Origin of the sequence: Bacillus sp. ISL-55 (assembly GCF_018613155.1) — a bacterium.
Classification (GTDB): domain Bacteria; phylum Bacillota; class Bacilli; order Bacillales; family Cytobacillaceae; genus Mesobacillus.
Genome location: NZ_JAGGQU010000028.1, coordinates 1 through 49985, shown reverse-complemented (window position 1 = coordinate 49985; position 49985 = coordinate 1). Strand labels below are relative to the sequence as shown.

At 43.3% G+C, this 49985-nt stretch carries 54 protein-coding genes, 1 other RNA gene and 2 other annotated features; of the genes, 46 read left to right on the top strand and 9 right to left on the bottom strand.

All coding sequences use genetic code 11. The features are described 5' to 3' along the window. Nucleotides 1-322 precede the first annotated feature (322 nt). A complete protein-coding gene (locus J7E32_RS14290; RefSeq protein WP_214908386.1) occupies nucleotides 323-2092 on the bottom strand; it encodes an N-acetylmuramoyl-L-alanine amidase family protein in 1770 nt (589 codons plus the stop codon). Between the two features lie 192 nt (nucleotides 2093-2284). Between J7E32_RS14290 and J7E32_RS14285 the strand changes: the two genes are divergently transcribed. The 5 genes from J7E32_RS14285 (at nucleotide 2285) to J7E32_RS14265 (ending at nucleotide 7296) form a co-directional block, all read left to right on the top strand. After that, a complete protein-coding gene (locus J7E32_RS14285; protein ID WP_023627182.1) occupies nucleotides 2285-2461 on the top strand; it encodes a hypothetical protein in 177 nt (58 codons plus the stop codon). Between the two features lie 61 nt (nucleotides 2462-2522). After that, nucleotides 2523-2760: a binding site (T-box leader), on the top strand. Nucleotides 2761-2911: 151 nt separating this feature from the next. Then, the gene (hisS, locus tag J7E32_RS14280) at nucleotides 2912-4189 is read left to right on the top strand and encodes a histidine--tRNA ligase (protein WP_353654052.1); all 1278 of its coding nucleotides are present in this window, start codon (nucleotides 2912-2914) and stop codon (nucleotides 4187-4189) included. A 13-nt stretch (nucleotides 4190-4202) separates the two neighbouring features. Continuing rightward, a complete protein-coding gene (gene aspS, locus J7E32_RS14275) occupies nucleotides 4203-5978 on the top strand; it encodes an aspartate--tRNA ligase (RefSeq protein ID WP_214908385.1) in 1776 nt (591 codons plus the stop codon). A 62-nt stretch (nucleotides 5979-6040) separates the two neighbouring features. Then, nucleotides 6041-6228: non-coding RNA, 6S RNA (gene ssrS / locus J7E32_RS14270), on the top strand. A gap of 306 nt (nucleotides 6229-6534) precedes the next feature. Then, a complete protein-coding gene (locus J7E32_RS14265) occupies nucleotides 6535-7296 on the top strand; it encodes a tRNA threonylcarbamoyladenosine dehydratase (protein WP_214908383.1) in 762 nt (253 codons plus the stop codon). A 38-nt stretch (nucleotides 7297-7334) separates the two neighbouring features. Here the strand turns inward: J7E32_RS14265 and J7E32_RS14260 are convergent, their stop codons facing one another. Next, complete coding sequence (locus tag J7E32_RS14260) at nucleotides 7335-8612, bottom strand: replication-associated recombination protein A (protein WP_214908380.1); 1278 nt, start codon at nucleotides 8610-8612, stop codon at nucleotides 7335-7337. A gap of 214 nt (nucleotides 8613-8826) precedes the next feature. Between J7E32_RS14260 and cymR the strand changes: the two genes are divergently transcribed. The 5 genes from cymR (at nucleotide 8827) to recD2 (ending at nucleotide 15019) form a co-directional block, all read left to right on the top strand. Continuing rightward, complete coding sequence (cymR, locus tag J7E32_RS14255; protein ID WP_041967745.1) at nucleotides 8827-9249, top strand: cysteine metabolism transcriptional regulator CymR; 423 nt, start codon at nucleotides 8827-8829, stop codon at nucleotides 9247-9249. A gap of 95 nt (nucleotides 9250-9344) precedes the next feature. Continuing rightward, entirely contained in the window at nucleotides 9345-10499 is a 1155-nt protein-coding gene (locus J7E32_RS14250) for a cysteine desulfurase family protein (protein ID WP_214908378.1), read from the top strand. A gap of 43 nt (nucleotides 10500-10542) precedes the next feature. Next, the gene (gene mnmA, locus J7E32_RS14245; RefSeq protein WP_214908376.1) at nucleotides 10543-11658 is read left to right on the top strand and encodes a tRNA 2-thiouridine(34) synthase MnmA; all 1116 of its coding nucleotides are present in this window, start codon (nucleotides 10543-10545) and stop codon (nucleotides 11656-11658) included. A 169-nt stretch (nucleotides 11659-11827) separates the two neighbouring features. Then, a complete protein-coding gene (locus J7E32_RS14240) occupies nucleotides 11828-12487 on the top strand; it encodes a tetratricopeptide repeat protein (RefSeq protein ID WP_214908371.1) in 660 nt (219 codons plus the stop codon). 81 nt (nucleotides 12488-12568) lie between these two features. After that, a complete protein-coding gene (gene recD2, locus J7E32_RS14235; RefSeq protein WP_214908366.1) occupies nucleotides 12569-15019 on the top strand; it encodes an SF1B family DNA helicase RecD2 in 2451 nt (816 codons plus the stop codon). 53 nt (nucleotides 15020-15072) lie between these two features. Here the strand turns inward: recD2 and J7E32_RS14230 are convergent, their stop codons facing one another. After that, the gene (locus tag J7E32_RS14230) at nucleotides 15073-16083 is read right to left on the bottom strand and encodes a LysM peptidoglycan-binding domain-containing protein (protein ID WP_214908364.1); all 1011 of its coding nucleotides are present in this window, start codon (nucleotides 16081-16083) and stop codon (nucleotides 15073-15075) included. Between the two features lie 103 nt (nucleotides 16084-16186). On the opposite strand from J7E32_RS14230, the gene J7E32_RS14225 reads away from it, so the two are divergent. From J7E32_RS14225 to J7E32_RS14150, 16 genes are all read left to right on the top strand, one after another. Further along, nucleotides 16187-16738: a PRC-barrel domain-containing protein gene (locus J7E32_RS14225; protein WP_353654051.1), complete on the top strand. Its 552-nt coding sequence runs from the start codon at nucleotides 16187-16189 to the stop codon at nucleotides 16736-16738. 9 nt (nucleotides 16739-16747) lie between these two features. Further along, complete coding sequence (locus tag J7E32_RS14220) at nucleotides 16748-16939, top strand: hypothetical protein (RefSeq protein WP_214908358.1); 192 nt, start codon at nucleotides 16748-16750, stop codon at nucleotides 16937-16939. A gap of 33 nt (nucleotides 16940-16972) precedes the next feature. Continuing rightward, on the top strand, nucleotides 16973-17098 hold the full coding sequence (locus tag J7E32_RS14215; protein WP_286183257.1) for a YrzQ family protein: 126 nt from the start codon (nucleotides 16973-16975) through the stop codon (nucleotides 17096-17098). A 296-nt stretch (nucleotides 17099-17394) separates the two neighbouring features. Then, nucleotides 17395-18474 carry an AI-2E family transporter gene (locus tag J7E32_RS14210; RefSeq protein WP_214908355.1) on the top strand — a complete coding sequence of 360 codons (1080 nt, stop codon included), beginning with the start codon at nucleotides 17395-17397 and terminating at the stop codon, nucleotides 18472-18474. A 64-nt stretch (nucleotides 18475-18538) separates the two neighbouring features. Next, nucleotides 18539-18750 (top strand) — a binding site (T-box leader). A gap of 75 nt (nucleotides 18751-18825) precedes the next feature. Further along, nucleotides 18826-21459, top strand: a complete 2634-nt coding sequence (gene alaS / locus J7E32_RS14205; protein ID WP_214908353.1) for an alanine--tRNA ligase — start codon at nucleotides 18826-18828, stop codon at nucleotides 21457-21459. 79 nt (nucleotides 21460-21538) lie between these two features. Continuing rightward, nucleotides 21539-21808, top strand: coding sequence for an IreB family regulatory phosphoprotein (locus tag J7E32_RS14200; protein ID WP_023627198.1), 270 nt, complete (start codon nucleotides 21539-21541; stop codon nucleotides 21806-21808). Then, the gene (ruvX, locus tag J7E32_RS14195; protein WP_214908351.1) at nucleotides 21809-22225 is read left to right on the top strand and encodes a Holliday junction resolvase RuvX; all 417 of its coding nucleotides are present in this window, start codon (nucleotides 21809-21811) and stop codon (nucleotides 22223-22225) included. It begins immediately after the preceding gene. A 15-nt stretch (nucleotides 22226-22240) separates the two neighbouring features. Continuing rightward, a complete protein-coding gene (locus tag J7E32_RS14190; protein WP_214908345.1) occupies nucleotides 22241-22528 on the top strand; it encodes a DUF1292 domain-containing protein in 288 nt (95 codons plus the stop codon). A 477-nt stretch (nucleotides 22529-23005) separates the two neighbouring features. Next, entirely contained in the window at nucleotides 23006-24148 is a 1143-nt protein-coding gene (mltG, locus tag J7E32_RS14185; RefSeq protein WP_214908343.1) for an endolytic transglycosylase MltG, read from the top strand. A 300-nt stretch (nucleotides 24149-24448) separates the two neighbouring features. Next, complete coding sequence (locus tag J7E32_RS14180; protein WP_214908335.1) at nucleotides 24449-25087, top strand: O-methyltransferase; 639 nt, start codon at nucleotides 24449-24451, stop codon at nucleotides 25085-25087. Between the two features lie 5 nt (nucleotides 25088-25092). Continuing rightward, nucleotides 25093-26022 (top strand): peptidase U32 family protein, encoded by a 930-nt coding sequence (locus tag J7E32_RS14175; RefSeq protein ID WP_214908333.1) that lies wholly within the window; start codon nucleotides 25093-25095, stop codon nucleotides 26020-26022. Nucleotides 26023-26049: 27 nt separating this feature from the next. Beyond that, nucleotides 26050-27318, top strand: coding sequence for a peptidase U32 family protein (locus tag J7E32_RS14170; RefSeq protein WP_214908332.1), 1269 nt, complete (start codon nucleotides 26050-26052; stop codon nucleotides 27316-27318). A gap of 4 nt (nucleotides 27319-27322) precedes the next feature. Then, entirely contained in the window at nucleotides 27323-27958 is a 636-nt protein-coding gene (gene udk / locus J7E32_RS14165; protein WP_214908330.1) for a uridine kinase, read from the top strand. Between the two features lie 207 nt (nucleotides 27959-28165). After that, nucleotides 28166-28642 (top strand): transcription elongation factor GreA, encoded by a 477-nt coding sequence (gene greA / locus J7E32_RS14160; RefSeq protein WP_214908329.1) that lies wholly within the window; start codon nucleotides 28166-28168, stop codon nucleotides 28640-28642. A 55-nt stretch (nucleotides 28643-28697) separates the two neighbouring features. Next, entirely contained in the window at nucleotides 28698-30479 is a 1782-nt protein-coding gene (locus J7E32_RS14155) for a peptidoglycan D,D-transpeptidase FtsI family protein (protein ID WP_483297610.1), read from the top strand. An 85-nt stretch (nucleotides 30480-30564) separates the two neighbouring features. Next, entirely contained in the window at nucleotides 30565-31257 is a 693-nt protein-coding gene (locus J7E32_RS14150) for a DUF1510 family protein (RefSeq protein WP_214908325.1), read from the top strand. A 34-nt stretch (nucleotides 31258-31291) separates the two neighbouring features. Here the strand turns inward: J7E32_RS14150 and J7E32_RS14145 are convergent, their stop codons facing one another. After that, on the bottom strand, nucleotides 31292-31498 hold the full coding sequence (locus J7E32_RS14145) for a YrzA family protein (protein WP_214908317.1): 207 nt from the start codon (nucleotides 31496-31498) through the stop codon (nucleotides 31292-31294). A 188-nt stretch (nucleotides 31499-31686) separates the two neighbouring features. On the opposite strand from J7E32_RS14145, the gene J7E32_RS14140 reads away from it, so the two are divergent. From J7E32_RS14140 to J7E32_RS14125, 5 genes are all read left to right on the top strand, one after another. Further along, nucleotides 31687-32982 (top strand): amidohydrolase family protein, encoded by a 1296-nt coding sequence (locus tag J7E32_RS14140; RefSeq protein ID WP_214908315.1) that lies wholly within the window; start codon nucleotides 31687-31689, stop codon nucleotides 32980-32982. Between the two features lie 81 nt (nucleotides 32983-33063). Then, nucleotides 33064-33774 (top strand): 5'-methylthioadenosine/adenosylhomocysteine nucleosidase, encoded by a 711-nt coding sequence (locus tag J7E32_RS14135; protein WP_214908313.1) that lies wholly within the window; start codon nucleotides 33064-33066, stop codon nucleotides 33772-33774. Between the two features lie 249 nt (nucleotides 33775-34023). Further along, a complete protein-coding gene (locus tag J7E32_RS22960) occupies nucleotides 34024-34158 on the top strand; it encodes a hypothetical protein (RefSeq protein WP_286183238.1) in 135 nt (44 codons plus the stop codon). A 225-nt stretch (nucleotides 34159-34383) separates the two neighbouring features. Beyond that, nucleotides 34384-34638, top strand: a complete 255-nt coding sequence (locus J7E32_RS14130) for a YrhC family protein (protein ID WP_286183237.1) — start codon at nucleotides 34384-34386, stop codon at nucleotides 34636-34638. 353 nt (nucleotides 34639-34991) lie between these two features. After that, complete coding sequence (locus J7E32_RS14125; protein WP_214908311.1) at nucleotides 34992-35129, top strand: YrzI family small protein; 138 nt, start codon at nucleotides 34992-34994, stop codon at nucleotides 35127-35129. A gap of 455 nt (nucleotides 35130-35584) precedes the next feature. On the opposite strand, the gene sigK is transcribed toward J7E32_RS14125, so the two are convergent. Further along, the gene (gene sigK / locus J7E32_RS14120) at nucleotides 35585-36307 is read right to left on the bottom strand and encodes an RNA polymerase sporulation sigma factor SigK (protein WP_023627218.1); all 723 of its coding nucleotides are present in this window, start codon (nucleotides 36305-36307) and stop codon (nucleotides 35585-35587) included. 270 nt (nucleotides 36308-36577) lie between these two features. Here sigK and J7E32_RS14115 point away from each other — a divergent pair, with 270 nt between their 5' ends. The 4 genes from J7E32_RS14115 to J7E32_RS14100 all read left to right on the top strand — a co-directional run bounded on the left by J7E32_RS14115 (nucleotide 36578) and on the right by J7E32_RS14100 (nucleotide 39117). Further along, nucleotides 36578-36979 carry a DsrE/DsrF/DrsH-like family protein gene (locus J7E32_RS14115; RefSeq protein ID WP_041965171.1) on the top strand — a complete coding sequence of 134 codons (402 nt, stop codon included), beginning with the start codon at nucleotides 36578-36580 and terminating at the stop codon, nucleotides 36977-36979. Between the two features lie 123 nt (nucleotides 36980-37102). Beyond that, nucleotides 37103-37342, top strand: a complete 240-nt coding sequence (locus J7E32_RS14110) for a sulfurtransferase TusA family protein (protein ID WP_023627220.1) — start codon at nucleotides 37103-37105, stop codon at nucleotides 37340-37342. A gap of 63 nt (nucleotides 37343-37405) precedes the next feature. Continuing rightward, nucleotides 37406-38542: an NAD(P)/FAD-dependent oxidoreductase gene (locus J7E32_RS14105; RefSeq protein WP_214908309.1), complete on the top strand. Its 1137-nt coding sequence runs from the start codon at nucleotides 37406-37408 to the stop codon at nucleotides 38540-38542. 14 nt (nucleotides 38543-38556) lie between these two features. Then, nucleotides 38557-39117, top strand: coding sequence for a helical membrane plugin domain-containing protein (locus tag J7E32_RS14100; protein ID WP_214908308.1), 561 nt, complete (start codon nucleotides 38557-38559; stop codon nucleotides 39115-39117). A 35-nt stretch (nucleotides 39118-39152) separates the two neighbouring features. Here J7E32_RS14100 and J7E32_RS14095 read toward each other — a convergent pair whose 3' ends face one another. Together J7E32_RS14095 and J7E32_RS14090 are read right to left on the bottom strand one after the other, a co-directional pair. Beyond that, entirely contained in the window at nucleotides 39153-39509 is a 357-nt protein-coding gene (locus J7E32_RS14095) for a group I truncated hemoglobin (RefSeq protein WP_214908438.1), read from the bottom strand. 90 nt (nucleotides 39510-39599) lie between these two features. Then, complete coding sequence (locus J7E32_RS14090; RefSeq protein WP_214908307.1) at nucleotides 39600-40271, bottom strand: response regulator transcription factor; 672 nt, start codon at nucleotides 40269-40271, stop codon at nucleotides 39600-39602. 199 nt (nucleotides 40272-40470) lie between these two features. Between J7E32_RS14090 and J7E32_RS14085 the strand changes: the two genes are divergently transcribed. Beyond that, nucleotides 40471-40617 (top strand): hypothetical protein, encoded by a 147-nt coding sequence (locus tag J7E32_RS14085; protein ID WP_170029993.1) that lies wholly within the window; start codon nucleotides 40471-40473, stop codon nucleotides 40615-40617. A gap of 149 nt (nucleotides 40618-40766) precedes the next feature. Further along, entirely contained in the window at nucleotides 40767-42545 is a 1779-nt protein-coding gene (locus tag J7E32_RS14080; RefSeq protein ID WP_214908306.1) for a M3 family oligoendopeptidase, read from the top strand. Nucleotides 42546-42654: 109 nt separating this feature from the next. On the opposite strand, the gene pssA is transcribed toward J7E32_RS14080, so the two are convergent. Then, nucleotides 42655-43194 (bottom strand): CDP-diacylglycerol--serine O-phosphatidyltransferase, encoded by a 540-nt coding sequence (pssA, locus tag J7E32_RS14075; protein ID WP_214908305.1) that lies wholly within the window; start codon nucleotides 43192-43194, stop codon nucleotides 42655-42657. A 186-nt stretch (nucleotides 43195-43380) separates the two neighbouring features. Between pssA and J7E32_RS14070 the strand changes: the two genes are divergently transcribed. Next, the gene (locus tag J7E32_RS14070; RefSeq protein WP_214908304.1) at nucleotides 43381-44169 is read left to right on the top strand and encodes a phosphatidylserine decarboxylase; all 789 of its coding nucleotides are present in this window, start codon (nucleotides 43381-43383) and stop codon (nucleotides 44167-44169) included. 80 nt (nucleotides 44170-44249) lie between these two features. Here the strand turns inward: J7E32_RS14070 and sda are convergent, their stop codons facing one another. Further along, nucleotides 44250-44390 (bottom strand): sporulation histidine kinase inhibitor Sda, encoded by a 141-nt coding sequence (sda, locus tag J7E32_RS14065; RefSeq protein ID WP_102265137.1) that lies wholly within the window; start codon nucleotides 44388-44390, stop codon nucleotides 44250-44252. Nucleotides 44391-44815: 425 nt separating this feature from the next. Between sda and J7E32_RS14060 the strand changes: the two genes are divergently transcribed. The 8 genes from J7E32_RS14060 to J7E32_RS14025 are packed head-to-tail and all read left to right on the top strand — an operon-like array spanning nucleotide 44816 to nucleotide 49863. Beyond that, a complete protein-coding gene (locus J7E32_RS14060) occupies nucleotides 44816-45331 on the top strand; it encodes a YqeG family HAD IIIA-type phosphatase (protein ID WP_214908436.1) in 516 nt (171 codons plus the stop codon). A 3-nt stretch (nucleotides 45332-45334) separates the two neighbouring features. Beyond that, on the top strand, nucleotides 45335-46438 hold the full coding sequence (gene yqeH / locus J7E32_RS14055; protein ID WP_214908302.1) for a ribosome biogenesis GTPase YqeH: 1104 nt from the start codon (nucleotides 45335-45337) through the stop codon (nucleotides 46436-46438). A 49-nt stretch (nucleotides 46439-46487) separates the two neighbouring features. Then, nucleotides 46488-47318, top strand: a complete 831-nt coding sequence (gene aroE, locus J7E32_RS14050) for a shikimate dehydrogenase (RefSeq protein WP_214908300.1) — start codon at nucleotides 46488-46490, stop codon at nucleotides 47316-47318. Nucleotides 47319-47321: 3 nt separating this feature from the next. Continuing rightward, a complete protein-coding gene (gene yhbY, locus J7E32_RS14045; RefSeq protein ID WP_214908298.1) occupies nucleotides 47322-47615 on the top strand; it encodes a ribosome assembly RNA-binding protein YhbY in 294 nt (97 codons plus the stop codon). 18 nt (nucleotides 47616-47633) lie between these two features. Next, nucleotides 47634-48203 (top strand): nicotinate-nucleotide adenylyltransferase, encoded by a 570-nt coding sequence (locus J7E32_RS14040; protein WP_214908290.1) that lies wholly within the window; start codon nucleotides 47634-47636, stop codon nucleotides 48201-48203. Beyond that, nucleotides 48193-48759, top strand: coding sequence for a bis(5'-nucleosyl)-tetraphosphatase (symmetrical) YqeK (gene yqeK / locus J7E32_RS14035; protein WP_214908288.1), 567 nt, complete (start codon nucleotides 48193-48195; stop codon nucleotides 48757-48759). Before J7E32_RS14040 ends, yqeK begins: the two co-directional genes overlap by 11 nt. 4 nt (nucleotides 48760-48763) lie before the next feature. Then, nucleotides 48764-49117 (top strand): ribosome silencing factor, encoded by a 354-nt coding sequence (gene rsfS / locus J7E32_RS14030; RefSeq protein ID WP_214908286.1) that lies wholly within the window; start codon nucleotides 48764-48766, stop codon nucleotides 49115-49117. After that, nucleotides 49117-49863, top strand: a complete 747-nt coding sequence (locus tag J7E32_RS14025; RefSeq protein ID WP_214908278.1) for a class I SAM-dependent DNA methyltransferase — start codon at nucleotides 49117-49119, stop codon at nucleotides 49861-49863. The genes rsfS and J7E32_RS14025 overlap by 1 nt, the downstream gene beginning before the upstream one ends. The last annotated feature ends 122 nt before the right edge of the window (nucleotides 49864-49985 follow it).

Genomic DNA, 49985 nt, shown 5'->3' with positions numbered 1-49985 from the left:
ACACCCTTATGAGATAGTTTGCGAGGGCATAAGGGTACCTTTCGCAAAGAAAGACACCCTTATGCGATAGTTTGCGGAGACATAAGGGTACCTTTCGCAAAGAAAGACACCCTTATGAGATAGAGTGCGAAGACATAAGGGTACCTTTCGCAAAGAAAGACACCCTTATGAGATAGTTTGCGAGGGCATAAGGGTCCCTTTCGCAAAGAAAGACACCCTTATGAGATAGTTTACGAAGACATAAGGGTACTTTTACAAAAAAAAGACTGAAGACAGGTGCGCTGTCTTCAGTCGGGAATCTACAAACTTATTATCCATCTGCTTAATTATTTTTAAAATAGCGGGCAAGTCCTTCAAAGATCCCGTTAGCTACCGCTTCCTGATATTGAGGTGTATTTACAAGCATCTCTTCTGCGGGATTGCTCAAATAACCAAGTTCAAGCAGGACGGCTGTTTGTTTGTTTTCCCTGATGACGTGATAGTCACCAAATCGAGTGCCCCGATCCTTCAACATTGTTTTGCTTACAACCGAAGAATGGATTTGTTCACCTAATGGTTTTTGTTTGGAATTGTAATAGTAAGTCGTCATGCCCCTTACAGTCCGATCATTGATGCTGTCGTAATGGACGCTGATGAACGCGTCGGCATTATGGTAATGTGAGCTGCTAACCCTTGAACCTAGTGAAATATAATGATCATTGTTCCTGGTCAGGATGACGTTCGTACCGGCAGCTCTTAGTTTGTCATATAAAAGCTGGGCTGTTTTCAGGGTGAGAGTTTTTTCCAATGTTCCTCTAACACCTGTTGTCCCATTATCTCTGCCACCGTGCCCAGGGTCGATGACAATCGTTTTATTCTTTGTATGCTTTTCCGCTCCCGGTCGCTCTATTTGCGGGGCAGTTCCCTGTACAGAAACAATCCAGCCGGCTACAAACCCGCTTGTCCCATTTGGCAGCGCAATTTTATACCAATCTTTTTCGACGCTTATAATTTCAAAGCTGTCACCCTGATTGGCACGGAAGATGACGGCTGTGCCGGTGCTTGGACCTTTGCGGATGTTTGTCCCGTTATGAAGCATAGAGACACTGCTGTTTTTCACGGACTGGCTAGGTGCAGCGACGGGTCCGTTTTTCTTTTTATCAAAAAACCATCCTGCTGCCCAGCCTGTTTTGCCAGGTTGGTATTCAATCTTGACCCAATTATTTTGTTCATCAAGGATTTTAAAGCTTTGTCCCTTTGTTATAGAACCGATGACGCTTCCATCCAGGGAATTCTTGTCACGGACGTTCAGCTGTGAAGCGGTGACAGTGCCTGTGAATTGATCAACAGGCGCTGGAGCCTTTCCGCTGTCAGTCACTGGTTTTCCACTGATTTTTAGATACTCAGCGCTTACCCAGGCTCTTTTTCCTGCGTATGTAATCTCCGCCCAGCCGTTTGATTGGGAATGGACTGTAACGGCAGCTCCATAACTTAATTGGCCGATTTTTCCAGAATTCAATGAAGGCTTTTCCCTGACATTCAAGGATGTAGCGTTGACCGTTCCGCTTATTTTGGTACTTGGTGGCGGAGCTTCACTACTCTTGCTCTCTTTTGCAGTTATGAATTCCTTCGAGACCCAGCCTCGTAGGCCAGGTGTGCTAACTTCTGCCCAATTGCCATTGTAGCTGAGGATTTCGACAGCTTGTCCACTGTTAAACGACCCTAATACCTGGTAGTTGGTGCCCGGCCCTTTTCTTACCCTCAAACCATTGACTGTGACACTGCCTGAGGCTTTCGTGTTTGGTGAAACAGCAGGTGACGCAGTTGTCTTGGCAGCTTCCCTGGCAGTAAACCATTGTGCTACCCATCCTTTTTTACTGCCTCCAAGGCTGATTTGGATCCAGTCGCCTTCCTCCTTGACGATTGAAAACTTCTCTCCTTTTTTAACTGAACCTGATATCGGGTAACTTAATCCCGGCCCAGTCCTTACATTCAAACTTGTTGCAGTGATCGAGACACTACCATTATCCGCCCGAGCAGATTCTAAAGCTGGAAGGCTCCCGAAAATGAGCATCAAGCAAAGGATGATAGGAACCATTCTGTTTTTGGGCAATGATCTCCCTCCCTCTCCCATTCTCTATAAAAAATATATTACCTGATTTTTCCGTTAAAATCACGAGGACTTTTCTCTTATATCGGTTTAGAACGAGAAAAATTCAAGTGTAAAAAGAATATCTCATTTTAGTGAAAACTTTTTACAGCGGCTGGGAAGAATAGTAAGCAATAAACAATGGAAGGTGATACCATGCGGTTCAGTGATAAAGGAAGATCTGCTTCATTCGGGGAGAATCAATTATTCGGAGTGGATTTCCACGATTTTATCCAAAAGGAACAAAGCACGAACACTGTAGAATTAGCTTCGGAATTTGGGCTGTCTCTCCGTGATGTAAGAAAACTGAAAAAACAGATTGAACGTTCTTGAATAGTGCTTGACATTGCCATTTGTACTCCGTATTATAATATAAATAAAATGTTATATAGAAAACATACCGTTGATGGAGCATAGTAGCCTTGATACACGTGAAAAGAGAGGGAATGCCGTGGCTGAAAGCATTTCTGCATGATGACAGGGTGAATGAACACTCCGAAGGATTTTCTCTGAACATGGGTAACTCCATCATTAGGAGAAGACGTATTCAGGCGTTAACTGTTAAAGAGGAAGTGCATTCATGCGCTTCAATTAGGGTGGCACCACGGGAATTCAAAGCTCTCGTCCCTTGTTATTATAGCAAGGGATTGGGGGCTTTTTTGTATTCTTTTTTTTACATAAAGCGAGCTTTTTCTAGGGATGTTGCTAGATTCGCGATGTTCCAGAGTTAGTTATAAGTAAGGGCTTATAAAAAGATTTAAAACTAATGGAGGAGGATGCACTGTGTCTAATCAAATCAATATCCCTCGTGGAACACAGGACATTTTGCCAGGCCAGACAGAGAAATGGCAGCTCATTGAAGCGAAGGCGAGAGAACTATGTGAAAGATATCAATATCGGGAATTAAGAACTCCGATTTTCGAGCATACAGATCTATTTAAACGAAGTGTTGGTGATACAACGGATATCGTCCAAAAAGAAATGTACACCTTCACTGACAGGGGGGACCGCAGCCTGACGCTTCGTCCTGAAGGTACAGCAGCGGCAGTTCGCTCATTTGTCGAAAATAAGATGTTTGGAAGTCCCAATCAGCCAGTGAAGCTCTACTATATGGGACCTATGTTCCGCTATGAACGTCCTCAGGCAGGCCGCTTCCGCCAGTTTGTGCAGTTTGGTGTTGAGGCAATGGGAAGTGCAGACCCGGCGATTGACGCTGAAGTGATTTCCCTTGCCATGTCCCTTTATAAGGAACTTGGTTTGAAAAAGCTTAAGCTTGTCGTTAACAGCCTGGGTGATAAGGAAAGCAGAAAAGCTCACAGGGATGCTTTAGTCAGCCATTTCCAGCCTCGGATCGGGGAATTCTGCAGCGACTGCCAGAACCGCCTTGAAAAAAATCCAATGCGAATCCTGGATTGCAAAGCAGACCGTGACCACGAATTGATGAAGTCCGCACCATCGATCATCGATTATCTGACAGATGATTCTGCACAATATTTTAGTAAAGTAACAAAATATTTGACGGATCTAGGAATTGAATACGAAGTTGACGCCAATCTCGTGCGCGGATTGGATTACTATAACCACACAGCCTTTGAAATCATGAGTAATGCTGAAGGCTTTGGAGCAATCACCACTCTTTGCGGAGGCGGCAGGTACAATGGTCTTGTCGAAGAAATCGGCGGACCGGAAACACCTGGTATCGGATTTGCGTTAAGCATTGAAAGATTGCTTGCAGCACTGGAAGCAGAGGGTGTCGAGCTTCCGGTCAATGAAGGAATAGATTGCTACCTCGTTTCATTGGGGGATGAAGCCAAGGATTATACTGTTGGCTTGCTCCACAATTTGAGAATGGCCGGATTCTCTGCGGAGAGAGATTATCAGGATCGTAAAATCAAAGCCCAATTTAAGGCTGCTGACAGAATGAATGCCAGATATGTGGCAGTGCTGGGTGAGGATGAATTAAAAGCGAATAAAATCAATCTAAAATCAATGGCGGACGGGGAACAAACCGAACTGCCACTTGAGAGTTTTATTGAAAAATTCAAAGAGATTTGTAAGTAGAGGGGGAGTTTCGATGTTTGGGAGATCATATTTTTGCGGTGAAGTAACGGAAGAGGCAATTGGTGAAAAGGTAACGCTGAAAGGCTGGGTCCAGAAGCGTCGTGACCTAGGCGGCCTGATTTTTATTGACCTGCGCGACAGGACTGGACTTGTCCAGATTGTCTTCAATCCTGACGTTTCGCCAGAAGCACTTTCGCTTGCAGATAAAGTCCGTACGGAATACGTACTTGACGTGAAAGGAACAGTCATTGCCCGCAGTGAAGGTAGTATTAATGGAAATCTTAAAACTGGGAAAATTGAAGTCCAGGCTGAAGAGCTGACAATCATCAATGAAGCGAAGACCACACCTTTCGTGATTGCTGATAAAACAGAGGTATCAGAAGATGTTCGTTTGAAATACCGCTATCTGGACCTTCGCCGTCCTGTAATGTTCGAAACTTTTAAGATGAGACACCAGGTAACAAAAGCGATTCGTGACTTCCTAGATGGCGAAGGCTTCCTTGATGTTGAAACGCCGATTTTAACAAAGAGCACTCCTGAGGGAGCACGTGACTATCTAGTGCCAAGCCGTGTTCATCCAGGTGAGTTCTACGCTCTTCCTCAGTCGCCGCAGATTTTTAAACAGCTGATGATGGTTGGCGGATTTGAACGCTATTACCAGATTGCCCGCTGCTTCCGTGATGAGGACCTACGAGCTGACAGACAGCCGGAATTCACGCAAATCGATATTGAAACTAGCTTCATGAGCCAGGAAGAAATCATGGGCATGACTGAACAAATGATGCAAAAAGTTATGAAGGATGTAAAAGGCGTGGACATGACAGAGGCATTTCCTCGCATGAGCTATGATGAGGCAATGAGCCGCTTCGGGTCTGACAAGCCGGATACTCGTTTTGGAATGGAGCTTGTCGATCTTTCGGAAACGGTTAAGGATTCTGGGTTCAAGGTATTTGCCTCTGCTGTAGCAAACGGCGGCCAGGTAAAAGCAATAAATGTAAAAGGCGCGGCTGCAAACTATTCACGTAAGGATATAGATGGATTGACTGAATTTGTAGCTGTTTACGGTGCCAAAGGTCTTGCATGGCTTAAGGCGGAAGAGGACGGCTTGAAAGGGCCAATCTCGAAGTTCTTTGGAGAAGAAGAACAGATAGCACTTCAGTCAAAGCTAGATGTTTCGGCTGGGGACCTTCTGCTTTTCGTAGCGGATAAAAAGTCTGTTGTAGCAGATGCACTTGGAGCGTTGCGCTTGAAGCTTGGTAAAGAGCTCGGATTGATTGACCAGAGCAAATTCAACTTCCTATGGATTACAGATTGGCCACTATTGGAATTCGATGAGGAAGCAGACCGTTATTTCGCAGCACACCATCCATTCACAATGCCAGCGCGCGAAGACCTTCATAAGCTGGAGAGCGACCCAGCAAATGTTAAGGCACAGGCATATGACCTTGTCCTCAATGGCTATGAGCTGGGTGGCGGATCTCTAAGGATTTTCGAAAGAGATGTCCAGGAAAAAATGTTCTCAGTGCTTGGCTTTACAAAGGAACAGGCAGTCGAGCAGTTTGGATTCCTTCTTGAGGCATTTGAATATGGCACGCCTCCACATGGCGGAATCGCCCTAGGCCTTGACAGAATGGTCATGCTCCTAGCTGGCAGAACCAACCTTCGCGATACGATTGCGTTCCCGAAAACAGCAAGTGCGAGCGATCTGCTGACAGACGCACCTGGTGAAGTGAGCGAAGCGCAGCTAGATGAACTGCATTTGTCATTAAATGTTAAAAAAGACCAGTAATATCCATTAGTCATATCCTTGAAGTTCATTCAGGCATGTGGTAATATAATAACAACAGATGAAGAGTCCTGATGTGTTCGTTGTTTAACCTGAAGTTTTGACCTAACATCTATCCTTCGGGAGTTCGCGTTTTCGGGCCGCGTAAATGCCTCTGGTTAGAGGACTTACAGAAACCCGGAACAGGGCACCCACCTGCTGAGAGCGGGTTCAAGACGAAGGCAACCAACACGACGGCACGATTGGGACTCTTCCTACATACGTAACCAAAAACCATGCGGATGCATGGTTTTTTTGATGCTGTATAGATTAGTCCTATAAAGAGTATATGTATCGATTTCTATTTTCTCCTAACGGACAGTTTTGAGATTTCTTCTTTCTGTTTGTCCGATAGAGCCCCTCTAATAGACACTTTTTGGCATTTCACTCAGTAATTCGCAAAACCAAAACTAACATACACTTTAATTCCTATAAAAATACTTGAAATTAACGCCGGGTATGTTATATTCAAAAGCGGGTATAGATAGTAACATCAATCTTATATTTGGAGTGAGTCTGGATGCTTCATCAATTTTCTCGTAATGAATTGGCCATCGGCAAGGAAGGCCTTGATATAATGAAAAATAGTACTGTCGCAGTTTTAGGAATTGGCGGGGTCGGTTCTTTTGCGGCAGAGGCTTTAGCTAGATCAGGTGTTGGCAAGCTGATTCTGATTGACAAGGATGATGTCGATATCACCAACGTTAATCGCCAGCTTATTGCTCTTCTTTCGACTGTCGGCAAGCAGAAGGTAGAAGTGATGCGTGACAGGATCATGGATATTAATCCTGAATGCGAAGTCATTGCATTAAAAATGTTCTATACAGAAGAAACATATGAAGAGATTTTTGGTTACGACCTGGATTTTATTGTGGATGCTTCTGATACAATCTCTTATAAAATCCATCTGATCAAGGAGTCCATTAAGCGTGAAATCCCAATGATCTCAAGCATGGGTGCAGCTAATAAAATGGATCCAACGCGGTTCCAGATTGCTGATATTTTCAAGACGCATACTGATCCTCTCGCGAAGGTCATTCGTACTCGGTTACGCAAAGAAGGAATCAAAAAAGGAATTCCGGTTGTTTTTTCAGATGAAAGCCCGATTGTGATCCGAGAAGATGTGCGTAAAGAGGTCGGCAATGAAAATGCCGAAATCCGGAAGGCGAAAATGCCGCCATCTTCAAACGCGTTTGTTCCGTCTGTAGCTGGGCTCATTATGGCAAGCTATGTTGTCAGGGAATTGTTAAAAGACATTGAAATAGAGCGTGTAAATAGCTGAAAAAGCGGCAAGGACCACCATCATGATGGTCCTGCCGCTTATTTTTTATTGTTGCCTGTAATTTTTTCATAGATCGCCGCAATGGCCTGTTCGAATTTTCCGGTCTTCTTTGGCTTGTAATATACTTTATTTTTAATCCTGTCCGGGAGATACTGCTGCTTGACCCACCCGCCTTCATAATCATGCGGATATAAATAATCAACGCCTCTTCCCAGGTCTTTCGCACCTTTATAATGGGCATCCTTTAGATGGTCGGGAACTTCACCGCTGATGCCGGAACGGATGTCAGCCAGTGCGGAATCAAGCGCAACATAAGCAGAATTGGACTTTGGGGACAGACAAAGTTCAATTACCGCATTCGCCAGCGGAATCCTTGCTTCCGGAAAGCCAACCCGCTCAGCAGCCTCAATAGCTGCCAGCGTCCGTTGTCCTGCCTGCGGGCTTGCCAGTCCAATATCTTCATAGGCAATGACAAGGAGTCTTCGGTTGATGCTGACCAGGTCGCCAGCTTCTATCAATCTGCCAAGATAGTGGAGCGCAGCATTCACATCACTGCCCCTGATGGATTTTTGGAAACCTGACAGCACGTCATAATGTGCGTCGCCGTCTTTATCATGTGTGAGGCTTTTTTTCTGCATGCACTCTTCGGCTGCAGATTCATCAATATGGATGATCCCATTTCCATCTGGTTCGGTAGACAGCACAGCTAGTTCAAGAGCGTTCAGGGAGCTTCTCACATCTCCGCCGGAAGCAGTAGCGAAATGGGTGAGTGCTTCCTCTGTAATTTCAATATTTAAGTTTCCCAGGCCTCGTTCTTCATCCTCAATCGCTCTGCGTAAAGCAGCTTTTATATCATAAGGTTCAAGCGGCTTGAGTTCGAAAATTTGGCACCTTGACCTGATGGCGGGGTTGATCGCGTGATATGGATTGCTTGTGGTCGCCCCAATCAAGACAATCATCCCATTCTCGAGGTATGGCAGCAGGAAGTCCTGCTTCGCTTTATCAAGGCGGTGAACCTCATCGAGAAGCAGGATGACCTTCCCTGACATTTTCGCTTCAGCGGCGACTACTTCCATATCTTTTTTATTATTGGTAACAGCGTTCAGAGTCCTGAACGCGAAATTCGTGCTTCCTGCAATAGCGCTGGCAATGGAGGTTTTTCCTATTCCAGGCGGTCCGTAAAGAATCATCGATGACAATTGCTTTGCCTTGACCATTCGATTGATAATTTTCCCTTCAGCTACAAGATGCGACTGGCCAATCACTTCCTCAATCGTCCGCGGCCGCATTCTGAAAGCAAGAGGTTTAAGATTCATGCTCATCGCTCCAATAACGCATATTTCGTATATATACAATAACACGAACGAGGGACTTGCGCATGGTCCACGCAATTTGTGCTATAATTGCAAAAGCCTACCTATTGACTGAGGATTTTGATAGTATTTATAGTGAGAGAATGCCATATGGGGCATTATGAATATATCTGAAAAAAACAGCTAACCTTTAAGAAAATTTGAATAGAGGTGCATTATGAAAATTTCAACGAAAGGGCGCTATGGACTGACGATCATGATCGAGCTGGCCAAGAAATATGGAGAGGGCCCAATATCTCTAAAATCCATTGCGCAAACAAATGATTTATCAGAGCATTACCTGGAGCAACTGGTTGCGCCGCTAAGGAATGCCGGCCTGGTAAAAAGCATCAGGGGAGCATATGGCGGCTACATTCTCAGTTCAGAACCGTCAACCATCTCGGCCGGGGACATCATCCGAGTCCTGGAAGGCCCAATAAGCATTGTTGAGGGTATAGAGGACGAGGAACCAGCCAAGCGTGAACTCTGGACACGAATCAGGGACGCGGTCAAGGACGTACTCGATAATACGACAATCGAAGACCTCGCCAATCATTCAGACAACTTTGGCGAGTCAGACGCTTATATGTTTTATATTTAGGTTTTCTTCGTAAATCTTGTTGCCTGCACACCCCATTATTAATGGGAAGCATTAACGGTAATTTTTAAAAAATCTTCTGAAAAGAGGGTAAGACTTTGGAAAGAATCTATTTGGACCATGCAGCTACTACACCAATGCATCCAGAAGTCCTCGCTGAAATGGTCAAGGTAATGGAAGCGGAATTCGGCAACCCTTCAAGCATCCATCATTTCGGTCGAGAGGCCAGGAAAATCCTCGATGATACCCGCGATGAACTGGCGAAAAGCATTGGGACGAAGGGGAACAATATCATTTTTACGAGCGGCGGCACTGAAGCAGATAATCTGGCTATTATCGGTTATGCCGTAAATAATCGCTCAAAGGGGCAGCATATCATCACGACTCAGATTGAACACCATGCTGTCCTGCATAGCTGTGAGGAATTGGAGAAACGAGGGTTTGAGGTCACATATCTGCCAGTGGATGAGAATGGCCAGATCTCCATGGAATCATTCAAAGAGGCATTACGTGATGATACGATCCTTGTGACGATCATGTACGGAAACAATGAGGTGGGCGCGATCCAGCCTATCCGAGAGATTGGTGAAATGCTAGCTGATCATCAAGCTGTTTTCCATACAGACGCTGTCCAGGCTTATGGCATAGAGAAACTGGATGTCGAGGAACTTAAGGTTGATTTGCTTTCTGTTTCAGCCCATAAAATCAATGGTCCCAAGGGGATTGGTTTTCTTTATATCCGTGATGGAATCAAGCTGGCGCGTCAGCTTTTCGGCGGCGAACAAGAAAGAAAACGCCGTGCCGGCACCGAGAATGTCGCAGCTATTGCAGGGTTTCGCAAAGCAATTCAGCTATCCCAACAGGAGCTTGAAACAAAACGCAGCTTCTATCATGATTTAAGGAATCTGTTCATCGATAAACTGCAAATGAGCGGAATCTCTTTCCAGCTGAACGGATTGCTTGATAAATCACTCCCTCATATTTTAAACTTAAGCTTTCCGGGCACGAATGTCGAAGCGATGCTTGTGAATCTTGACCTATCTGGAATAGCTGCTTCAAGCGGATCAGCGTGTACTGCGGGTTCAATCGATCCCTCGCATGTTCTTGTCGCAATGTTCGGAAAAGAAGATGATAAGCTGACAAACTCAATCCGGTTCAGCTTCGGCTTACACAATACAAGGGAACAGGTTGAAAAAGCAGCGGAAGATACAGCAAAAATTGTCCAGAGGCTTTCGAAAAATAGCCGGGTTTAAGGATAGAATAAGTTTTATAGGAATAGAAAAGAGGTGAAGCATAATGGAAAAATCACCTAAGGATACAAGAGTGGTGGTAGGGATGTCAGGCGGTGTTGATTCATCGGTTGCTGCGCTCATTTTGAAGGAGCAGGGCTATGATGTGATCGGCATCTTCATGAAAAACTGGGATGACACGGATGAAAACGGAGTCTGCACGGCTACTGAGGATTACGAGGATGTAATCCGCGTCTGCAATCAGATCGGCATTCCATATTATGCGGTCAATTTTGAAAAACAATATTGGGATAAGGTTTTCACTTATTTCCTTGATGAATATAAGGCAGGCAGGACTCCTAACCCGGATGTCATGTGCAACAAGGAAATCAAATTCAAAGCATTCCTTGAGCATGCAATAAATCTTGGGGCGGACTATTTGGCGACAGGCCATTATGCACGAGTCGAAGACCGGGACGGGGAACGCAAAATGCTTCGCGGTCTTGATGAGAATAAGGACCAGACTTATTTCTTGAACCAGTTGAGCCAAAGCCAGATTGAAAAAGTTTTGTTTCCGATCGGGAATCTGGAAAAATCCCGAGTCAGGGAGCTTGCAAAAGAAGCGGATCTTGCCACGGCAACCAAAAAAGACAGCACAGGCATCTGCTTCATAGGTGAACGGAATTTCAAGGAGTTCCTTGGGAATTATCTTCCGGCACAGCCGGGCAATATGGAGACAATGAACGGTGAGGTAAAAGGAAAGCATGACGGCCTGATGTATTATACGATCGGCCAGCGCCAGGGTCTGGGCATTGGCGGATCAGGTGAACCTTGGTTTGTTGTCGGGAAAGACCTCGAGCGCAATGTCTTGCTTGTTGAACAAGGCTTCCACAACGAACTGCTTTATTCAGACAGCATCACAGCGGTTAATATCAGCTTTGTATCTGACAATGAGAAGCCTAAGACGTTCGAATGTACAGCAAAATTCCGTTACCGCCAGCCTGATAATGCTGTAACGGTCGAGCTGCAGGATGATGGGACTGCAAAAGTCCTGTTCAAAGAACCAATCCGTGCCGTGACTCCTGGACAGGCTGTCGTTTTCTACGATGGGGAAGAATGTCTTGGCGGAGGTACGATTGATGAAATTTTCAAGAATGGGAACAAACTGACATATGTCGGTTAATCCTGTTAAAATCCCCGGCGGGACAGCTTCGCCGGGGATTGTTTTGGCTTAGGCTCTTTTTTTGCTTTTTTGTGAAAAAATGAACCATCAACCGTTCTGTTGCTGGCTCGAAAAGAGTCTAAATCCTCCCGTATTATGGTATACTTTCATGGAGAATGGAGTGTTAGAAATGGATAAAAACCAGACAGGTATTGAGTTTATGAAAGAAGGCAAATGGGAAGAGGCTGCCAAGGCATTCGCGGAAGCGATTGATGCTCAGCCAAAAGATCCTGTTGCATACATAAATTTCGGAAACGTACTCACCGCAGTTGGTGATACCGAAAAAGCAATGAATTTTTTCGATAAAGCAATTAGCCTTGATGAGAATGCAACTGCAGCATATTACAGCAAGGGCAGCGTTTATTATGATAACGAGAATTTCGAGGATGCCAGAAAAATGTTTGAGCTGGCGATGAAAAAAGGGCTGGACAATGGAGACAACTTTTTCATGCTGGGTATGACCCTTGTACAGATGGGCAGCAACAAGCTTGCTTTGCCATATTTACAGCGCAGCACAGAACTGCTCGAAAATGATGCTGAAGCCAACTTCCAATATGGACTTTGCCTTGCAAGGGAAGGGTTTATTGACGAAGCGATTACAGCTCTAGAATTAGCAGTATCGATGGACCCAGAGCATGCTGATGCCCTCTATAATCTTGGCGTGGCTTATGGCTACAAAGAAAATGGCGAAAAGGCGCTCGAGATGTTCAATCGTGCATTGGAAATCCAGCCAGACCACTTGCTTGCAGGTCACGGCAAGAAATTGATTGAGGACCAAGATACCCATTAATTGAGGCGCTTAATTAATCTTTATTGCGCAATGCGAAACTCATCCTTAATCAAATTGAATTGACGGAAAGGGGGAAGTACTTTGGACAAACAGGACTCGCTTGATTTGTTTTCAGAACAAGGCAAGTTCATGAAGGGAAAGCATCTTGTTACCATATTTCACAATGAACAGAATCTATACACAGTCCTGAGGATCAGGGTTGAGGAAACAAATGAGCAGTACGAGGATAAAGAAGCTGTCATTACAGGGTATTTCCCCCGAATTCATGAACAGGAGACTTATATTTTCTTTGGCGAGGTAAAAGAACACCCTAAGTTCGGCGCACAATTCCATGCGACTCACTTCCGTAAAGACCTGCCGCAGTCAAAGCAAGGGATCATCAGCTACCTTTCCGGTGATCTTTTCAAAGGAATCGGAAAGAAAACAGCAGAGAAAATTGTCGATACACTGGGTGAAAAGGCCATTACGAGGATTATCGAGAACCCGTCTGTTCTTGACCAGATTCCGAAGCTGGCTCCTGAAAAAGCAAAGGAACTTTATGACACTTTAATGGAACATCAGGGCCTTGAACAAGTGATGGTCGCATTGAATGAATATGGCTTTGGTCCTCAGCTGTCGATGAAAATTTATCAAGTATACAAGGAACAGGCGATTGACGTTATTCAGAACAATCCATACAAGCTTGTGGAGGATATCGAAGGCATCGGTTTCGGAAGGGCGGATGAACTGGGCAGCCAGCTCGGGCTGACAGGCAACCATCCAGACCGGATCAAGGCAGCCTGTCTCTATACACTTGAAAATTCAAGCATCCAGGGCGGCCATGTTTTCATGGATGCGGAAGAGCTCCTGGTCGAGGTGAAAAAGCTGCTTGAAGATAATCAGCAGATCGAAATCGAATTTACTGATATCTCGAAGGAAATCATCAAGTTAGGTGAAGAAGGAAAGCTGGTTGCCGAAGAACAGAGAGTTTATTTGCCATCCCTTTATTATTCGGAAAAAGGCCTGGTTGTGAACATTAAAAGAATCCTTGAGCAGACAGAATACGAAAATCAATTTCCTGAATCGGAGTTCCTCCTTGCTCTTGGAAATCTTGAGGAGCGCCTGGGTGTCCAATATGGGCCAAGCCAGAAAGAAGCGATTCAGACAGCGCTTATGTCACCGATGATGATTCTGACCGGTGGGCCCGGCACAGGTAAAACGACGGTCATTAAGGGAATTGTTGAACTTTATGCAGAGCTGCATGGCTGTTCACTGGACCCTAAAGATTACAAAAAAGAAGAACCTTATCCGTTTTTGCTTGCGGCGCCGACTGGTCGTGCAGCAAAGAGGATGACTGAGTCAACCGGTCTGCCTGCCGTGACAATCCATAGACTGTTGCGCTGGAATGGCGAAGGGGGTTTTGATCATAATGAAGACCAGCCTCTTGAAGGAAAGATATTGATAATCGATGAAACCTCTATGGTTGATATATGGCTCGCCCATCAATTATTCAAATCTTTGCCTGACAATATTCAGGTGATCGTGGTGGGAGATGAAGACCAGCTCCCTTCAGTAGGTCCTGGCCAGGTACTGAAGGATCTATTGGATTCTGGCAGGGTCCCGACTGTGAGGCTGACGGATATTTACAGGCAGGCCGAAGGTTCGTCAATAATCGAGCTTGCCCACCAAATCAAAAAAGGCTATCTGCCAAATGATATTTCTGCCCAACAGCCAGACCGTTCTTTTATAAAATGTACGACAAGCCAGATTCCCCAGGTAGTCGAAAAGGTTGTCGCCAATGCTAAGAAAAAAGGGTATTCCCCGAGGAACATCCAGGTGCTGGCGCCGATGTACCGTGGTCCAGCCGGCATTGACCGTCTGAACGAACTGCTGCAGGACCTCTTCAATCCTAATTCTGATGGGACGAGGAAAGAGCTTGCGTTTGGTGATGTGAAATATCGTATCGGGGATAAGGTCCTTCAGCTAGTCAATCAGCCGGAAGCCAATGTGTTCAATGGGGACATGGGTGAGGTTGTCGCGATCTTTTATGCAAAGGAAAACACGGAGAAGCAAGATCAGCTGATTGTTTCCTTTGACGGCATAGAAGTTACCTATAATCGGGCGGACCTGTCGCAAATCACTCACGCTTATTGCTGTTCCGTGCATAAATCCCAGGGTAGTGAATTTCCAATCGTCGTCCTTCCAGTGGTAAAAAGCTACTTCAGAATGCTGCGCAGGAATCTGATTTATACAGCAATCACCAGGAGCAAGCAATTCCTCATACTTGTTGGGGAAGAAGAAGCACTAAAAATGGGGATTGAACGCGGTGAAGATACCGAAAGGAATACAACACTTGTTAAGAAGCTTGTTCATTTACTGCCCGAATTGCAGGATGAATCGCGTACAAAGGAACAGTATGAAAATAAACACCAAAACGAAGATAGTTCCGGCAAAGATGAAAAAATGGACTATATTGAAATCATTAAAACCGCTGACCCGATGATCGGTATGGACGATCTGACTCCTTATGATTTTATGGAGGAAGGCAGCTAGTATTGAAATGAAGAACCCGCGTACTCGTTACGCGGGTTCTTGCCTGCTCACCTTTACCTTAAGCTAGCGGATATTTCCTGCATTTTTTTATTCACCAAAGGAAAAAAATGATTCTTAGCATCTGTTGTGGAATTTCCGCCGAAAAATCCTGTTCCAGGGCAAGTTTTGACCGCGTGGCCTTCTCCTTCATCCAGTACTCTTTCACCTGAATTGATATCCCACCAATGGTGATAGGTGATACTGTCAACAGATGGAGTAAGACCGAATTTCATCATAAGCAATGCTGAGACCGTAAGGATAGTTTCCCTTTGCTCTGCAGTCATCTGGTTATTGCCAGCATCGAAATTCCCCACATTCTCTATTGCAATTGCATCTGCTTCAATCTCTTCCATCACCGATTCATTCAGCAGTCCAAACGAACCTTCAGGAGGAGTGTTAAATGATCTTCCTACAGCTACCTTTCCATCCGGAAAAGTCGTCAATTGCTGGCTGATTGTGCTCCACTTCATGGAATTAACATGATAGTCTTCCATTCCCTTTAATAAGGTAAAGTGATTGGAACCATTAAATTGCTGGTACGATGGCTGATAGGTATGATGCTGCTGGATCTTGCCTATTTTTCGAGTGAAAAGGTGATTGAATAGCCAGTCCTTAAATTCCTCCCTTGTCATGAGCACAAATTGCCCCTGCATGGAGAGTCTTTTAGGAGGTATCCGTAAAATTTGGCCTACGTAAATCATATTTGTGCTCAGATTATTAGCGGTTTTAATTGACTGTACGGTGGAATTGAAAGTGACTGACAGCTTCCATAATGTGTCCCCTGGTACGACTTCGTACATAATCGGTACTCTTAACTTCTGCCCAACTAAAATTAAATCCGACTGCAGACCGTTAATGAGTTTAATGTCTTCAACAGATGTCCGGTAAGTAGCAGCGATTTTCCATAAATAATCCCCTGGCTTAACTTCATAAGTATTCCTCGGATGATTGGCAGCAGAACCAATCCCAACATTCATTAAAACTAAACTTAAACTGAACAATAGTACAGAGATGCGTTTTTTCATGATGTTAATTCCTTTCATTCTGAGTTCGAATGGCCCTGTACTTAGTGTGCAAAACCATCAAAGAATTACACCGTATTTTAATAAATATTTGTCTTGTCATCGAATGGAAATCCTTACACCACATGATTTTAGCGAAGCGGTGGAAACTAATATTGTTCGGGAAAGGCGGGACACACTTTTGCGGACATTTTCACTTTTAAAGGGACTGCCTGTATATGAATTGGTGAGTGGACAAAAACTGGGCGAAGTTTGTGATGTGAGCATTTCTGGCAATGGAAGCGTAGTAGGCTTACTTGTAAAAAAGGGTGCATTCATCAAGAAAACGTTTCAGGTGAAGGTGGATCAGGTTTCAGCCTTTGGTGAAGATGGAGTCATGGTGAAAGACAAATCAGCCTTGGAGCGATTGGAGGCAGAGCCTGAATATACATTCGAGCATAATGAGAGCCTTGCTGGGAAAAAGCTTCTTTCAAAAGAAGGTGAGCAGCTTGGCTTGCTGGAGGATGTATATTTTATGGAAGAATTGGGCACGATTGTAGGGTACGAATTAACGGATGGCTTTTTTTCGGATATCGCGAATGGAAAGCGTGTCATAAAGACCACTGGTCCGCCTGCAATCGGAAAGGATGCCATCGTCGTCACTGTCAAATCGAGATGAGGTGTCCTTATGTTAAGTTGTCCCAATTGCAAAAGCAAGGATATCGGTAAAATTGGAATTAACCAATATTACTGCTGGAATTGCTTCATCGAACTGTCTCTGAATAAAGGCTTGATCCATACCCATCAAGTCGAAGAAGATGGAACATTGAGCTCACTTGATGATTTATTTGAAGAAGATCAACGTCAATACGGCATGTAAAATAAATCAAAGAGGTGAAGCACATTGAATAAAATGTTAACCTCCGTTATCGCTTTTGGCGCTGGTATGGCAGCTTACAATTATGCTTCCAGCAACAATATGATGTCTGGAAGGAAAATGAAGAAGCTTGGCAAGAAAATGACGAAAGCTTTATTTTAATATGCTGAGACAATCTAAACGACAAACCCCTGTAATTTTTTTTGCAGGGGTTTTTTATGTAGCTGGAAAAAAACGCTTGAAATTACCATTTCGCTATAAAAAATCGATTTTCGCTATAATAATGAAATATTCGCTATAAAAACCTATTTTTCGCTATAAAAATGAGATTATCGCTATAAAAATCAGAATTTCGCTATAAAAACAAAAGACGCTTTTGTAAAAACTCCTACCAAGGCCAAAAATGTATAATCCACCTCCTTTTTTTCAAGAATAAACAGGAAGGAGGCCGAAAATCGATGAATATCCAGATGAAATGGTATTACCGGCTTGGATTTCTTCTCCTTTTATTCATTGTTCTTTACGTATTTATCAAATTGCAGTCCATATGGGTTCCTTTTTTGGAAGTATTACTTTCACTGCTTGTGCCTTTTTCCGTGGCTGCGTTCATTACATATTTACTGCATCCTATTGTTGAAGCTCTTCACCAAAAAGGACTTCATCGCGGAGTTTCTATCTTGATCATCTATATTTTGTTCTTTGGCGGAGCCGGCTTTGCTTTTTATAAAGGGATACCAGCGCTGATCCACCAGCTGGGGGACCTTGCGGAAAATGCTCCGTATTTCGCCGAGCAGTATAAACAAATGGTCAATAACATTGTTGACCAGACTTCGACATGGCCGGCAGGTATCCACGAAAGAATCGAAGATGGAATTAATCGGATGGAGCAATGGCTTGATGGTGTGCTCGCAGGTACGATGACATTCCTGATGGATATGATTAATTCTATTCTTACGATTGCCGTGATCCCGTTTATTGCTTTTTACATGCTGAAGGATTTCGATGTCATGAAAAAAGCGGCATGGTATCTCACCCCGCGTCAGTGGAGACAGCCGGGCACTAAGTTCCTGCATGAAGTCGATAAATCGCTAGGGAGCTATATTCGCGGGCAGCTGCTTATTTGTCTAATCATTGGCGTCCTTTCCTCCTTGTTTTTTTGGATGGCGGGCATCAAGTATTCACTGCTGTTAGGAGCGATTGTTGGGATCACGAATGTGATTCCATATTTCGGGCCGATCATTGGAGCGATTCCGGCTGTAATCATTGCTGCGACAATGTCGGTGAAGATGGTGCTTCTTTCACTCGTGATTGTGTTCTCGCTTCAGTTCCTCGAGGGAAATATCCTCTCCCCGCTGATTGTCGGCAAAAGCCTGCATATGCATCCGCTGATGATTATGTTTGCACTGCTGGCTGGGGAAGAAGTTGGCGGCATCCTTGGATTGATTCTTGCTGTTCCTGTCCTGGTCGTATTAAGGGCGGCATTGATTCACGCAAAAGACCATATCATACTTGAAAGAAAGAAAGAGCGTCCATCATAATTTTTGCCAAGTCGTTTGACAAAGTGCAAGGAGCTATATATAATTCGGCTATAGATTAATAATTCGAAAAATGTAGAAGGAACGAGTATGTTATAGACCATCGTCCAGAGAGGGATTCCCAGGCTGAGAGAATTCCCGATGAAGGATAACAGAAAGCTATTCCGGAGTGCAGGCAAAACCTGCCGTAGCAGCTGCGTTAAAGCGTTTTTGAGAGATGGGCGCACGTTTTTGTGTCCATAATCAGGGTGGTACCGCGAGCAAGCTCTCGTCCCTGTCCAGGGATGAGGGCTTTTTTTGTTGCCTAAAATCCCTGAAAGCTTAAATTTCAATTGGGTTTAGGAGGTTAGTTTTATGAAAAAACTGACAGGTGCTGAAATCAGAAGAATGTATCTTGATTATTTTAAGGAGAAAGGCCACGCAATCGAACCGAGTGCGTCGCTTGTACCACATGATGATCCTTCCCTGCTTTGGATCAACAGCGGTGTTGCAACATTGAAAAAGTATTTTGACGGTCGTGTGATTCCTGCAAACCCGCGGATCACAAACGCGCAGAAATCAATCCGTACGAACGATATCGAAAACGTCGGCAAGACAGCACGCCACCATACGTTTTTTGAAATGCTCGGAAACTTCTCGATTGGCGATTATTTCAAGGTAGAAGCAATTGAATTCGCATGGGAGTTCCTTACGGATGAAAAATGGATCGGTTTTGATCCGGAAAAGCTTTCCGTGACTATTCACCCTGAAGACGATGAAGCTTTCACTATCTGGAGAGAGAAAGTCGGTGTACCAGAAGAGCGCATTATCCGCCTTGAGGGGAACTTCTGGGATATCGGTGAAGGTCCAAGTGGGCCTAACACGGAAATCTTCTATGACAGAGGACCTGAATACGGCAATGACCCTGAAGATCCGGAATTATATCCTGGAGGGGAAAATGACCGTTATTTAGAAGTCTGGAACCTTGTGTTCTCTGAATTTAACCATAATCCTGACGGAACTTACACTCCGCTGCCAAAGAAGAACATCGATACAGGCATGGGACTTGAGCGTATGGCATCTGTTGTCCAGGACGTTCCGACTAACTTTGAAACGGATTTGTTCATGCCGATCATCAATGCGACTGAAGAAATCTCCGGTGAAAAATACGGACAGTCCAAAGAAAAGGATGAAGCGTTCAAAGTCATTGCTGATCACATCCGTACGGTCGCATTTGCTGTCGGTGACGGTGCGCTTCCATCAAACGAAGGCCGCGGTTATGTACTTCGCAGATTGCTTCGACGCGCTGTTCGTTATGCGAAAAAACTGAACATCAACCGTCCATTTATGTACGAGCTTGTGCCGGTGGTCGGTGAAATCATGCATGACTTCTATCCTGAGGTAAAAGAAAAGACAGACTTTATCCAGAAGGTTATCAAAAACGAAGAAGACCGCTTCCATGAAACGCTTCATGAAGGACTTGCGATTCTATCTGAGTTGATCAAGAAGGAAAAGGAAAAAGGCAGCGGCATGGTCCAGGGCGAGGATGTCTTCCGCCTTTATGACACATACGGATTCCCGGTGGAATTAACAGAAGAGTATGCTGAAGAAGAAGGCCTTAAAGTCGACCATGCAGGATTTGAAAAAGAAATGGAGCTGCAGCGTGAAAGAGCTCGTGCTGCACGACAAGATGTAGGTTCCATGCAGGTGCAAGGTGGCATTCTAGGTGACATCAAAGAAAGCAGCGAATTCGTAGGTTATGATAATTTTGAAACAAACAGCAAGATTGTTGCATTAGTCAAGGAAGGCGAGCTTGTAGAGGAAGCGAAAGCAGGCGATGAGGTTCATTTCATCCTTGATACGACACCTTTCTATGCAGAAAGCGGCGGCCAGATTGCTGATAAGGGAACAATTGAAGCGAATGGCGTGAAGCTATCAGTCAAGGATGTAAAGAAAGCTCCAAACGGACAAAACCTTCACCATGCAGTGGTAGAAGAAGGGACAGTAACGAAGGGCCTTGAAGTGACAGCGAAAGTTAACCAGGATAACCGTGCGAGAATCATCAAGAACCATACTGCAACACACTTGCTGCACCAGGCGTTGAAGGATGTTCTGGGAGGTCACGTAAACCAGGCAGGATCGCTGGTCGAGCCTGATCGATTGCGTTTTGACTTCTCTCATTTTGGTCAGGTGACTGCTGAGGAGCTTGAGCAAGTAGAAGCAATCGTCAACGAAAAAATCTGGAGAAGCATTCAGGTTGAGACTAGTTTCAAGCCGATTGCTGAAGCAAAATCAATGGGCGCAATGGCACTGTTCGGCGAAAAATACGGCGATATCGTCCGCGTCGTAAAAGTCGGCGACTACAGCCTTGAACTTTGTGGAGGCTGCCATGTTCCTAACACTTCTGTCATCGGACTATTTAAAATTGTTTCCGAGAGCGGTATTGGTGCAGGAACAAGAAGAATTGAAGCCGTAACAGGCGAAGCAGCTTACACAGTGCTCAATGACCAGATCAGTATTCTGAAGGACGCAGCATCTAAATTGAAGACGTCTCCAAAAGAAGTAGCGAACAGAATTGATTCCATGCTTGTAGAAATGAAGCAGCTTCAGCGTGAAAATGAATCTCTTTCCGCAAAATTGGGTAATATTGAAGCAGGAAGCCTTACTTCCAAGGTCAAAGAAGTCAATGGTGTCCAGTTGCTGGCAGCACGCGTTCAGGCTGCAGATATGAACAGCCTTCGTAATATGGCTGATGACTTGAAGCAAAAGCTAGGTTCAGCTGTCATCCTGCTTGGCATGACCGATGGCAGCAAAGTGAATCTGATTGCTGCAGTGACAGATGATTTGATCAAACAAGGATACCAGGCTGGAAAACTGATCAAGGAAGCAGCGGCAATTTGCGGCGGAGGCGGCGGAGGCCGTCCGGATATGGCCCAGGCTGGCGGGAAGGACCCATCAAAACTCGACAATGCGCTTCAATTTGCCGAAGAATGGGTAAAATCAATTTGATATAAAAGTAAAGTAGTGTAGAATGAAGGTAACTTGAAGAAAATTTTACCGGCTATTTTTTGAAAGAGAGGTGCATTCGATGAGCTCGTTTGACAAGACGATGAGATTTAATTTTCCCGAAGAGCCTTTTGAGCATGACGCCAATGAAGTCCTTCTGCAGGTGTATGAAGCACTGCAGGAAAAGGGATATAACCCGATCAACCAGATTGTCGGTTATTTGCTCTCTGGCGACCCGGCCTACATTCCCCGCCATCGGGATGCCCGCAATATTATCCGTAAGCTGGAGCGCGATGAAATTATCGAGGAACTGGTCAAATCCTATTTAAGGAACCACCGAGAGGGGAAATAAATGCGTACGATGGGACTGGATGTCGGTTCAAAAACAGTCGGCATTGCGCTGAGCGATGAACTGGGATGGACTGCTCAGGGACTTGAAACATTGAAAATCAACGAAGATGAAAATGTGTTTGGTTTCGATGAATTAGGTAAAATAATAAAAGAGTACGAAGTCGACAAAGTTGTCGTCGGGCTGCCTAAAAACATGAACGGCAGTATTGGGCCACGCGGAGAAGCGAGCCAATTCTATGCCCGTGAATTGGAGGAAAGGTTCGGCGTTTCTGTCATCCTCTGGGACGAGCGTCTGACGACAGTGGCTGCAGAGCGGGTTTTGCTCGAGGCAGACATGAGCCGCAAAAAAAGAAAAAAGGTCATTGATAAAATGGCCGCAATGATGATTTTACAAGGCTATTTAAACAGCCAAAATTAAATTGAGGTGACTACAATGGATCACGGCGAAAACAACATTACAGTAGTAGACGAAAACGGCAACGAACAGCTATGCGAAGTACTTTTCACATTTGACTCTGATGAATTTGGCAAGTCATATGTGCTTTACTACCCAGTAGGTGCAGAGGATAGCGATGACGAAGAAATTGAAATCCACGCATCAGCATTCACACCGTCAGAAGACAACGAAGATGGCGAACTAATGCCAATCGAAACTGACGCAGAATGGGACATGATCGAAGAAATGCTAGAAACCTTCCTTGCAGAGCAAGACGAAGAATAGAACAACACATTAGGACCAGGCGAATGATGCCTGGTCCTTTATTTTTTTTGGTAAATCTATTGACCAAACAGAGGGGATATTCCTTGAAAAGTGTCCGATAGGAGGGCTCTATCGGACAAACAGGGTGCAGAATCTCAGGAAAGTGTCCGATAGGAAGGCTCTATCGGACAAACAGAGAGGAGAATCTTTGGGAAATGTCCGATAGAAGGGCTTTATCGGCCAAACAGGGTGCAGAATCTCAGGAAAGTGTCCGATAGATCATCTATATTGACCTCCATACCAGCCCCTCCCCGAAAAAGGCACCGCCTTCTGTTCTCACACCTTTTACTAGCACTGTCGAAATTTTGGTTTATTTGTCGCTAGTGGTATTTTTTCGTAATTATTTGCAAATAGAAATAAAAAATATAGTATAATGGTTCGAGATGTGAAAATAGAGAGTATCCAGGAAATTAACATTGTTAACTGGAGGGGGAAGTTATGTCTGACGAAAAAAATAATAAACAAGATAAAAAGAAGTTGATTGCTGAGAGATTGGTTGAACAGCAAAAGGAAGCAAGAATTGTCAGGAAGATTGTTTTCATCACGGCGATCGTCGGTATCCTGCTCATCGGGGCAGTTGGCGGAGGCGGATATTATTATATTAAAGAAGCCCTTAAGCCGGTAGATGCATCCAGCGAGAAGACGATTGATGTCAACATCCCGATTGGCTCCTCTACTACAGGAATTGGAAAGATATTGGAGGAGAATGGTGTAATTCGGGATGCTAGGGTCTTCAAATACTATGTGAAATTTAAAAATGAAGCAGGTTTTATGGCCGGCGATTACAAAATGAATCCGTCCATGACCATCCCGGAAATAATTTCGAGCTTGAAAACTGGTAAAGTCATGCAGGAAGTGGTCATGAAAATTACCATTCCTGAAGGAAAGCAGCTGAAGCAAATCGCTGGAATTATCGCGGAGAAGACACAGCAAAACGAAGAAGAGATTTTCAAACAGCTGAACGATAAAGAGTTCATCACGAATATGATGGGAAGATATCCAGACGTTCTGACGGAGGACATTTTAAAAGAAAATGTAAAGTATCCGCTAGAGGGCTATCTGTTCCCGGCAACTTATCCTTTCTATTCTGAAAAGCCGACGGTCGAGGAAATCGTAACTGTCATGCTTACTAAGACTAAGGAAGTTCTCGGTGAATTCAGAGGCCAGATGGAAGAAAAAGAAATGACGACGCATGAACTGATGACGATGGCATCACTCATTGAAGAAGAAGCGACTGAAAAAGCTGACCGCGATAAAATCGCTAGCGTTTTCTATAATCGCCTGGAAGACGGCATGATGCTGCAAACAGACCCTACTGTTCTATATGCGCACGGAGAACATAAAGACCGGGTGTTTTACAAGGATCTTGAAATTGATGACCCTTATAATACCTATAAAATCCAGGGTTTGCCGCCAGGCCCAATCGCCAATCCGGGGGTAATGTCGATTGAAGCCGCCCTGGCACCTGCCGACACGGATGATATGTATTTCATTGCAACGTCTACTGGAGATGTGCTCTTCTCTAAAACTCTTGCGGAACATAATCGCAAAGTGAATGAACATATCACAAACAAAAAATAACAGTAATTTAAAGGGAAATGCAGAATGATTAGCATTTCCCTTCTTATTGTGATAAAATAATACAAGTGTTTTTTTGTAGTAATATTACTGTCTAGTGTGTGCTCTCGGGTGGGAGCTCTGATTCATTTGATAGCGTGTATTACAGAAGTAGGAGTTGCGGCTTTAGCTTATGAACCTGTAGGGCAGCATGGCCTGATGGTGTCCTCTCTTAACCTGTGAACGCTATTTTTTTCATGCTCTGACAGTCATTCTTATACCTACTCTGGCTAAAAGATAGCCTTTGAATAGAGGTGATGCAGCTTGCTTAGTCAAGAGCTGCAAAATTATATAGATTCTTTAATACATCCCAGGAATGGCCTCCTTGCTGAGATGGAGCAATATGCAGACAAAAATGGAGTCCCGATCATGGAGCCCTCAGGAATTGAAACTATGCTTCAGCTTTTGAGGATCCAGCAGCCAGAAGCGATTCTGGAAGTAGGGACGGCAATTGGCTATTCTGCTCTAAGGATGGCATTCGCCCTGCCGCAAACAAAGATTGTCACTTTGGAACGTGATGAGGAACGCTTTAAGCTTGCAGTTGATTTTATCAAGAGGGCAGAAATGCAGCAGCGGATCATCCCGATCAGTGGAGATGCGCTGGAGCTGGAAGACGAAGTCGCCGGCCATGGCCCCTTTGACGCCATTTTTATTGATGCAGCCAAAGGGCAGTATAGGCGCTTTTTTGAAATGTACTCTAGGTATTTAAAGCCGGGAGGAATGATCATTACGGATAATGTCCTATTTAAAGGGCTTGTATATAATCAGGAAGCGGATAGCAGGAGATTACGCAGCCTGGTAAAAAAAATAGACGAATTCAACCGCTGGCTTGCAGCCAATCAGGAGTATGATACTGTCATCCTGCCGATAGGCGATGGTATAGCGGTTAGTAAGAAGAGGTGAACGGAATGAATAAACCTGAATTATTGGTAACTCCAAAGAGTGTTGAGGATATTATTCCACTGGCAGAAGCAGGAGCAGATGCTTTCTTGATTGGTGAACAGAAATTCGGTCTGCGCCTTGCTGGCGAGTTTAGCCGTGAGGACGTAAAGCAGGCAATCGAACTGGCACACTCAAAGGGCAAGAAAGTATATGTCGCGATGAATGCTTTGTTCCACAATGAAAAAATTGATTTGCTTGGTGAGTATCTTACATTCCTTAAGGATGTCAATGCGGATGGAGTCACTTTTGGCGACCCGGCAGTATTGATGGCTGCAAAGGAATATACACCGGATATGAAGCTTCATTGGAGCACGGAAACAACAGGCACGAACTGGTATACTTGCAACTATTGGGGCAGAAAAGGTGCAAAACGCGCCGTTCTTGCAAGGGAAATCAATATGGATGCCATTGTTGAAATCAAGGGAAATGCTGAGGTTGAAATTGAGGTACAGGTTCATGGAATGATGAACATGTTCCAGTCTAAACGACCATTGCTTGGACATTACTTTGAATATCAAGGCAAGGCGCTGGAAGTTGAGAACCGCAAACAAGAGCGCAATATGTTCCTTCACGATAAAGAGCGTGAGAATAAGTATCCTATTTTCGAGGATGAAAATGGCACTCATATCATGAGTCCTAACGATATTTGCATTATTGATGAACTAACGGAGCTTGTGGAAGCTGGAGTCGATTCTTTTAAAATTGACGGCATCCTGAAGAGCCCTGAATATATTCTTGAAATCACCAAGCTTTACCGCAAAGCCATTGATCTGGCTATTGAGGATCCAGACCAGTACGACGAAGAAAAAGACGGATTGCTGGAAGCAGCTGAAGAACTGCAACCTCCAAACCGCCCGCTGGACACAGGATTCTTTTTCAAAGAGACGGTTTATTAAAAGTAAGAACTATGAGGAGGTTGCGTAATGGCAGCAGTAGCAGATAAAATCTCGCAAATTGTTGACGGGAAGCGTGTCATCGTGAAAAAGCCAGAACTGCTTGCGCCGGCCGGAAATCTTGAGAAATTGAAGATTGCCGTCCAGTATGGTGCGGATGCCGTTTTTATTGGCGGACAAGAGTATGGCCTGCGCTCGAACGCAGATAATTTCACTTTTGAGGAAATGAAGGAAGGCGTTGAATTCGCCAAGAAATACGATGCGAAAATCTATGTAACAACAAACATTTTTGCCCACAATGAAAATATCGATGGTCTTGAAGACTATCTATTAGGCTTGAAGGGAGCAGGCGTTCACGGCATCATCGTCGCTGATCCTCTGATCATCGAAACATGCCGCAGGGTCGCTCCAGAGATTGAAGTCCACCTGAGCACACAGCAATCCCTTTCAAACTGGAAAGCTGTCCAGTTCTGGAAGGAAGAAGGACTTGAGCGTGTCGTTCTTGCTCGTGAGACAAGTGCAGATGAAATCAAGGAAATGAAGGAAAAAGTAGATATCGAAATCGAAACCTTCATCCATGGCGCAATGTGTATCGCCTACTCAGGCCGCTGTACATTGAGCAATCACATGACAGCACGTGATTCCAACCGCGGCGGCTGCTGTCAGTCTTGCCGCTGGGACTATGACTTGTATACACTTGAAGGAAATGAAGAAAATGCCTTGTTTGCTGAAGGTGATTCTCCATTTGCGATGAGCCCAAAGGATCTTAAGCTGATCGAATCGATTCCACGCATGATCGAGCTTGGAATAGACAGCTTGAAAATTGAAGGCCGCATGAAATCAATCCACTATATTGCGACTGTAGTCAGCGTATACCGCAAAGTGATTGATGCTTATTGCGAAGATCCTGAGAACTTTGTCATCAAGCAGGAATGGCTTGAAGAATTGGACAAATGTGCGAATCGTGAGACAGCAACTGCCTTCTTTGAGGGAGTTCCTGGGTATAAAGAGCAAATGTTTGGAAACCATAGCAAAAAGACAACTTTCGATTTTGCCGGACTTGTGCTTGATTACGATGCTGATACGCAAATGGTAACACTTCAGCAAAGGAACTACTTCAAGCCAGGCGACGAGGTTGAATTCTTTGGTCCAGAAATCGAAAACTTCACTCATGTCGTTGAGAAGATTTGGGATGAAGATGGCAATGAACTTGATGTTGCCCGCCATCCATTGCAAATCGTCAAGTTCAAGATGGACAAGCCTGTCTACCCAAATAACATGATGCGGAAGGAGAAGTAAATAAATGGACCGCAAACCTGTTGTAATTGGTGTAGCCGGCGGCTCCGGCTCAGGAAAGACTAGTGTAACTAAAGCGATTTACGATAGCTTTAAGAGCCAATCAATCCTGATGATTGAACAAGACTACTATTATAAAGACCAAAGCCATCTGCCAATGGAAGAGCGTTTAAAGACAAATTATGACCATCCGCTGGCATTTGACAATGACCTTTTGATCGAACATATCCAAAAGCTGCTTCGTCATGAGGCGATTGATAAGCCAGTTTATGATTATGCTATCCACACAAGGTCCAGCGAGGTTATCCATGTTGAACCAAAAGATGTAATCATTCTTGAAGGAATCCTGATCCTTGAAGATGAGAGACTTCGCGACTTGATGGATATCAAGCTCTATGTTGATACAGATGCAGATTTGCGGATTATCCGCAGGCTGCTGCGTGACATTAAGGAGCGGGGCCGTTCAATGGACTCTGTCATCGAACAATATGTGAATGTTGTCAGGCCGATGCATAACCAGTTCATTGAACCAACCAAGCGTTATGCACATGTGATTATCCCAGAAGGAGGCCACAACCATGTGGCGATTGACCTGATGGTAACAAAAATTCAAACAATTCTTGAACAAAAATCATTTTTGTGACACAATAGCATAGATAATATGGACATGGAAGTACTTGCAAAAAGTGCTTCCTTTTGTCCAATGAATAGCAAATGGTCCGTTCCGGTCCTATTTAAAAACGCGCGCCCTGGTAAAGGGTGCGCTCCTGTATATTTTTCAGGTTACATAATATAATATTACACAATCTATTTTTTGGGGAATTGTGAAGACTAGAAGGAGTGAAGTATTTTGGCTACAGAAAAAGTTTTTCCTATGACACAGGCAGGAAAAGAAAAGCTGGAACAAGAATTGGAACAATTAAAAACAGTAAAGCGTAAAGAAGTTGTTGAGAGAATCAAGATCGCCCGCAGCTTTGGCGACCTTTCTGAGAACTCTGAGTATGATTCAGCAAAAGAAGAGCAAGCCTTTGTTGAAGGCCGTATTACGACTCTTGAAAATATGATTCGCAATGCAAAGATCATCCAGGAAGATGAAGTAAGCAAAGATGCAGTCAGCCTTGGCCGCACAGTAACGTTTGTCGAACTTCCTGATGGCGATGAAGAATCCTATACAATCGTGGGAAGCGCAGAAGCTGACCCGTTTGAGGGCAAAATTTCGAACGACTCTCCGATTGCCAAAAGCTTGATGGGCAAGAAAGTTGGAGATGAAGTGACTGTCCAGACTCCTGGCGGTGAGATGAACGTTCGTATCACGACAATTAAGTAAATACCTTATGTTTGAAATATCAGCACCTCGTCAACACTTTTGACGAGGTGTTTTTTTGATGAAAAAGAGAATGGTCGCGCTAATCTTCATTTGCATAGCTGCCATTGGTCTGCTGATGTTACGGCTGGCCCAGCTGCAATTATTTGATACTGAATCCTTTTCAAAGCATGAAATCAATTTAATTGAAGCGAGTGTCAAGCAAAGGTCACAGGAAATGGTCGTTGACAATGGCAGAGGGAATTTCCTTGACAGGACAGGAGCACCTCTATCCTATGAAACTTCGTCTGTTCTTGTCTTGTTTCCATTTTTAAAGAAAATGGACTGGGAAGCTGACAAAGTCGCAAGGACGATCGGTGTATCTGTATATTCTTTGAAAACTGCAGTGGAAAAGTCCAAGGAACCATTCGCCTACGGTGACCCGGATCCGGTGATCTTGACAAAGAGCCAGATGGACATCATAAATGAGATGGAAATTCCAGGTGTATTTGCTGTTGAACGAAAGTATCCATTGGCGAGTGTGCCGGCTGCCCAGCTTCTCGGTATTATTGGAGAGAATGAATCGCTTCTTAAATCAAGGTATGGGGAAAAAGATTTATTGCCAAGGACTTTGATCGGTATCTCAGGACTGGAGAAAAGCTTTGACGAATTTCTGGTTGCAGAGGGAAAATCCAAGCTGGTTTATCATGTCGACGGAGCTGGGGCGCCACTATTCGGAATCAATGTAAAATACATAGATCCAGCAAATCCATTTTATCCAATCAATCTGCAGACATCGATAGACAAAGATCTGCAGATAATCCTTGAGGAAAAAGTAGACGAGCATAACATCAACAAAGGCGGCGTCGTGCTGCTGGATATTGAAACGAACAGCATACTGGCAATGGTTTCAAGACCGGACATCAACCGTGTAAATCCTTTTAATGATGAAGGAACAGAAAATATGATGGTCAAGCAGCATATACCCGGTTCTGTCTTTAAAACAGTTGTTGCTGCAGCAGCAATTGACCATGGGCTCGATGATCCAGCCCGGAAGTTCGATTGCAGCAAGACGATCCGCGGGGATCCAGACTTGAAATATGACCATGGAATGCTCAATTTCACTGATAGCTTTGCAGTGAGCTGCAACAGGACTTTTGGGGAGATAGCGCGGGAACTGCAGGAGAAGGATCCAAAAATGCTCGAAAAATACGCAGAAATGCTATCCATCACTGGCGGTGCAGGATGGAAGGGTGACATTTTCCATCTGGAAGATTTCGAACAGATACAGGATGAAGAAAAGGGACGGGTATTTTTATCAGATGAAGCGAGGAAGGATCGGAATTTTTCAGCCTTATCAGGTATTGGACAGCACGAAGTGAGGGTGTCTCCTCTCGCTGTCGCGAACATGATGGCTACGATCGCCAGAGGAGGAGAAAAAGACATGGTCAGGGCCGTTTTCTCCATCCAGTACCAAAATGGCGCTAAAATGACTGAATTTCCTAAACAGAAGCTAGAAGGGGAAAAAATCTCACCATTTACAGCTATGAAGCTACAAAAGCTCTTGCGAGAGGTCGTATTGAATGAAGAAGGGACGGGGAGATGGTTCAGGGACTTGCCATATGCGGTGGCAGGAAAGTCCGGGACTGCCGAAACCGGAATATACAAAGAAGACAAGCAATTGCACAATAAATGGTTCGCTGGATATTTTCCCTATGAAAACCCTAAGTATGCGCTTGTGACTGTCAACCTAGGAGTCCTGGAGAATGAAGGCGGGGTGAATCCTCTTTTTGCAGATATAGTAAAAGAGGTCTATGAATTTAACCATGGAAACCTGGAGGAAGGTCCTAAAAACGATTGAAACAGCATTAGATGAGTATAAAATCCTTCAAGTTTGACTTAAGTCGTGGTAGAATGTTGACAACCTTATAAGGGAGGGAAAGATCTTGAAGCACGATTATGACAACCTAAATGAGGGGACACGTTCAGGAAAAAGATCCAAGCGCAGAAAAACGAACCTTATTTTAAATAGCTTAATTGTTGTCGTTATTTTGTTAATTGGAATTGTCTCTTTTAACATTTTTTTCAGCAATGATGAAGGGGCAGCCGACCAGAACGATGTTGCGGCAGAGAAAGATTCCGCAGCCCCTTCAGGAAACAAAGATGACAGCGAAGATACAGGCAAAAAGAATGACCTTAAAGATTCTGATAAAAAAGACGATAGTGCAGCAGAAGATACCGAGTCTGAAGAAACAGATGAGGAATCTGCAGAGGATGAGGAGTTGGGTGAACCAAACGTCACTGAAGGCGGCAGCGATGCCAATGTCAAGCAGACGATAGAGAATCCTGAATGGAAGCCGGTAGGAACAACCCAGTCTGGAGAACATAATACCGTTTTCGATCAAAATGCGGTTGATTGGCAGGAAATGATTCTTGCCTATTCCTATGCTACCGGAATTGATAAGAATAATATGACGGTATGGTTTAATGGAAATGGCGGTGCGCCTAATACCGCGGTAGGAACCATCTCTGAAAAGGGAAGTGACCAGACGTACAGAGTTTGGATTGAATGGGTGGAAGGCGAAGGCTGGAAGCCGGTGAAAGTAGAAGAATTGATTGAGAATGATCAGAAGAGATAATGTGATTTATTAAGAGGGGCTCAAGTGGGCCCCTTTATTTTTTGGCTTTGAAGTGGACAACAGCTGAATAGAACAGCCTTCCTTTTTCATCTAAATGCATTTGATGTGATACATGATGGACAGCCAGCATGATCGCCTTATTAATTTCAATCTGTTTATTTATTTTTTGTTCCAGGGTCTTCAAATCGATAGCTTCAAAAAATTCAACCTTATCTTCAATTAAATCAAATTGAAAATTCATTAAATCAGCTCCCTTTATTTAGTTCTGTTAAAATAGTCTCTGTAGTGCTTTACAAATAAAAATAGCAAATTCTCTATAAAAATAAAACATTTTTTGATAAATTAAAACGATAGGCATATTTCAACGTTTTACACCGAATTCTAGTTAGTACAAATATACTCAAGTGTTTTTACATAGGAGAGATTAATATGGCAAGAAAGTTATTATATAACGGGACCATTGTTACGAGTAACACAAATAATGAAGTGATTGAAAATGGTGCTATTGGCATTGAAGATGGAAAAATCATTTATGTGGGAGCAACACCTGAAGATTTTTCCTCTTATGATGAAAAAGTTGATTTAAAAGGCAATATTCTCCTTCCAGGCCTGGTCAATACGCATGGACACACACCAATGTCTTTGCTGAGAGGGTATGCAGATGATTTGCATTTGCAAACATGGCTGGAAGAAAAAATTTGGCCGCTTGAAGCAAAATACACTCCTGAGCACGCAAAATGGGGCGCGAAACTTTCCATCATTGAAATGATCCGCACAGGCACAACGACTTTTGTTGATATGTATGACAATATGGATGAGATCGCAAATGCGGTTGATGAAGCAGGAATACGTGGAGTACTGTGCCGGGGTGTGATTGGCTTTGGTTCGGATGAGCTTCGACAAAGTAAGCTTAAGGAAGCGGCGGACTTTGCGAAAAGCTGGAATAATGGAGCTGGCGGCCGTATAACGACTATGCTGTCACCGCATTCTCCTTATACTTGCTCACCTGAGTACATTTCACAAATCATTGATAAATCAGTCGAACTGAATGTACCTCTGCATACTCATATGTCTGAAACGAAATTTGAGGTAGAAAAGAATATCGAAGAATTTGGTGCAACACCAGTAGTGCACCTGAACAACCTTGGTTTTTTTGACCGGCCAGCTTTGGTGGCACATGCTGTCCATGTGAGCGACGAGGATATTGAAATTCTTGCAGAAAAAGATGTGAAAGTATCTCATAATGTGATCAGCAATCTCAAATTGGGCAGCGGAATTGCCCCGATTGGCAAAATGGTCGAAAAGGGAGTTACAGTCAGCCTTGGTACAGATAGCGTCGCTTCAAACAATAACCTTGATTTATTTGAAGAACTGAAAGCTGCGGCAACAATTCATAAAGGGATTGCACAGGACGCAACGGTCATCACCGCTCAGGAAGCTTTAAGGATGGCAACAATCAACGGAGCAAAGTCCCTCTGGCTGGAAGAGCGAATTGGATCTCTTGAAGCAGGAAAAGATGCAGATTTCATTGTCGTGAATTCCAATCAGTCATTCTTTTATCCAAAGCATAATCCAGTATCCCATCTTGTATATTCCGGGTCTGGACGAGATGTAAGGGATGTCTATGTCCAGGGCAAACAAATTCTGGATAATGGGCAGTTCAAAACGATAGATGCAGAAAAAGTACTTTATGAAGCAGATCGAATTTCAAAGCTTCTTTCATAGGAATTCTAAATAAAGTCCGAAAGTCTGGAAAAAATAGCTGAACGGTAAAATCAGAATGTAATAAGAACATTGGAGGGCTCAATGATGAACAGAATTGGTATTATTGGTGCTATGGATGAAGAAATACAGCATATTCTTGACGCCATGAAAGATTATGATGAGAAAAAGAAAGCAGGCATTACATTTTATGTCGGCACTTTCAATGGATATGAAGTTGTACTGTGTAAATCCGGGGTAGGGAAAGTGAATGCAAGTGTATGTACTCAAATCCTGATAGATGAATTTGCTGCATCCCAGATTGTTTTCACAGGAGTAGCGGGTGCTGTGAACCCTGATTTGAAAATAGGCGATATCGTCATCTCCACTGATTGTGTACAGCATGATATGGACGTTCGTGCGCTGGGCTTTAAACTAGGGGAAATCCCTTATACAGAAGTATCTGTTTTTAAAGCTGATGAGCGACTGGTGGATTTAGCGATTACAGCGAGCAAAGAAATTGTAGATGACAAGAAAATCGTCAGCGGCAGGATTTTATCAGGCGACCAATTCATCGCCGATCGAGATAAAGTGAAATTCCTTCATGAGGAGCTTAATGGTTATTGTACAGAAATGGAAGGGGCAGCCGTTGGACAGGTATGCAGCATGAACAGCATTCCATTCGTGATCATCAGGTCAATGTCGGACCAGGCAGATGGCTCCGCAGACGTGAACTTCCTGGAATTCACGAAACTTGCCTCCAAGAACTCCTTTGAAATCGTCAATGAGATGATCAAAAACTGGAACCTGAATTAATAAATAGCCTTCTAGTTTACGATAGACTGTACGATCATATTTATTTAGCGTGAAATCACTTCTGAGAGATTTCACGCTTTTTTTATGTCCTAAGCTTCGGACAAAACCAGAGAAAGAAGCCGGTTGAAATGTCTGAAGTAGGACCATGTTCGGACAAAACAGCGGTGGAAGCATAGGCAAATGTCCGAAGAAGGGCTAGGTTCAGACAAAACAGAGGAGAAAGGCCGATGAAATGTCCGAAGTAGGACCATGTTCGGACAAAACAGCGGTCGAAGCATAGGCAATGTCCGAAGTAGGATCATGTTCGGACAAAACCAGAGAAAGAAGCCGGTTGAAATGTCTGAAGCAGGACCATGTTCGAACAAAACAGCAGTGGAAGCATAGGGAAATATCCAAAGTAGCACCATGTTCAGACAAAACAGCAGTGGAAGCCTAGGCAAATGTCCGAAGTAGCCCCATGTTCGGACAAAACAAAGTTGGAAACCTAGGCAAATATCTGAATGCTTTTTCAATAAAAGGTATTTATTTTCCAGTATTTACTTACCGAAAAAGTGTTTAAAAAATGTTAAAGTAGGGTTGTGGTTAAGTCTGAAAGTGAAGGTGATAGATTTGGACGCTAAACAACTCTATGATAAAATGGTTGATTTTAAACAATTTGCAACTGTGCTTCTTGCTGCAGGAGTATTTTTTTACCTCGGTACAATCATTCCGTCTGAAACGAAAGTATTGACAGATATATATATTGCAACAGGTGCATCTGTTGGTTTCCTTGCTGGATCTATAGCATTCTTTTCAATCGCTAAGAAATTCCGTAGCCAGCTGATTGAAACTGAAGAAGGCCAGGAATTATTGATGAAGAAATAAACGTCCATGCAGGGCGTTTTTTTTGTTGGATTTTGACGAAGGCTTTTTTGGAAAAAAAGGCCAAAAAAAGGTTTACAAAACACAGTAAAGTGGATATACTTACCAATGTGGTTAAATAATTCAAAAGGAGGTCGAGTGAAATGATCATGATTGGATACTGGAATAACGCACAAACTTCATATCGTAATACGCATTCGACCGGATCGGACTGGATTATTGAAGCTGTTTTTTAACTAATACATCCATGGCCGCAGGGAGAATCGTGCCCCTGCGGCTTTTTTGTGCCCATTTTGCCGCAAGGGAGGAATCCCTGCGGCTTTTTGGGGTGGAATTAAAAAGGAGGTGAACCGATAATGACCTTAAATATCTTGTTTTTTACAATTACAATCAACAAACGCCAGATGTCTTTAGAAGAAATTCGCCATAACGAAATGGTAGAAAAAATGATGGAAGATAACAAAACCCGTCAAACCATGCTGCGCCCGTTTTAATTCATTTGAATAAAAAACTTTGGAAAGGTGGAATGAAAAATGATTTATTTAATTCAAAGAAGACTGGCTAGCTTATGGGTGGAGAAGGACACCACCTAACGACGGAGTCGGGAGGAAATTTGTATGTCACTGCATGTATTGCTGTTAACCCTCATTTTCAAAAAAAAGAAATCCCATCGTTAACAAAATGTTCACAACCCTACCCTTTTAGCACCGTATTTATATGATAAATTTGGGGTAAACAATGGGTCTTCGTTAAAGGGGTGATGGGCATGTTCTTGATTGTCATGGGATTGGTGATTTGTGGCGCTGTCGGTTTGGTAGTTGCTGCAGAAGTGAGTGTGGAATAGAATATAAAAAGGTATCAATCATTTGTGGTTGATGCCTTTTTGTTTTAAGTGGATAATTTGATACCGAAAAAAGAAACCTGGAGCGTCAAGCCCAGGTTTCTGCATTTATTGCCCTTTATTCTTCTTCTTTTCTTTCTCCGCCCGATAAAACTCATGGAACATTTTCATCAATGCCCTCTTCTCGATCCTGGATACATAACTTCTCGAGATGCCAAGTTCTTTGGCAATTTCCCGCTGCGTTTTTTCCTTCTTTAAATCAAGGCCAAAGCGGCCAACAATGACCTCTTTTTCACGTTCATCAAGGACATCGATATATTCTTTTACTTTTTCAAGCTCCATATTGAGCTGGATGGTATCAATAACATCTTCTGATTCAGACTTCAGGACATCAATCAGCGAAATTTCATTTCCTTCTTTGTCCTGGCCGATAGGGTCATGCAATGAAACATCCTTCTTGGTTTTCTTCAATGCCCGCAAATGCATAAGAATCTCGTTCTCAATGCAGCGGGCAGCATATGTTGCCAGTTTGGTTCCTTTGCCTTCCGAATAGCTTTCGATTGCCTTGATCAGGCCAATTGTTCCGATAGAAATCAAATCCTCCGAATCCTCGCCGGTGTTTTCGAACTTTTTCACGATATGCGCGACAAGTCTCAGATTGTGCTCAATCAGCATATTTCTTGCGTGTGGATCGCCATTTGCCATCAACCTTAAGTACTTTCGCTCATCAGCTGCAGATAACGGTTGAGGAAATGCATTGTTTTTAACATACGAAACAAGAAGGATCACTTCTTTAACTAAGTAGCCGAGTGCTGTTAGTATGCCCGACATGTTTCCACCCCCGCTTTTTTAGGCTTTCGCCTATAATAAATTCCTATGTTTTAAAGGGGTGGATTGTGTCTGTCCGATTAAATATTTTGTTTTGGGAATATAATCCAGAATAAAAGTGCGATGAATCAATAGTTAATTCTGTGAACACCTTGTTTTGTCACTTTTTAGACTAAGAACGTTCACATAAAAGAAACAGACATAGATGTAGGGGTATGGGTATAATTCAGGTGTAAAGAAAAATCATTCGAAATTATTAGGAGGAAATAAATTATGGAACAGCAAGCACCATCTTTAGCGGTCATTTTATTATCGGAAGATCTTGAAAAGCTTCATGCAGGAGCGCTTGTAGGCTCAGTTGCATCAATGTCTGGCATGACTGTGAATGTATTCGTCACTATGAACGCATTGAAATCTTTCCGGAAAGACAGCTTTGAAACTACTGATTTCATCACTGGAACGATTGGTAAGGAAATGCTGGCTAAGAAAATCCCGTTGTTCGATTCACTTTTACAGGAAGGAAAGGATATGGGAGAGCTTAATATTTACGGATGCGCACTTGCAATGGACATCATGGATTGGCAAGAAGAAGACATGATCGATGTATTTGATGGAGTAATCGGGGTTACAAAATTCCTTGGTATGACTCAGGGTGCAACTGTTATTACAATGTAAGCTGCAGAAGCAGGAAAAAGTGATATGGCGTGCAGGCCTTTCAAGCTTTTTCCCCTTCATGCAAAAATAAAAAATCTTTTCTCATTTTAACACAAAACTTAATTATACTGGAGGAAAAAAATCATGAGTGAAGTACAAGTAACTAAATCAATCGATGCAAGAGGAGCATATTGCCCTGGACCGTTAATGGAATTGGTAAAAGGAATCAAGACAGCACAAGTTGGCGATGTAGTGGAAGTCCTTTCTACTGATAAAGGTTCAGCAGTTGATATTCCTGAATGGGTTAACAAAATGGGCCACGAAATTGCTTACCTCGAAAATGAAGGCGATGAATTCAAGATCGCGGTTAAAAAGGTTAAGTAATCGATCGCTGTTTGTTCAGATAACAGCCTTCATCAAAGAATCCAATAAAGAGGTGTGGACCAAATGACAAAGAAAATTGTTATTCTTGGTGCCGGCAGCGCGGGAACAATGGTCGCTAACAGATTAGCCCGCCAGCTTGGGGAAGAAATCAAGAAGCGTGAAGTCGAAGTCACTTTGATTTCCAATACAGAAAAGCATATCTACCAGCCAGGATACTTATTCATCGCTTTCAATGAAAAGCCATCTGAGCACTTCATCAGAAAACAGGAAGCACTTGTTCATCGACATGTAAACCTTGTATATGATGATGTAGAAAAAATTGATGTCGATAAAAAAATGGTCAAGGGAAAGAAACAGTATCAATATGACTATCTTGTCATCGCAACTGGATCACATCCTGACCTCGACAGTGTACCTGGCTTAAGAGAAGGGGCGCACAATTTCTATACACTTGATGGTGCAGAACGCCTGCGCGATGATCTTGCAGCGATGGAAAAAGGGAAAATCCTGATTACGATCGATGTGCCGCATAAATGTCCTGCTGCTCCGCTTGAGCTGGCATTGATGCTTGATGACTATTACCGCAAAAATGGCCGACGCAAGGATATCGAAATCAAATATGCTTATCCTATCGGACGTATCCATTCATTGGTTCCAGTTGCAGAATGGGGACTTCCACAGTTTGAAAAGCGCGATATCAAATACGAAACGTTCTTCAATCTTGAAGAAGTGGATCCTAAGCGCAAAGTGGCCATCACAATGGATGGATCTGAACATGAATATGACATGCTGATTACAATTCCAGCCCATACTGGCGCTAAAGCAGTGATGGATTCTGGTATTGGAGATGAATCCGGCTTCATTCCAACAAACCGTACAACATTGAAAATGATTGGCCAGGATGATGTGTACGTAATTGGTGATGCTACGAACCTTCCAATCAGCAAAGCTGGTTCAACAGCCCACTATCAATCTGAATCACTTGTCGCCAATATCATCAGCAGATTGACTGGTCGCCCGGAAACAGCTGTATACAATGGAAAGGTAGCTTGCTTCCTTGAAAATAGCCTTGAAGATGCCAGCATGATTACGTTTGACTACAATAACCCGCCGCAGCCAGCAGAGACTTCTGACCTGCTGCACTGGTTCAAAGCAGTATACAATGAGCTTTACTGGTTAAATGCCAAAGGGATTTTATAGAAGGGGTGGTTGAGATGGCTACAGAAACACCTCAAGCTCAACAAAATGCTCAACATAAAATTGTCAGCTTCACCGATGCAGCCATGAATGCGGTAACTGGTGAAATGGTCTCGACGATTGCCGAAACCGGCGTAAAGATGGTCGAGATGGCCGATGATTTGCTTCAGCCTGAAACGCTTTCTTTATTAAAAGCCCTTCCTGAGGTGGCTGAGAACCTCGAGCGTACTTTAATGGAAGTAAAGCGCATGGAAGAAACAGGTGTCTTGAAATCTTTGATGCAGCTTGCGGATATGGCAGCTGCCATGAAGGGGGCCATGACTGGACCTATGGTTACGGATATGGCCGAGAAAGCAATCAAAGGTGTAGAACTTGCAGATTCATTCGTCCAGCTTGGTGCCATTGATCTGGTGGAAGGTATGCTTACTGCGTTCCATAATGCTCAAGAAGAAACAAAGGATAAAGAACCGTTATCATCCATGCAGTTGATGAAGGCTGTCACGCAGAAAGAAACAAGAGAAGGCATGACTTTAATGATCTCCTTCCTGCAAAACCTGCCGAAACAATTGAATAAATAGAAGGAGAGGGGAATTAAATCCCCCTCTCCTTTTCTTCATTTATATAGAATATCATTCTTCATGCCTGTCAGTTTCTCCAGTACTTGATTGATGTCTTCTTCCGATACATTGAACTCTCTCAGGCTAGCAGCAAGGTGATTGGCGATGGCCCCAAAGTGCTCGTCATTCAGGTTCATGCCTTTATGTGCGAGTTCCATGCTTCTTCCGGAATATTGGTTCGGTCCGCCCAATGCCCAGCTGATGAACAATGATTGATGCCTGCGCTGTTTTTCCATGTCCGTTTCCTCGAAAAACTTATTGACTGTTTCATCGGCTAGTACCTTTTCGTAAAAAACATCAACTACTTTTGAAATGGCATCCTGTCCACCCAGACGATCGTATAAACTTTCAATTCTATAATCCTCCTATCTAAGTTAACGTCACTATTATTTCTCTTTATCCAAAGGATTATGAATGAAACCTTATTAAACAAAAATACGAACTTAATGAATCCATTTATAGCCCACGCCCCAAACAGTAGACAAATATTCATCCACCGTAAAACCTGACTTACGAAGTTTATCCCTAAGGTTCCTCACATGCGAATCAATCGTACGGTCTTCTGTATCGACACCATATCCCCATATGGTTGAGATTAAGTGTTCCCTTGTGAAAACCTTATTAATGTTTTGCAAAAATAGAGTGAGCAAGGCAAACTCCTTTGGCGTCAGAGGAATCAAAATGCCATTAAACTGTACTTCATAGGAGTCTGTGTTAAGTTTCAAGCCATTGAAATTGAGAAGGGGACTTTTGACAGTTTGTCTCCGAAGCACTGCTTGAATTCTAGCAATTAATTCACCCTCATCAAAAGGCTTGGTTATATAGTCATCAGCTCCTATTTTTAGACCTCTGACAACGTCTGGCTTCTCACTTCTGGCAGTGAGCATGATGACGGGAATATCCCAGTGCCTGCGAATTTCACTGCATGTCTCCCAGCCATCCATCTCGGGCATCATGACATCAAGCAGCACGAGATCAGCATGGTTATCCTCCAGGAAGCTGATCGCCTCGTTGCCGGAAGTTCTTTTAATGCAATTATATCCTGCTGGTGTTAAATAAAGGGCAAGCAAATCAAGCATACGCGTTTCATCATCTACTAACAAAATCGTGGACATATAAAAACCCCTTGAAAATATTCTTGAGTTTATCTTACACGAAAAGTTTGAAAAAACCGTGCACTTAAAATGAAATTTCACATATCACTTGGGTCTTTTTATGCTTCTTGATTTTTTAAAAAGGTTCGCAAAAAGCCCAAACCAAAATGGACAGAATCCCATAAAGTAATAACAGGATACAGAAAAGGAGAGTGAAAGTATGCCTTACGGTTACTATCCACCATACGGTGCGCCCTATGGAGGTTATCCGGGATATTACGGCGGAAGTGGTGTATGGTTTGCACTGTTCATCATCCTGCTGGTCATCGTCCTGATTTTTGGCGGATGGTGGTATTTTTACGGATAGAGGGCAAAAAGGTTTATCCTGAAAACAGGGATAAACCTTTTTCCTGTCCTTATGTTTTGTTAACTTGTTCAGAAAGAGGTTTGAAAAAATAGAAATTTTAGAAAAATAACATTATAATAATATAATAGAAAAAAAGGGGGAACCAATCAATGTCCAATACATACTCAGAAGTCTGGGACTTAGAGGTATTTTTTGAAGGAGGTAGTGATTCACCTGAATTCGCTGCGCACCTAAAGGCTGCAGGTGAGGAAATCACACAATTCAAGAAGGAACTTGAGGGCTGGCAGCCAGCTGATCAGGCAAGTGAAGCTGGCAGGCTGGAGAGTCTTGTTGAAATGTTTGATGGAGCAGCCAGGAAAGTAAGGCAGGCAGGGGCTTTTGTAAGCTGTCTGCATGCTCAGAATACTGGTGATAAAAAGGCCGGACAATTAAAATCGGCCGTTACAGAGCTTAGTGCATCATTGCAAACAGCGCTGACGACCTTTGACCAGAAGCTATCCAGCTTTTCGGAACGTGTTTGGGAGGAGCTTGTCCAGGAAGGACTGTTGCATGAGCTGCGTTTTGTACTGACAGAGCGCCGCGAACGGGCTGCGGAAAAGCTTTCAGAAAAAGAGGAATCAGCAATCAATGCATTGAGTGTAGACGGCTACCATAGCTGGGGCCAAATGTATGACCTTCTAGTTGGCAATACAAAGATCAATTATAAAGAGGAAAGTTTATCTGTCGGCCAGGCAGCCAATAAACTCTCCGATGCTGATCGTTCTGTCCGTAAGGAAATTTTTGCACAATGGGAAAAAGCCTGGGGAGAGAAAGAGGATTTCTACGCAAAGACCCTGAACCACCTTGCAGGCTTTCGTTTGAATGTCTATAAGCTCCGCGGCTGGGAAGATGTATTGCAAGAGCCGCTTGATATTAATAGGATGAAAAAAGAAACTCTTGATGCCATGTGGGAAGTCATCTCCGATAATAAGGAACCATTTGTTCAGTTCCTGAATCGTAAAGCGAAGCTGCTTGGAGTTGAAAAGCTTAGCTGGTATGATTTGGATGCGCCAATTGGCAGCGCTGAATCCAAAATGTCCTATCAGGAAGGGGCAGATTTCATCGTCGATAATTTCGAGCAATTTGGCAAGGAAATGGCCGACTTTGCGAAAATGGCATTTGAAAATAAGTGGATTGAAGCGGAAGACCGTCCAGGAAAAGCTCCTGGAGGATTCCATACTTTCTTTCCGGAGAGCAGTCAATCCCGAATATTCATGACCTACTCAGGCACACCATCCAATGTATCCACATTGGCTCACGAGCTTGGACATGGGTTCCACACATATGCCATGAGGGATTTACACTTGCTGAATCGTAATTATGCGATGAACGTTGCTGAAACCGCCTCTACATTCGCTGAAATGATTGTTTCCGACGCATCTGTAAAAAATGCGAAATCAAAAGAAGAGAAGCTCAGTCTGTTAGAGGATAAAATTCAGCGGTCGGTCGCGCTATTGATGAATATTCATTCCAGGTTCCTGTTTGAGACGAAATTCTATGAAGAGCGCAAGCAGGGAGTTGTCAACGCTGAAAGACTGGGTGAATTGATGGAAAACGCACAAACCGAAGCATATGGAGGAGCTCTGGAGGAGTATCACCCGTTATTCTGGGCTTCGAAGCTGCACTTCTTTATCACTGGAGTGCCGTTTTATAATTTCCCATATACATTCGGTTACTTATTCTCCCTTGGCATTTACGCAATGGCCCAGGAAGAAGGCAAGGGATATGAAGAAAAATATATCGCCCTGTTGAAGGACTCCGCTTCCATGACAGTCGAGGAGCTGGCACAAAAACACCTGAACGTCGACCTTACGAAAAAGGATTTCTGGGAAAAAGCAGTCCGTATGTGTGTGGAGGATGTCGAAGAATTTATGGCATTGACTGAGTAAAAGTACTGTTTTCCAGTAGAGAGACTCAGCAAACAGTAAGCTCGGTCCGTAAGTGGGTCAGGGTTGAATACAAATAATCATGCAAAAACCCAGCCATCCAGGCTGGGTTTTATACTTTTCTCAACTTGAATGGACTGACCATAAGCAGGCTAAGAGTCATCATAATGAACAGGAAAGTCTGAGGCGGTAAGTGGGGAATGGCCAGGAAGCTTAGCGTTGCCAGCACTCCTGCTGCTGTGATTGGCAAACCTGTGAAATAGCCGGTGTTCTCGGTGATATTGAATCGTGCCAGCCGGAAGGCGCCGCAGCCTATGTAAAAAACGATGAAGAAGGCTCCGGGAGCACCGAAATCGGATAAAATTCCCTGGTAGATTAATAATGCAGGTGCAACTCCAAATGATATAATATCACTCATGGAATCCAGCTGCTTTCCAAGTTCTGATTCTATATTAAGCTTTCTTGCAACCATACCGTCAAATCGATCCGCTAGGGCGGCAATGAAAATCAATAAAAGGCTTAAATTCAGGTTGTCATGAATGGCAACAATTATCGCAAATCCACCTAGCGCAAGATTCGCCAATGTCAGAAGATTGGCTGTCTGGGATTTTACTTTCTTACGAGTAGAGTCGAGTACATCGTGTAAAAACATAATTTCACTCCTTATGTGGGAAAAGGGAACTAGCACAATGGGTTATTATATAATAATATATAATTCTAAGCTGATTATGCTATTTCGTAAAGATTTCTTTTGATAGTTTTCGAAATTTCAGATTAAATCCCGCAAAACAAAATTTCATCTGAGCAAACACTCAAATAATAATCGGAGGTAAGAGTATTGTTCCAATCTATATACCGCTTGCTTATAGAATTGACAAATGGGAAGTGGACTTCGGCCATTTTGCATAAATTCGCAAAATCCAATAGCAGCAAAAGAATTATTCCTTCATTTGCTAAAACGTATAACATCAACCAGGAGGAAATGGAGAAGCCAATCGGGGAATATGAAAATCTCCATCAATTTTTCATCAGGAATCTTAAAGAAGGTGCAAGGAGAATAGATGAGGATCCATTGTCAGTTGTTAGTCCAGTAGATTCAGTAATCGAAGAGATTGGACAAATCGAGGCTGATAAAACGATCCTTGTAAAGGGAAAGGTTTATTCTATTTCTGAGATGCTCGGAAGTGACGAAGCGATGGCCAGGTACGAGCAGGGTACTTATATGATCTTTTATCTGAGTCCAAGCCATTACCACCAAATTCACAGCCCGGTAACTGGTGAGGTAATCAATCAGTGGACATTGGGCATGAAGTCGTACCCTGTCAATAAGATGGGATTGAAATATGGAAACTACCCATTATCTAAAAACTACCGTAAAATCACTGAAATCAGGCACGAAGTGGGTATGGCAGCTGTTATTAAGGTAGGCGCCATGTTTGTCAATTCGATTGAAACAACACATGGTGGAACGAAACTGGAGAAAGGTGATCAAATGGCATACTTCACCTTCGGTTCGACTGTAGTCCTGCTGTTCGAAAAAGACACTATGAACCTGCTGCCGCAAATTACTCCTCCATACCATATAAAATATGGCGAGAAAATCGGCACATTAAATAGACAAGGATGAAAAGCGAGGGGCACAGGCTGAAGCTGTGCCTTTATCCTTTTCTATTCCGTTTAACAAAAAAAAAGCCCTTTTAGGGGCTGTCAGGATGAGGCTTTTATTCGGTTAGATAATGAACGCCGGTGGATTTCCGTTTCAATCAAACGAATAAATTCATAACTTAAATTCAATTCTCTTGCTTTAAAATAAGACTCGATCAACAGCTCGTCCGACAGTTTACGCATTCCAGTCATTCACCCCCAAAAGGATCTTCTAAAACAGATGTTAATTGCATATAATTGTAAGTTAATTCGTTCTACCCCTACTCTAGCAGAATGAAACACGGAGAACAACTGTTCTAATTATCCACAGTTGGCAGTGGATAACCTGTGATTAATTTGTTTATAAATGGGAAATTATTAATAAAATCAATGTGTGTTATGTGAATAATGTTATCCACAGGATTGGAAAACGTTGGATTTTGTCGAAAAGTTTTTTGGAATATTTTAAAAAAAGTTGAAGTTGAAGGAATAAATGGTGTTTTTGTCGACCTTTAACCGGTATTTTTCATTATTTCCTATCCATTCAAATGTTTGTTTTGAATACGAGGATTAAATTGGGTATGATGTTAACGGTATGTTAGGAATTTAATTAATGAGGTGTAATGAAATTGCTAAAGCATTTTTTGCCGGACCAGCATGTGAAAAGTATATTTGAAATCACGCCCGAAAGCCTAAAAGACAAAGGTGTGAAGGGCATTATAACAGATCTTGATAACACACTCGTTGAGTGGGATCGTCCGCTTGCGACCCCAAAGCTCATTGAGTGGTTTGATAATATGAGGAAAAATGAAATACTCGTAACAATTGTTTCAAATAATAATGAAAAAAGAGTCAGGTCATTTTCTGATCCGCTTAGAATACCCTTTATATTTCAAGCGAGGAAACCGATGACTACTGCATTTAATAAAGCATTAAAGCAAATGGGATTGCGAAAAGAAGAAACGGTCGTGATTGGTGACCAGCTTTTAACTGATGTACTTGGCGGCAACAGAAGCGGCTTCCATACGATTCTCGTTGTTCCGGTTGCCCAGACGGATGGGTTTGTGACTAGATTCAACAGGAAAGTAGAAAGAAGAATATTAAATTGGTTCAGGAAACAAGGAAAGCTGAATTGGGAGGACTAAAATTTGAGTGAGCAATTTAACTGTACAGGCTGTGGTGTGAAAATCCAGACGGAAAATCCAGAGGAATTAGGGTATGCTCCGGCCTCTTCATTAGAAAAAGAAGTTGTCGTATGCCAGAGATGCTTCCGCTTGAAAAATTATAATGAGATCCAGGATGTTAGCCTGACGGATGACGACTTTTTAAAAATATTGAACGAGCTTAGCAGCAGGGATGCCCTGATTGTCAAGATTGTTGATATTTTTGACTTCAATGGGAGCTGGCTGCCAGGCATCCAGCGTTTTGCCGGGAAAAATCCAGTATTATTGATCGGCAATAAAGCTGATCTGGTACCTAAATCGGTCAAACAAAGAAAATTGATTGACTGGATGAAGAAAGAATCCAGGGATTTGGGACTCAATCCGATTGATGTATCCCTCGTTAGTGCTGCAAAAGGGTATAATATCAGGGAAGCTGCTGCGGCAATAGATGAATATCGCGATGGCAAGGACGTTTATATTGTAGGCTGTACAAATGTAGGGAAATCTACTTTTATCAATAGAATCATCAAGGAAGTGACAGGGGAAGGTGATATCATCACCACTTCTCACTTTCCGGGTACTACACTTGACATGATAGAAATACCGCTTGAGGACGGAAAAGCGATTGTCGATACACCGGGCATCATCAACCATCATCAGATGGCGCACTACGTGGATAAGCGTGATTTGAAGTTCATCACTCCTAAAAAAGAAATCAAGCCGAAGGTGTACCAATTGAATGAAGAGCAGACACTGTTTTTCGGCGGTCTCGCACGTTTCGATTATATATCAGGCGGCAGAAGGTCTTTTTCATGCTATGTGCCGAATGAAATCAACATTCATCGGACAAAGCTTGAAAAGGCGGATGAGCTGTATAAGAATCATGCAGGTGAGCTGCTGACACCGCCGCGGCGTGAGCAGATGGATGAATTCCCTGAACTTGTCCGACATGAGTTCACTATTAAGGAAGCCAAAACCGATGTAGTATTTTCAGGGCTTGGCTGGATAACGGTCAATGATGCGGGCGCAAAAATCGCGGCACATGTCCCTAAAGGCGTTCATGTAATGCTGAGAAGGTCACTTATTTAGGAACCGTTGTTAGCAGGATCAAGTCAAAAAGAAAGGGTGGGAGACGTTAATGAAAAAATTGTTCGGTGTCATCGGGGATCCTATCGCTCATTCAATGTCTCCTGCCATGCACAATGATTTATTTGATTTTTATGGAATAGATGCGGTTTATTTGCCATTCCATGTGAGCAAAGATAATCTTCCGGATGCTGTGAAAGGCTTGAAAGCGATAGGTGTGAGTGGGTTCAATGTAACAATTCCGCATAAGACAGATATCATCCCTCACCTGGATAAAGTCGATCCTTTGGCAATGGCAATAGGAGCAGTCAACACAGTCAAAAATGAAAATGGCCTTCTGGTAGGCTATAATACTGATGGCCCAGGCTTTGTTAAAGGGCTTGAATATATGGATGCTGATCTTTGTTCAAGATCAGCTTTGATTATTGGTGCAGGTGGAGCTTCGAGAGCCATTTACTTTTCGATGGCCCAGGCCGGGATCGAGCGTATTGACCTGTATAACCGCACTCCCGAAAAGGCTGAAGAGCTTGTCAACTCTTGCCCTTTCAAAGTGGAATCAAAAGTTATTGGGCGGGAGGCGGCTGAAAAGTCACTTGCTGAATATCAGCTAATCATCCAGACAACTTCTATTGGTATGGTGCCTGATACAGAAAATTTGCCGCTGTCTCCAGAAAACATCACCCCAAATACAATAGTTAGTGATATAATTTATAATCCATTGCAAACAAAGTTTTTAAAAGAAGCCTCCAGAATGGGAGCTGCTGTCCAGAATGGTGTAGGAATGTTTGTGTTCCAGGGAGCGCTTGCTTTTGAGATATGGACAGGGATTTTTCCTGACGTTGATAGAATGGAAATGAATGTTTTAAGAAATTTAGGAGGTTAACATATGTTAACAGGTAAGCAGAAAAGTTTTTTAAGATCGAAAGCCCATCATCTTACTCCAATTTTTCAAGTTGGAAAAGGTGGGGTAAATGAAAATATGATTAAGCAAATCGCAGATGTGCTGGAAGCAAGAGAGTTGATTAAGGTAAGCATCCTGCAGAACTGTGATGAGGATAAGGATACTGTGGCTGAACAGCTCTCTCGCGGTGCAAAGGCAGAGCTTGTCCAGGTAATTGGTAATACCATTGTTCTATATAAAGAGTCCCGGGAAAATAAGCAAATCGTTCTTCCAAGATAAATACTGGGAGGTGCCTGTTTGAAAAAAGTCGGCATTTTAGGCGGAACCTTCAACCCGCCGCATAACGGACATTTAGTTATTGCCAATGAAGTGTTACATGCTTATGGACTTGATGAGGTTTGGTTCATGCCAAATCAGGTGCCGCCGCATAAAACTGTAGACGAGCCCATCAGCCATTCAGACAGGCTGGCTATGCTTGAACTTGCGCTCGCTGATAACAAGCAATTCAGGATTGAGAAAGCAGAACTTGAGAGAAGCGGCCGATCTTACACGTATGAAACGATGAAAATATTAAAAGATATGTATAAAGAAACCGACTTCCACTTTATCATTGGTGGGGATATGGTTGAATATCTGCCCAAATGGCATAAAATAGATGAATTAATGAAAATGGTCAAGTTTGTGGGTGTCAGCAGGCCATCATACAGTACTGAAACACCGTATGATATTCTTTATGCAGAGACACCGCAAATGGATATCTCTTCAAGTATGATTAGAGAAAGAGTGAGGGACGGCCGAAGCATACGCTATCTGCTGCCCGATCCGGTTAGGGTTTATATAGAGGAGCATGGTTTATATGGAACGTGAACAAGCACTTCAGATTGTGAAGCCACAACTAACTGAACACCGCTATCAGCATACTCTTGGTGTGATGGAGACAGCCATCAAGCTGGCCGGGAAATATGGAGCGGATATCAAGAAAGCGGAACTGGCTGCCATTTTTCATGATTATGCTAAATTCCGGCCCAAGGATGAGATGAGACAAATCATTGAGGAACAAAAAATGCCTGCAATCTTGCTTGAGTTTAACAGTGAGCTCTGGCATGCGCCGGTCGGGGCATTTCTCGCAGAAACGGAAGCGGGAATCGACGACAAGGAAATTCTTGATGCAATCCGTTACCATACTTCAGGAAGGGTTGGCATGACGCTTCTTGATAAAGTCATCTATCTGGCTGATTATATTGAGCCAGGCCGCCATTTTCCAGGAGTGGAAGAAGTCAGGGAATTGGCAGAGAATGATTTGGACAGGGCATTGATTCAATCCATGAAAAATACAATTCAATTTTTAATGAAGAAAACCCAGCCGGTCTTTCCAGATACATTTAGTGCCTACAACAGCATCGTACAAAATTCAGGAGGTTGATTTAATGAGTGAGCGCGAATTATTAATAACAGCAGTAAAAGCAGCAGACGATAAAAGAGCAGAAGATATTATGGTACTGAATATGAAAGGCATCTCTTTGATTGCCGATTACTTTGTCATCTGCCACGGGAATTCTGATAAGCAGGTACAGGCAATTGCCCGTGAAATCAGGGAAAAAGCAGAAGAGCAGGGATATAATCTTAAGAGAATCGAAGGTTTTGACGAAGCAAGGTGGGTGCTGATTGATATCGGTGATGTTGTTGTCCATGTCTTCCACAAAGAAGAGCGAAGCTACTATAACCTTGAGCGCCTATGGGGAGATGCTCCGATCGAAAACGTGCAGAGTGAGCTTAATTAATGTCTTACGAAAGGTTCGCTTATTTGTATGATGAGCTCATGCAGGATGTTCCCTATGATGAATGGGTTTCGATTGTAGAGGCATACAAAGAGAAATATCAAGTGAACGGAATGAAGCTCCTCGACCTCGCATGCGGAACCGGGGAGCTATCTATAAGATTTGCGCAAAAAGGGTTTGATGTGACCGGCGCGGATTTATCAAGTGATATGCTCTCTGTAGCCCAGTCGAAAGCTCAGGCGCTATCGTTGCCAATACAATTTTTCCAGCAGGACATGACAGAGCTTGATGACTTAGGTGAATTTGATATCATCGGCATCTTTTGTGATTCGCTGAATTATTTAGACGATGAACTGGCAGTCCGCCAGACATTTGAAGGGGTATCCCGCCTTTTGAAAAAAGGGGGCTTATTCCTGTTTGATGTTCATTCTATCTATAAAATGGAACAGATTTTCGCAGACGCGACATTTACCTGGGATGATGAAGAAATCACTTATATTTGGAATAGCTTCAAGGGAGAAGGCGCTCACAGTGTTGAACACGAGCTCACCTTTTTCGTCCGGGATGAAGGATCCGGAAAGTATGACCGAGTCGATGAATTGCATTACCAGCGTACATATCCCGAAGATTCCTATTTAAAATGGTTAGCGCAGGCAGGCTTTGAAAGTATTGAGGTAACCGGAGACTATACACTTAAAAGCCCCGAGCCAGAAGCTGAGCGGTTGTTTTTTGCAATGGTAAAGAAATAAATCAGAAAGGCACCCAAGTTTTTGGGAGCCTTTCTTGTACATGCAGAGGAAATTATAAAATAATTTTGTTGTGGATAACTATAGGGGTTTTCTTAATCCAGCTACAGCGCCTAGCCCCTCGA

Coding starts and splice junctions, on each gene's coding strand:
- J7E32_RS22960 (WP_286183238.1), top strand. CDS start 34,024: ATGTTCGGACAAAACAGCGGTCGAAGCATAGGCAATGTCCGAAGTAGG.
- J7E32_RS14115 (WP_041965171.1), top strand. CDS start 36,578: ATGGAACAGCAAGCACCATCTTTAGCGGTCATTTTATTATCGGAAGAT.
- J7E32_RS14225 (WP_353654051.1), top strand. CDS start 16,187: ATGGAAATCCTTACACCACATGATTTTAGCGAAGCGGTGGAAACTAAT.
- rsfS (WP_214908286.1), top strand. CDS start 48,764: ATGAGTGAGCGCGAATTATTAATAACAGCAGTAAAAGCAGCAGACGAT.
- J7E32_RS14025 (WP_214908278.1), top strand. CDS start 49,117: ATGTCTTACGAAAGGTTCGCTTATTTGTATGATGAGCTCATGCAGGAT.
- udk (WP_214908330.1), top strand. CDS start 27,323: ATGGACCGCAAACCTGTTGTAATTGGTGTAGCCGGCGGCTCCGGCTCA.
- J7E32_RS14200 (WP_023627198.1), top strand. CDS start 21,539: ATGAGCTCGTTTGACAAGACGATGAGATTTAATTTTCCCGAAGAGCCT.
- J7E32_RS14100 (WP_214908308.1), top strand. CDS start 38,557: ATGGCTACAGAAACACCTCAAGCTCAACAAAATGCTCAACATAAAATT.
- alaS (WP_214908353.1), top strand. CDS start 18,826: ATGAAAAAACTGACAGGTGCTGAAATCAGAAGAATGTATCTTGATTAT.
- J7E32_RS14110 (WP_023627220.1), top strand. CDS start 37,103: ATGAGTGAAGTACAAGTAACTAAATCAATCGATGCAAGAGGAGCATAT.
- J7E32_RS14135 (WP_214908313.1), top strand. CDS start 33,064: ATGATGAACAGAATTGGTATTATTGGTGCTATGGATGAAGAAATACAG.
- ruvX (WP_214908351.1), top strand. CDS start 21,809: ATGCGTACGATGGGACTGGATGTCGGTTCAAAAACAGTCGGCATTGCG.
- cymR (WP_041967745.1), top strand. CDS start 8,827: ATGAAAATTTCAACGAAAGGGCGCTATGGACTGACGATCATGATCGAG.
- J7E32_RS14105 (WP_214908309.1), top strand. CDS start 37,406: ATGACAAAGAAAATTGTTATTCTTGGTGCCGGCAGCGCGGGAACAATG.
- J7E32_RS14260 (WP_214908380.1), bottom strand. CDS start 8,612: ATGAATCTTAAACCTCTTGCTTTCAGAATGCGGCCGCGGACGATTGAG.
- J7E32_RS14220 (WP_214908358.1), top strand. CDS start 16,748: ATGTTAAGTTGTCCCAATTGCAAAAGCAAGGATATCGGTAAAATTGGA.
- sda (WP_102265137.1), bottom strand. CDS start 44,390: ATGCGTAAACTGTCGGACGAGCTGTTGATCGAGTCTTATTTTAAAGCA.
- J7E32_RS14190 (WP_214908345.1), top strand. CDS start 22,241: ATGGATCACGGCGAAAACAACATTACAGTAGTAGACGAAAACGGCAAC.
- J7E32_RS14215 (WP_286183257.1), top strand. CDS start 16,973: ATGTTAACCTCCGTTATCGCTTTTGGCGCTGGTATGGCAGCTTACAAT.
- aspS (WP_214908385.1), top strand. CDS start 4,203: ATGTTTGGGAGATCATATTTTTGCGGTGAAGTAACGGAAGAGGCAATT.
- yhbY (WP_214908298.1), top strand. CDS start 47,322: ATGTTAACAGGTAAGCAGAAAAGTTTTTTAAGATCGAAAGCCCATCAT.
- J7E32_RS14175 (WP_214908333.1), top strand. CDS start 25,093: ATGAATAAACCTGAATTATTGGTAACTCCAAAGAGTGTTGAGGATATT.
- J7E32_RS14285 (WP_023627182.1), top strand. CDS start 2,285: ATGCGGTTCAGTGATAAAGGAAGATCTGCTTCATTCGGGGAGAATCAA.
- J7E32_RS14140 (WP_214908315.1), top strand. CDS start 31,687: ATGGCAAGAAAGTTATTATATAACGGGACCATTGTTACGAGTAACACA.
- mltG (WP_214908343.1), top strand. CDS start 23,006: ATGTCTGACGAAAAAAATAATAAACAAGATAAAAAGAAGTTGATTGCT.
- J7E32_RS14210 (WP_214908355.1), top strand. CDS start 17,395: ATGAATATCCAGATGAAATGGTATTACCGGCTTGGATTTCTTCTCCTT.
- J7E32_RS14080 (WP_214908306.1), top strand. CDS start 40,767: ATGTCCAATACATACTCAGAAGTCTGGGACTTAGAGGTATTTTTTGAA.
- pssA (WP_214908305.1), bottom strand. CDS start 43,194: ATGTTTTTACACGATGTACTCGACTCTACTCGTAAGAAAGTAAAATCC.
- mnmA (WP_214908376.1), top strand. CDS start 10,543: ATGGAAAAATCACCTAAGGATACAAGAGTGGTGGTAGGGATGTCAGGC.
- yqeK (WP_214908288.1), top strand. CDS start 48,193: ATGGAACGTGAACAAGCACTTCAGATTGTGAAGCCACAACTAACTGAA.
- J7E32_RS14125 (WP_214908311.1), top strand. CDS start 34,992: ATGACCTTAAATATCTTGTTTTTTACAATTACAATCAACAAACGCCAG.
- J7E32_RS14170 (WP_214908332.1), top strand. CDS start 26,050: ATGGCAGCAGTAGCAGATAAAATCTCGCAAATTGTTGACGGGAAGCGT.
- J7E32_RS14145 (WP_214908317.1), bottom strand. CDS start 31,498: ATGAATTTTCAATTTGATTTAATTGAAGATAAGGTTGAATTTTTTGAA.
- J7E32_RS14090 (WP_214908307.1), bottom strand. CDS start 40,271: ATGTCCACGATTTTGTTAGTAGATGATGAAACGCGTATGCTTGATTTG.
- J7E32_RS14265 (WP_214908383.1), top strand. CDS start 6,535: ATGCTTCATCAATTTTCTCGTAATGAATTGGCCATCGGCAAGGAAGGC.
- J7E32_RS14085 (WP_170029993.1), top strand. CDS start 40,471: ATGCCTTACGGTTACTATCCACCATACGGTGCGCCCTATGGAGGTTAT.
- aroE (WP_214908300.1), top strand. CDS start 46,488: ATGAAAAAATTGTTCGGTGTCATCGGGGATCCTATCGCTCATTCAATG.
- J7E32_RS14230 (WP_214908364.1), bottom strand. CDS start 16,083: ATGAAAAAACGCATCTCTGTACTATTGTTCAGTTTAAGTTTAGTTTTA.
- J7E32_RS14240 (WP_214908371.1), top strand. CDS start 11,828: ATGGATAAAAACCAGACAGGTATTGAGTTTATGAAAGAAGGCAAATGG.
- sigK (WP_023627218.1), bottom strand. CDS start 36,307: ATGTCGGGCATACTAACAGCACTCGGCTACTTAGTTAAAGAAGTGATC.